Below are 57,671 nucleotides of genomic sequence, written 5' to 3'. Positions count from 1 at the left end.
GTGATGACGTTGTCCTTGGCATTGCCGGTGCCGTTGATCGCGGCGGCGCCGGTCAGGATCAGGTTCTCCAGGTTCACGGACAGCGTGTGAGTGACCGAGGCCTGCACTGTATCGGTGCCGCCCGCCACCTCGGCCGCCACATCGCCGGCATTGTCGACGATATAGATGTCGTCGCCGAAGCCGCCGTTCATGTTGTCGGTGTTCGTGCCGCCATCCAGCGTGTCATTGCCATCGCCGCCGATCAGCGTGTCGACCCCGACAAGGCCCGACAGGACGTTGTCGCCGCTGTTGCCGGTGATCACGTTGGCCTTGGAGTTACCGGTGCCGTCGATCGCGGCCGATCCGGTCAAGGTCAGGTTCTCGAGGTTCACCGACAGCGTGTGCGTGACCGAGGCCTGCACCGTGTCGGTGCCGCCCGCCACCTCGGCCGCCACGTCGCCGGCATTGTCGACGATATAGGTGTCGTTGCCGAAACCGCCATCCATGTTGTCGGCGTTCGTGCCGCCGTCCAGCCTGTCGTTGCCGTCGCCGCCGATCAGCGTGTCGACCCCGACAAGGCCCGACAGGACGTTGTTGCCGCTGTTGCCGGTGATCACGTTGGCCTTGGAATTGCCGGTGCCGTTGATCGCGGCCGATCCGGTCAGGGTCAGGTTCTCGAGGTTCACCGAGAGCGTGTGCGTGACCGAGGCCTGGACCAGGTCGGTGCCGGCGGCCACTTCGGCGGCCACGTCGCCGGCATGGTCGACATAGTAGGTGTCGTTGCCGAAGCCCCCATCCATGTTGTCGGCGCCCGTGCCGCCAACCAGCGAGTCGTTGCCGTCGCCGCCGAGCAGCGTGTCGGCACCGCCGGCGCCCTTCAACGTGTCGTCGCCCGCGAGGCCCGACAGGACGTTGTTGGCGTCGTTGCCGACGATGAGGTTGTCCTTGGCATTGCCGGTGCCGTTGATCGCGGCAGCTCCGGTCAGGGTCAGGTTCTCGAGGTTCACCGACAGCGTGTGCGTGATCGAGGCCTGCACCGTGTCGGTGCCGCCCGCCACCTCGGCGGCGACGTCGCCGACATTGTCGACGACGTAGATGTCATCGCCGAAGCCGCCATCCATGTCGTCGGCACCCGTGCTGCCGTTCAACGTGTCGTTGCCATCGCCGCCGTTCAGCGCATCGTTGCCGCTCCCGCCATTCAGCGTGTCGTTGCCATCGCCGCCGTTCAGCGTGTCGTTGCCGCTCGCGCCATCCAGCGTGTCGTTGCCGGCACCGCCGTCGAGAATATCGTTTCCGCTACCGCCCGACAGGAAGTCGTCGCCGCCGACGCCTTTCAGCGTATCGTTGCCGCCGCCGCCGTAAAGGCTGTTGGCGACGGTATTGCCGGTGATGACGTCGTCGCCGGAGCCGCCCCTGGCGTTTTCGATGGTGGTCGTCAGGTAGATGCCGATGTTGTTGACCTCACCGCCGATCGAGGACCAGCTGCCGGGCGACAGGTTGATGGTCTGATCATTGGAAAATCCCGAGGCGTCCAGCGTATCGATGCCGCCCGTATCGTAGTATGTGAACCCCGGCGCACCGGAATAGCTCGCGAAATCGTAGAAGCTTCCCGCGGTGCTGTTGAAGCCGTAGGTGGTGTTGCCGGTGCGCGTCGTCTGCGCGCCGTAGATCGACTGCACGGCGTATATGTCCGCCATCTGCGGCGTGAGCACGTAGTCGAAGGTGTCGCCGAAGCCGGCAGAGGCCGCTTCGTCCTGGTTGAAGTACGACATGGTCGACCATCGCCAGGTATCGTTGGTGTAGATGTTGTCGACGCCGTATGTCGCGCTGAAATTGTAGGGGCCCTGGTGGCCAAGGCCGAGGGCATGGCCGATCTCGTGCACGTAGGTCTGGAAGAAGTAGCTGAAGGTGCCGCTGGCCGCGCCCCCGCTCCAGTCCGAGCTGATGGTGATGGAGGCGTGCGTCAGGCTGGTGCCGGAGACGTCGGAGGAGGTAACCGCGTCGCCGCTGCCATTGTTGTTGAACGCGATGTCCGCCGAGCCAGTGGTGAAAGTGAAGGCGATGTCGGCAACGGAGGACCAGAGGCCGAGCGCCTGCTGCGCGATGGTCCGCTCGGCGGTTGTCAGGTCCTGGATGTTGACGCTGATGTTGGTCGGGTCGGCCCAATGGCGCGGTCCCGCGCCGCGATAATCCCAGTAGCCCTCGACCAGATAATCGGCGAGCGTCGAAATGCTGGCAAAGGACGCCGCCGCGGGCGGGTCGCCTTGTCCCTGAAGGCTGCCGCTTGCACCAGGTTGGTTCAGGAGGGCGAGCGATGCGTTGGCAGGAGCGCCCGGAAAGTCGACGGCGGAGCCGAGGTCGACCTTGTCGTCCTCCAGGTCACCGCGATTGTATGTATTCCCATTTTTGCGTGCCATGGTTGTCACCTCCCGATTCCGACTACGTCAAGATATTTGCCACTTATAGTTGTATTTTCTCGCGACTGCGATCAGCGCCGCGCATTTCCGAAGTTTCCCGACACCCTCCAATCGATCGAATTGCCCGCAACGGTGTAATATGCTTAAGTGTTTTTCAGATGTCGTGAAATACAATTTGCGTTTCGTGAGTTTCTAACCGCCGGTGTGGCAAGCTCCGGGGTGTGCACAACTATTCTGTCGATCACATTTACCCGCTGCGGCTCTCCAATCGCGATCGGACGAGCGCAGTGAAGAAAGCTTTGGCCTGGCTCAGAATCGGATTGTGCCGGAAGCGGACACCTTGCGAGAGTGGCGCACAGGAAACACCGAGTAGGAAACGCCGTGCGCCTTTACGTGACGCCTGCCTCTCCCTGGGTTCGGAGAGTCAGGGTGACGATCCTCGAGCTGGGGATCGCCGATCGCTTCGAGTTCGTGCAGACGAAATGGCCGCATAGCTGGGGCACGCAGACTGTCACCAGCCTCGCGCCCGACTTCACGGCAGCCACACCGCTCGCGCGGATCCCTGCCCTCGTCACGGACGGCGTCACGCTGACCGACTCCCACGCGATCTGCGATTACCTGAACGGCGAGCTGGGCGGCTATCGCCTGCTGGCCCGCGAGGGCGCCGCGCGATGGAAAGCGCTGGCGACGATGGCCCTCGCCAACGGCGTCATCGAGGCCCAGGTCGCGCGCCGCGCCGAGCTGCTGCGCACCGGCGAGGACCGGTCCGACGACTTCATCGCCAAGATGCGCGACCGCCAGTTCCGCTGCTATGCGGCGCTGGAGGCGCAGCACCTGCCGGCTTTCGGCAGCACGTTCGACCTGGCGCAGATCACGACCGCCGTCGCCTGCGGCTATGACGACTGGCGCTACGGTCCCGATTGGCGTGACGCGGCGCCCAAGCTGGCAGCCTGGTACGATTCCGTCGCCGGCCGGCCATCGCTCGCGGCCACCGCACCCGCAGAGACGCCGCAGCACTAGCCTCACCGCACAATGCGCACGTAGGCAGCGAGCTCGTCGACGAACAGGCGGGTGCGGCGGAGCAGTCGCCGGTTGGGATAGAGAATCCAGATGCCGGGCAGTTCGCCTGTCGGATAGACGCACTGGAACTCCGGCAGCACAGGCACGAGCGCGCCGGACTCGAGGTCGGAATGGATGGCGGCACGGCTGACCCGGATGATGCCAAGCCCGCGCCGCGCGAATTCGAGCAGCGGCAAGTAGCTGTCAGCGACGATCGCAGCGTTGACCGGCTGGCCCACGACACGTTTGCCGCGCTTGAAGAACCAGTTGCCAGGTTCGGTCGGCGTATGGACCAGGCAAGCGTGGTCGGCCAGTTCGTCGAGCCGCGTCGGCCGACCGCGCCGCGCGAGATAGGATGGTGCCGCGCACAGGATGCGCTGCACGCCACGCAGCCGGATGCCGACCACGTTCGAGTCCGGAATATGGCCGGAATGGACCGCAATGTCGTAGCCGCCCTCGCCCAGATCGACGATCGCGTCGGTGTTGGTGATGTCGTAGCGGATCTCGGGATAGCGGCGCGAGAAGGCCTCAAGGAACGGCGGCAGCAGGACGCTCGCGACATATTCGTTGAGCGCCAGCCGGATCGTGCCGGAAGGCTGGCCCTGCAAGGTGCCAAGATCGTCGGAAAGCTGCTCGTAGCCCTCCAGCACGTGCCGTGCCCACAGCAGCGCCGTTGTGCCGGCCTCGGTCAGCCGCACGCGGCGCGTGGTGCGCTCGAACAGCCGCGCCTTCATAGCGGCTTCCAGCGCCGCGAGCTTGCGTGTGGCGAGCGACGGGGACAGGTTGAGCGCCCGCGCTGCGGCGGAGATCGTGCCGGCGCGCGCCACATGCTCGAAGAGCTCGAGCAGCTCGAGGCTGATCCTCGGCGTCAGGGCAGTGGGGTCGGGCATCTCCCGCCTTTCGGTTTTCGTCCCTATCGAGCCGTCATTATTGCATGAATTGCACAGGCGTTTGACGGGCGGCGCGCTTTATCGCAACCGGCCCGCCCGTATGGTGCCGGCAATTATTCCGGAGGAACGATGCAGAGACGGACCTTTCTCGGCGCCGCGACGGTCGCCGCGGCCCTGCCGATGGGCGCGCGCGGCGATACCTTTCCGTCCAAGCCGATCACCATCGTGGTGCCGGTGACCGCGGGCGGGCCGAGCGACGTCATGACCCGCATCATCGCAAACAAGCTCAGCGAGGAGCTCAAGGTTCCGGTGGTGGTCGAGAACCGCACCGGCGCGGCCGGCGTGGTCGGCCTGGTGTCCGTGATCAATTCCAAGCCCGACGGCTACACGCTGATCATGGCCGGCGCCAACGTGCTCGCCATCCTGCCCAACCTCGACACCAAGCTGAGCTACGACGTCGCCCGCGACATCGAGCCGGTGACGCTGGTGTCGAAGACCGCGCTGGGGTTGTTCATCAATCCCAGGCTGCCGGTCAAGACCGTCGCGGAGCTCGTCGCCTATGCCAAGGCCAATCCGGGCAAGCTGACCTATGCCAGCGCCGGCATGGCCTCGACCGCGCATCTCAGCGCCGAGCTGCTGTCGAATCTCGCCGGCATCGAGATGACGCACATCCCCTATCGCGGCTCGGCGGCGGCGATCAACGACATGGCCGGCGGCAGGGTCGACCTGATGTTCGACGGCATCGCGACCATGACCCACGTGAACAGCGGCCAGCTTCGGGCCCTGGCGGTCAACGGCCAGCACCGCCTTGCCGCCTATCCCGAGTTGCCGACCATGGCGGAGGCGGGCTATCCCGGCTTCACCATCGAGCTGTGGTTCTGCATCGTCGGGCCGAAGGGCATTCCCCAGCCGGTCGTCGCCACGCTGAACGCCGCCTTCGCCAAGGTCCTGCGCGATCCCGGCGTGATCGAGCGGCACGTCAAGCAGGGTGTCGAGCTGGTGCCGACCTCGCCAGCCGAGCTGTGGGCCTTCTCCAACATGCAGTCCGAGCGCATGCGTGAGCTGATCAAGGCCCGCCGCATCACGCTCAACGAAGACGTCAAGAACTGACAGGAGCCCGTCATGCCTCTCGACATCAAGTTCAGCAGCGCGCCGCTCGGCCATGAAATCCGCGGCGTCGACCTCGCCAATCTCGACGACGCGACCTTCACGGAGGTCGAGGCGGCCTACGACAAATACGGCGTCGTGGTGATCCGCGGCCAGAAACTCGATCCCGAGCACCAGGTCGCCTTCAGCCGCCGCTTCGGGCCGCTCGACCGCTTCGTGCTCGACCGCTTCAACCACAAGCAGTTCCCCGAGGTGTTCATCCTGTCGAACATCATCGAGAACGGCGTCCCGGTCGGCATGAACGAGGCCGGCCGCTACTGGCACAGCGACATGTGGGTGACCGAGCGGCCGCCGCGCGGCTCGGTCCTGCATTCGCTCGAGGTGCCGCATCGCGGCGACGAGCCGCTCGGCGACACCTGCTTCGCCAGCACAGCGCACGCCTACGACACGCTCGACGAGGCGATGAAGAAGCGGATCGAGAATTTGAGCTGCGTCTTCAGCTCGGCCAAGTATGCCGACTATGTCGGCCATTCGAAGCCGAAGGATGTCCACACCAGGGAGATCGCCGAGGCGCGCAAGGACATCAAGGACCGGCTGATGACGCACCGCATGGTGCGCACCCACCCGCGCACCGGCCGCAAGTGCCTCTACGTCGTCGAAGGCGTGATCTCGCAGATCATCGGCATGCCCGACGACGAGGCCGACGATCTGCTGAAGGAGCTGCTTGCCCATATCGTGCGGCCCGAGGTGGTCTATCGCCACCGCTGGCAGGTCGGCGACGTGGTGATGTGGGACAACTACTCCGCCCTGCACTGCGCCACCGGCGACTTCGAGCTGCCGCAGCGCCGGCTGATGCATCGCACGACGCTCAGCTCCGCGGCCATGGTCGCGGCCACGTCATGAAGATCGACAGCCTGAGGGTCCGCGCCGTCCATCTCGAGATCGCGCGGCCGCTGGAGACCGGCTCGGGCAGCTTCGCCACCTGGCCGGTCGTGCTGCTCGACCTGCGGACCCGGGGCGGCCCGATGGGCAGCGCCTATGTCGGCTGCTTCCTGCCGATGGTGCTGAAGCCGCTGACCTCCCTGCTCGAGGACCTCGGCGAGATGATCAGGGGCGATGCGCTCCATCCGGTCGATATCGAACGCAAGTTGCGCGCCCGCATGCGACTGATCGGCAACCAGGGCCTGGTCAACACCGCGATCGCGCTGATCGAGATCACGGCCTGGGACGCCTTCGCGCGGCTATCGGACCAACCGCTGGCCGCCCTGTTCGGCGCCGCCCCGCGCAGCTTCCCGGTCTACAAGACGCTGGTGGCGATGGATCCGGCCAAGGCCGCCGATCTTGGTGCCGAGGCGGCGGCCGAAGGCTATGGGGGCGTGAAGCTGAAGCTCGGCCATCCGACGATCCAGGGCGACCTTGCGCTGATCGAGGCGGTGCGCCGCGCGGTCGGCGACAAGGTCTCGATCATGGGTGATTACAACCAGGTCCTGTCGGTGCCGGCCGCGATGGAACGCATGGCGATCGTCGATAAGGAAGGGCTGGTCTGGGTCGAGGAGCCGTCGGCCGCCGCCGACTTCGCGGGCCACGCCAAGATCGCCGATGCCGCCCGCACGCCGATCCAGTTCGGCGAGAACTGGGGCAGCGTCGTCGAGGCGCAGGCGAGCCTCGATGCCGGCGCGTCGGACTACGCCATGCCCGATGTGGTGAAGATCGGCGGCATCTCAGCCTGGCTCAAGGTCGCCGCCCTCGCGGAGGCGCGCGCTGTGCCGATCTCGGCGCACTCCTTCCCCGAGATCTGCGCCCATCTCCTGCCGGCCGCCGGCTCGGCGCACTGGCTCGAGCATGTCGGCATGGCCGATGCGGTTCTCGCGACGACTGTCCGCCCGCACAACGGCCGCATGACCGCGCTCGACGGCCCGGGCCTCGGCATCGAATGGAACGAGGAGATCGTTAAGCGCTATCTCGTGAGCTGACGTGTCTTCCGCTGGGGGCGCGGAAGACGTCTATCGCAAGTGGCAGGCCACAAAGTGGCCAGGCGCCACTTCGCGCAAGGTCGGTGACGCCACCTTGCACTCCGCCACCGCGTACGGGCACCGCGTATGGAAATGGCAGCCGGGCGGCGGCTTGGCCGGGCTCGGCACGTCGCCCTGCACGATCGCCCGCTTGCGTTTGGCGCGGCGCGGATCGGGGGCGGTCGCGGCCGAGAGCAATGCCTCGGTGTAGGGATGCAGCGGCCTGGCGAACAGCTCGCGCTTGGTCGCGAGCTCGACGATGCGGCCGAGATACATCACAGCGATGCGATGGCTGATGTGCCGCATCACCGCGAGGTCGTGGCTGATGAAGAGATAGGCCAGGCCCCGCTCCTCCTGCAGGTCGATCAGCAGGTTCAGCACCTGCGCCTGGACCGAGACGTCGAGCGCGGAGACCGGCTCGTCGGCCACGATCACGTCGGGGCTGACCGACAAAGCCTTGGCGATGCCGAGCCGCTGACGCTGCCCGCCCGAGAACTCGTGCGCGAACTTGCGCATCGCGTCGGGCCGCAACCCGACCCGCTGGAACAGCGCGGCGACCCGCTCGTCGCGCTCCCTGCCACGCGCGATGCCGAAATTCTCCAGCGGCTCGCCGACGATGGTGCCGGACGAAAGCCTCGGATTCATCGACGAATACGGGTCCTGGAAGATCGTCTGGATGCGCTTGCGGTGCGGCCACATCGCGCCCGGCTTCAGGGCCGTGATGTCCTCGCCGCCCAGCACGATGCGGCCCGACGTGGGCTCGATCAGCTTCAGGATGGTCTTGCCGACGGTCGACTTGCCACAGCCGGACTCGCCCACGAGGCCCAGCGTCTCGCCCTTGGCGATGGCGAAACTGACGCCGTCGACCGCCCGCACCTCACCCACGCGGCGCTGCAGCAGGCCGCCATGGATCGGGAAGTGCTTCACCAGCTTGTCGACCTCGAGCACGCTCACAGGCCGGTCTCCCAGCAGGCGACGGTGTGACCACCGCCGGCATCGACGATCGGCGGCGCAGTGGTGCGGCAGCGGTCGGTCGCGAGCTCGCAGCGCGCGGCGAAGGCGCAGCCGACGATGGGCTGCGTGAGCCGCGGCACGAGGCCGGGAATCTCCTGCAGGCGCGGCCGCCTGCCGCCCTCCTCCGCATCGATGTCGAGCCGCGGGATCGCCCGCATCAGGCCGCGCGTGTAGGGATGCAGCGGCCGGTCGAACAGCGTCTCGACCGGCGCCTCCTCGACCTTGCGGCCGGCATACATCACCACGACCCGCTGCGCGGTTTCGGCAATGACGCCGAGATCGTGCGTGATCAGCACGATGGCGGTGCCGGTCTTCTCCTTGAGATCGAGCATCAGGTCGAGGATCTGCGCCTGGATGGTGACGTCGAGCGCGGTGGTCGGCTCATCGGCGATCAGCACCTGCGGATCGCACGACAGCGCCATGCCGATCATCACCCTCTGGCGCATGCCGCCCGAGAGCTGGTGCGGATACTCGTCGAGCCGGCGGCGCGGATCGGCGATGCGCACCAGGTCGAGCATCTCGCACGCCCGTTCGCGCGCCGCGCGCTTCGATCCTCCCCGGTGGCGCACGACGTTCTCGGCGATCTGGGTGCCGACCGTGAGCACCGGATTGAGGCTGGTCATCGGCTCCTGGAAGATCATCGAGATGCGGTGGCCGCGCAGGCGCTTCATCGCCTCTTCCGACAGCGTCGTCAGCTCCTCGCCCTCGAAGCGGATCGAGCCGGACGCGATGCGGCCCGTCTCGGGCGGGATCAGGCGCAGGATCGAGAGCGCCGTCACCGACTTGCCGCAGCCCGATTCGCCTACGATGCCGAGCGTCTCGCCGCGCGCCAGGTCGAACGATACGCCGTCGACCGCGCGCACCACGCCGTCGAGCGTGTTGAACTGCGTGCGCAGGTCGCGGACCTCGAGGATAGAACTCACAGCCGTCTCGCAAGCCGCGGATCGAGCCGGTCGCGCAGGCCGTCGCCCAGCAGGTTCACCGCCAGCACGGTGAGCGCCAGGAAGCCGCCGGGGATCAGGATCGTCCACGGCGCGATCTGGAAGAAGCTGCGGCCCTGGGCGATGATGTTGCCCCAGCTCGGCACCTCCAGCGGCACGCCGGCACCGAGGAAGCTGAGGCTCGCCTCGATCAGCATGGCGGACGCGCAGACGTATGTTGCCTGCACGATCAGCGGCGCCAGGGTGTTGGGCACGACATGGCGCCACAGAATCTTGGCATTCTTCGTGCCGCCGGCGATGGCGCTTTCGATGTAGGGCTGGGCGCGGATCGACAGCACGACGGCGCGCACAACCCGCACGATGCGCGGCACCTCGGGGATGACGATGGCAACGATCACGATACCGAGGCCGGGCCGCGTGAGCGTGATCAAGGCGATCGCCAGCAGGATCGAGGGGATCGCCATCACCCCGTCCATGATGCGCATGACGATGCCGTCGATGCGCCGGAAGTAGCCGCAGGCGAGGCCGAGCGCGAGGCCCAGCATGCTCGAGATGGCGGCGACCGTGAGGCCGACGATCAGCGACACGCGCGCGCCGTAGATCGTGCGGGTGAACACGTCGCGGCCGAACTGGTCGGTGCCGAACCACCAGCGTTCCGACGGCGGGCGCAGGCGGTTGACCGGCGCGATCTTGAACGGATCGCCGACGAAGGACGGGCCGATGACCGCGACGGCGATCAGCAGGAACAGCAGGACCGCACCGAAGGCGATGGTCGGGTTGCGCCGGATCGCCGTCGCCAGCGAGAACCGGCGCGGCGGCAGCGGGAGGTCTGCGGCTATTGCGGTCATGCGCTGGGAGCGCGGCTCTCTAGAGCCGCTCTTCTTCGGAATGCCACATCCCATGAGCGGCTCTGGAGAGCCGCGCTCCCAGCCATGAATAGATCGCTCATCAGTACCGGATCCGAGGATCGAGGAAGGCGTAGGAGATGTCGATCATCAAATTGACCAGCACCTTCGCCGCGGCGAATACCAGGATCAGGCCCTGCACGATCGGATAGTCGCGTTTCAGCACGGCATCCACGGTGAGGCGGCCGAGGCCGGGGATGTTGAACACCGTTTCGGTGATGACCACGCCCGAGATCAGCAGCGCGATGCCGATGCCGATCACGGTGACGATCGGCACGGCGGCGTTCTTCAGCGCATGCAGCAGCAGCACGCGGTCGGTCGCCAGTCCCTTGGCGTTGGCGGTGCGGATATAGTCCTGCTGCAGCACCTCGAGCATCGAGGCGCGGGTGATGCGCGCGATCAGCGCCATGTAGGTGATGCCGAGCGCCACCGAGGGCAGGATCAGGCTCTGCGCGAACGGCCACAGGCCCTCGGAAATCGGCACGTAGCCCTGCACCGGCAGGAGCTGCCATTGCACGGCAAAGAAATAGATCAGCACATAGGCCAGCACGAAGCCCGGCATGGCGAAGCCCAGTACGGCGAAGCCCATCACCAGCCGGTCGACCAGCTTGCGCGCCTTCCAGGCGGCGACGACGCCGATCGGAACGGCGAGCCCCACGGCGACGAACAGCGTCGAGAGCGTGAGCGCGAGCGTCGGCTCCAGCCGCTGGGCGATCAGCCGCGTGACGGCAAGGTTGGAGAAGATCGACACGCCGAGGTCGCCCTGCGCCAGGCCCCAGACCCAGACCACGAACTGCTCGACCATCGGCCGGTCGAGCCCGAGCTTGGCGCGCACCGCGGCAATCGCCTCGCTGGTCGCGTCGTCGCCGGCAATGATCGCGGCGGGATCGCCCGGCGCGAAGCGCAACAGGAAGAACACGAACAGCGCGACCACGGCCATGACCGGCACGACCGCGAAGACGCGACGCACGATGTAGGCGGTCATGTGCTGGGAGCGCGCCACTCCAGTGGCGCTCTTCTCAGTGTCTCAGGCGCCTCATGAGCGGCACTGGAGTGCCGCGCTCCCAGCAGGATCATTTCTTCGTAATGCCCCACAGCACCGCCAGACCGGTATTCGGAACCACGCCGTCGATCTTGTCGGCGCGGTAGGCAAGCGGCGTGTCCCACTGGCCGAACGGCAGGTAGACCACCTGCTCCATCGCGCGGGTCTGCAGGTCCTTGGCGATCTTCTTGCGCTCGTCCTCGCTCGCCGCCATGCCGAAGTCGTTGCGCATCTTCTCGATCTCGGGATCGCACGGCCAGCCGAACAGTCCCTTGTCGCAGGCCGCACCGATCCAGGTATGCAGCACCGGGTTGGCCGAGCCGACGCCACCGGTAGTCGTGACGAAGATGTTCCAGCCACCCTGGGCCGGCGGGTTCTTGTTCGCGCGTCGGGTGACCACGCTGCCCCAGTCCATCGACTGAACGTCGACATTGATGCCGGCCTCGCGCATTGCCTGGATCAGCACCTGAGTGGCTGGCGTGATGGTGTTGTGGTCGGTCGCGGCGAGCACCGTGATCGGCTCACCCTTGTAGCCGGCCTCCTTGAGGAGCTGCAGCGCCTTCTTGGGATTGTACTCCTTCATCAACTGCGAGCCGCCGTCGTTGGCGTATGGGCCGCCGCACGTCAGCATACCATGGCAGACCCTGTAGTATTTGGGGTCGCCGATGATGGCACGCAGGTAGTCTTCCTGGTTGATCAGGTAGTACATCGCCTGCCGCGCTTTGATGTTGTCGAACGGCGGATGCAGGTGATTGAGGCGGATCATGCCCTGCGTGCTGTCAAGCTTGCCGGTCTTGAGGAGCTTCACGCCCTTGGATTTCTCCAGGATCGGCAGGAAGTCGGTGCTGGGATTCTCGAGGAAGTCGATCTCGCCGTTTACGAGGGCCGACATCGATGTCTGGGCATCCGAGATCCAGACCAGCTCGATGCGATCGACGCCCGGGATCTTGGCGCCTGCGAAGGACGACGGCGGCTCGCTGCGCGGCTGGTAGTCCTTGTTCTTGAGATAGACCGCCTTGCTGCCCGGCACCCATTGATCCTTGGCAAAGATGTACGGTCCGGAGCCGATCGATTCCTTCACCTGGGTCTGCGGATCGGTGAGCGCTTCCTTCTCGCGCATGATCGCGGCGATCGAGCTGCCGCTCTTGCCGAGCGATTCGAGCACCATGCCGTAGGGCGCCTTGAGCGTCATGGTGAAGGTCTTGTCGTCGACCGCCTTCATCTCGGTGACATAGCCCATCAGGCGCTGGCCGACGCCGTCCTTGGCGCCCCAGCGCTTGAGCGAGGCAATCACGTCCTTCGTGGTCACCGGCGAGCCGTCATGAAACTTCAGCCCGTCGCGCAGGGTGAAGGTGTAGTTCAGCCGGTCGGGGCTGATCTCGTATTTGCCGACCATCTGCGGCTGCGGCTTCTGGTCTCCGTCGTTGCCGAACAGCGTGTCGTAGACCAGCGCGCCATGGATGTTGGCGATGGTCTGGGTCGTCCAGACCGGGTCGATCACGCGCACGTCGGCGTGCATCACCGCGCGCAGCACCTTATCCTGCGCCCAGGCGCTCGAGGGCGCCGAGAACGGCAGGGCGAGCGCGACAAGGCCGGCAAGAACTCGAAACTTCATGCTTTCCCCACAAGCAACAACCGTGCAGAGCCTATGCGAGGCGCTGCAATCGGCATAGCGATTTCCTGCCGACTCGTGGTGCTGCCGCGCGGAGGCGCTGCCGAGGCTGATTGGTGCAGGACGTCCTGGACGACACGGGCGAGGTCAGTCCGGCTTGATCCTGGCTTCCCGGATCACTTTACCCCACTTCTCTGTTTCGTCGCCGATGAGCTTGCCGAAATCGGCTGGCGACCCTGGGAGCGCGGTCCCACAAATGTCGGCGAACCGCGCCCTCATTGCGGGATCACCGAGAGCAGCATTGATCTCGGCATTGAGTTTCCCGATGACCGCCGACGAGGTGCCCTTTGGCGCAACCAGCCCGACCCACTGACTGGCTTCAAAACCCGGAATGAACTCGCCGAGGGTCGGGATATCCGGCAACGCCTCGGACCGCGTGGCGGTCGTCACCGCCAACGCGCGCAGCCGGCCGGCTCTGACGTATCCCAGCGATGTTGCCATCTCGGTGAATGTCACCTGAATCTGCCCACCAAGCAGATCGGCCACCGCAGGGGCCGCTCCGCGATAGGGGACATGAGTCAAATCGGTTCCGGTCGCCAGCTTGAAGTATTCGCCGATGACATGCGCCGGTGAACCGTTGCCGCCCGAGCCCATCGCGATCTTGCCGGGATTGGCCTTGGCATAAGCAATGAACCCGGGAACGCTGTGAGCCGGAAGCGATGGATTGACCTGCATGAGCTGGGGCACGCGGATGATGCTTCCGACCGGCGCGGTGTCCCGGATAAAATTGAACCCGAGCGTTTCGAACAGGGTCGCATTGTTCGCGGCATTGCTGCCGGCAATGAGGAGCGTGTAACCGTCCGCGGGTGCCCGCACTGCCGCCTCGGTACCGAGATTGGTCGCGGCGCCAGGACGGTTCTCAATGAAAAACTGTTGGCCGAGGTGCTCCGACAGCCATTGGCCAATCAAACGTGCGGTGACGTCGTTCAGACCGCCGGCGGCAACGGGGACGATCATGCGCACCGGTCGCGCCGGATAGGCTTGCGCGCGCACAGTCCGGGGCACAGTCGGCAGGGCGGCAAGGCCTGCGGCAAGCTGCAGGAAGTGTCGTCGGTCAGGAAGTTTCACGAGGTCCCCCGTGAGTATCGTGAGCCAAGGGGATGCTACCCCGGAACAACCTCAGTGTCAGAGGCAAGGAGGGGATATCGAGTTCTGACCCTAGAAAATCAAACCTCGCGGCTGGGCATCGGCGTCGAGCGGCCAGATCGGGCGCTCGACCTTGGTGTAGGCGATCTTGGCCGGGTCGCGTTTGAGAGGTCCGCTGGAATCGACATAGATCACCTTCTTGGCGATCGGCCCGAAGGCCGCCATGAAATGGTTGGTCGACTTCACCACCACGATCTTCTTCTGCGTCGGATCGATCCCGAGGTTGGTGAACAGTTCGAGCCCAAGGGCCTGGGTGCGGTTGTCGATCAGCACCACGTCGACGCCGCCGACCCGCACCGCGGCGCAGTTGCCGACCGGCACCTGGGTCGGTCCGAAGCTCTGCCAGGCATCGCGCTTCAGCCCGATCACCTCGACCAGGGCATCGACCGACGTGCCCGAGGTCACGGCAATCTTGCCGCCGAAACGCAGGTCGAACTTTGCGCCGAGCCCGGCGTCGAAGCACAGGCGCACCGCGATCGGGTCCCAGATCGGGCCGATACAAGCATCCTCGACGTTGCGCTCGATCAGGTGCTTCAGAATGTCGGTATTGTCCGACGGCGCGCCGCCGCCGGCATTGTCGGCCGGATCGGCGATCACCACCGGCAGGTCGTTGAAGGCCACGCCCTCGCCGACCCCGCCCTTGACGTCGAGGTAGGTCGGCGTCGTCTTGCCGCGCAGCGACACCAGCTCCTCGCCGAGCGACGTCGCCAGCGCATCGGCCTTCTTCTTGTCGCCGTCGGCGATCACCAGCACGCGGGTGCCGATCTCGGCCACGTCGCCATAGGGGAAGCAGTGCGCGATCGAGACCGACAGGATGCCGTCCTTGCCCTCCAGCGCCATGAGGCGGTCGACCAGGCTGCGCATTGGCTGGAGCGTGGTCGGATAGCTCTGGATCTGGCGGCAGTCGTAGACCGACATCACCGGCCTGATCCTGCCGCGCAGGGTCGCCAGCACGAGATCGAGCACGTCCTCGGCACGCTCGACCACGTCGGTGTGCGGGAACTCCTTGTAGAGCACGATGATGTCTGACTTCGACAGGCGCTTCAGCGTGAGATGGCAGTGCGGGTCGAGCTCGACGCCGATCACGCACTTCGGTCCGACGATCTCCCTTGCCCTCTCGATGATGTCCCCTTCGACGTCATCGTACCCATGCGCCACCATCGCCCCGTGCAGCCCGAGCAGCAGCCCGTCGACCGGCAGCGCCGCCCTGAGCTGCCCCAGGATCTCGTCGCGCATGAACTCGTAGTCGGCGCGGTTGGTCGTCCCGGCCGGGCTGGCGGCAAAGCAGCTGCCCTCGATCAGCTCGAAGCCCTCCGCCTTGGCCCGCGCCCGTCCGACCATCAGCGGCGCGGTGCACATGCGTGGCGCGTCGGTCGGATGCTCGCCCGGCCGGTAGAACACCGACTCGCGATAGTTCTCGAGGCTGGTGGGCAGTGGCGAGAAGGTGTTGGTCTCGGTGGCAAGCGTGGCGGTGAATAGGCGCATGAGTCTCCTCAGGGAATCGTGCCGGCCGGCAGGTCGCCGCAATGCCGGGCAATGGCACCAGGCGTGGTTATCCAGATGTCGTCGCGGTGCTGGGCGATGTGGCGCAGGGCGCGCTTGAGGTGACGCAGGCGATGCGGCTGGCCGACGATGTAGGCGTGCAAGGCCACGCCCATCACCAGCGGACGTTTCTCCGACAGCTCGATCATCTCGTCGAACTGGTCGACGATCATGTCGGCGAAGTCCGAGCCGTTCTCCTTGCGCGCGACGATCGCGGGGATGTCGTTCAGCTCCTGCGGATAGGGCACGGCGAGGATGCGACGGCCGCCGCGGCATCTGAACCAGACCGGCTGGTCGTCCATGCACCAGTCGAGAAGGTATTTGTAGCCTGCCTCCGCGAGCAGATCGGGCGTCAGATGGCTATGCGAGATCCACGGGCAGAGCCAACCCTCCGGCGCGCGGCCTTCCGCCTCCGTCAGGCGACCCGTCGCCTCGCCGATCAGGACACGCTCCTCCGCCTCGCTGAGCGTGCCCTGCCGCTCGGCGTTGGTGCGGCCATGGCCGACGATCTCGTCGCCGCGCTTGCGGTGCGCTGCAACGAGTGACGGCGCGTAGTCGTACATGTGGCTGTTGACCAGCGCCGCCATCGGCAATTCCAACGCGTCGAACGCGTCCTGCAGGTACCATGCACCGGCGCGGTTGCCGTAGTCGCGCCACGCGTAGTTCAGCACGTCGGGCTGCGGCCCGCCGGGCGCCAGCTCGGCGCCCAGCCCTTCCCCGAAGGAGAAGTGCTCGAGGTTCAGCGCGAAATAGACGGCGAGCCGTTTTCCCGCAGGCCAGCTGTAGTTGGGGCGCTCGTTGAGCGGCGCGTAGTCGTATCGGTCATGGTGCCGCAGCTTCATGGCCGAAGCGTAGCCTTGTCGAACGCGATGGGCTACGGTCGCAGCCGCAATGAAGAAGCCGCAGGCGAAAAGCCGCGGACGCGTTGGGAGGAAGTGCGTTGACGGCGACGAGTAGTGCCGCCTTACCGGAAGCGATCGAGACGGCTGCCGCGCCGCGGCGGTGGGGCGCCCCGCTGTGGGTCGGCTTCCTGCTGATCGTGCTGACCTTCCTCGTGATCTATCCGCTGCTGATGCTGCTGTTCGGCGCGCTCAGCGATTCCAATCCGGTGGTCGACGGCTTCGGCAATTTCAACCCCTCGCTCGAGCACTTCATCAAGGTGCTGGGCAACGAGAACGTCCATTACGCCTTCTTCAACGCCCTCGCGGCCTGCGGCGGCGGCACGGTGCTCGCGGTCGTGATCGGACTCGCCTTCTCCTGGATCGTGGTGCGCACCAACACGCCGTTCAAGCGCTTCATCGCCGGCGCCAGCATGATCCCGCTGTTCGTGCCGCCGCTGGTCGCGGGCGTCGCCTGGAGCATCCTCGGCTCGCCCAAGACCGGCCTGCTCAACACCGTGTTCAAGTGGGTCGGCATCGACTTCCGCATCGATTTCTATTCGCTGTCCGGCCTGATCGTCGTGTTCGGCATCTATTACGCGCCCTACGTCTACATGTTCACGGCCTCGGCGCTGCAGAACATGGACCCCAGCCTCGAGGAGGCCTCCGAGGTCTCGGGCGCCTCGGCCTTCGCCACGATCTTCACCGTCACCTTCCCGCTGATCGCCCCGGCGATCCTGGCCGGCAGCCTGCTGTCCTTCGTGGTGATGCTGGGCATCTACGGCGTGCCGGCGGCGCTCGGCGCGCCGGCCAACATCAACGTCCTCACCACCTACATCTTCAAGCTCACCGCCTGGGCGCCGCCGCTCTACAACACCGCCGCCGCGGTCGCGATCCTGCTGATGATGGTGACCGCGATCCTGGTCTGGGCGCAGCAGCGCGTGCTAAGCGGCAAGAGCTACGCCACCGTGGCGGGCAAGGCGTTCCGCCCCCGCGCCCTCAATCTCGGGCCGTGGCGCTGGTTCACCTTCGGCCTCGCCGTGGTCTACCTCTTCGTCGTGGTCGTGCTGCCGACCCTGGCGCTGATCATCGCGGCCTTCCGCAAGTTCCTGTTCATCAAGGACTTCGACGCGCTGTTCGACATGAAGGCCTACGGGCTGAGCCATTTCAATTCGGTGTTCGACAATCCGCTGACCATGCTGTCGATCTGGAACACGCTGAAGGTCGGCGTGATCACTGCGCTGATCGGCGGTGTCCTTGCTTTCGCGATCGGCTACACGGTCTACCGCACCCAGGTCGCCGGGCGGCGCAGCATCGACCTGTTGTCCACGATCCCCGTCGCCATTCCCGGCCTGGTCGTCGGCGTCGCCTATCTGTGGGCCTGGATCGGCCTGCCCGGCGGGCTCTACGGCACGATCTGGATCCTCGCCCTCGCCTTCGTCGCGCGCTTCATCCCCGACACGGTGAAGGCGCTGTCGACCTCCTTCATGCAGATCCACCGCGAGCTCGAGGAAGCCGCCTGGATCTGCGGCCGCGGCGTGCTCGGCACCATCGCCACCATCATGCTGCCGCTCGCGCGGCCGGGACTCGTCGCCTCGATGACCCTGCTTTTCGTGCTGGCGGTGCGCGAGCTGGGGTCGTCGCTTTTCCTCTACACCAGCGACACGACCGTGATGGCCGTGCTGCTGCTCGACTACTATGAAGGCGGCAACGTCGGCAAGACTGCCGCCTTCAGCCTGGTGCAGACGCTGATACTCGCGGTGCTGCTGGGCATGACCAACTGGCTCTCGCGCGGCGCCGCCCAGGGCAGCGCGCGAGTCGGCTGAACAAGCAACAAACGTCAGGAGGAAATCATGAAGCGCAGAACGATGTTGGCCGGCCTTGCCGGCGCCGCCGCGAGCTGGACGCTTCCGGCCGCCGCGCAGGACGAGTTCGGCTCGAAGGACCTCGTTGCCGCCGCCGAGAAGGAAGGTTCGCTGACCTATTACACGGCGAACTTCGCCGAGGTCGAGCAGGAGGTCATCAAGGCCTTCAACAAGCGCTTCCCCAAGATCAAGGTCGCGATGGTCCGCGCCCCGGGCGGCCAGATCATCACCCGCATCAAGACCGAGGCCGCGGCAGGCAAGCTCGCGGCCGACGTGGTCAACCATTCCGACCGCGGCCTGATGCTCGCGATCGAAGACCTGTTCCAGGACTACACGCCGCCCAACGCCTCGGACTATCGGCCCGATGCCCTGGTCTCGCCGAAGTTCTGGCCGGGCGTCACGCTCGGCTGGTCGATCGCCTACAACACCCAGCTGGTGAAGAACGCGCCAAAGACCTGGGCGGACCTCACCAAGGCCGAATACAAGGACAAGCAGATTGGGCAGGTCGTCGGCCCGTCCGGCGGCACGACGTGGACGCGCGTCATGTTCGAGCGTCAGGTGGTGGACCCGGACTACTGGAAGAAGCAGGCGGCGCTCGGGATCGCACTCTATCCGTCCGGCGCGCCACTCTCCGACGCGCTGGTGCGCGGCGAGGTTTCGATCGCGCCGCTGCTCTACAACATCATCTACACCAAGATCGTCGAAGGCGCGCCAGCCGAGGCGATCTTCGCGCCCGAGGGCGTGCCGATCATCCCCTATGCCGACGGCATCACCAAGACCTCCAAGAGCCCGAACGCGTCCAGGCTGTTCATGAACTGGCGCCTCAGCAAGGAAGGCCAGGCCTTCGCCATCAAGAACCTCGGCAACATCACCTCGATGAAGGAGCCGCCGGCCTTCCCGAAGGGCTGGGATCCGAAGCTGATCAAGGTCTGGGTGCCGAAGGGCGACGAATTCGAGAAGCTGCGCGAGCCCTGGCTCGACGAGTGGAACAAGACCTACGGATACCGCCAGTGACCGCAGCGCTGCTGATCGAGACGCTGGTCAAGAGGTTCGGAACCGGCCATGCGGCCGTCGACGGCGTGAGCTTCGAGGTGCCGGCGGGCGAGATCGTGGTGCTGCTGGGCCCGTCGGGCTGCGGCAAGACCACGACATTGCGCTGCGTCGCCGGCCTCGAGCATCCGACCGGCGGGCGCATCTCGATCGGCGGCCGCGTGGTCTCCGAACCCGAGCGCGGCGTGCTGGTTTCCCCGCGCGAACGCGACATCGGCATGGTGTTCCAGTCCTACGCGGTGTGGCCGCACATGACAGTGCGCCAGAACGTGGCCTATCCGCTCAAGCATCGCCGCAACGCCAGCGGCGGCGGCAACATCAAGGCCAAGGTCGACGAGACGCTGCAGCTCGTCGGCCTCGGTGACTATGCCGAGCGGCCGGTGACCTCGCTGTCGGGCGGCCAGATGCAACGCGTCGCGCTCGCCCGCAGCCTGGTCTATCGGCCGCAACTGCTGCTGCTCGACGAGCCGCTGTCCAACCTCGACGCCAAGCTCCGCATCCGCCTGCGCGACGAGCTGCGCCGCATCCTCAAGATGACCGGCATGACCGGCCTCTACGTGACGCACGACCAGGCCGAAGCCGTGGTTCTGGGCGACCGGATCGGCGTGATGCGCAACGGCAAGCTGCTGCAGATGGCGCCGCCGGGCGAGATCTACAACCGGCCGGCCGATTCCTTCGTCGCCAACTTCACCGGCGCCTCCAACGCGCTGCTCGGCACGGTGCTGGCCCGCAGCGGCGAGCGCGCCACCATCGATCTCGGCGCCGCCGGCCGGATCGAGGCCTGGACGCCGCAGCCGCTCAACGCCGGCGACAAGGCGCGCGTGGCGTTGCGCGCCGAGAACGTGCGGCTGGGCGAGCGCGGTGCGGCCAACGTCTTCTCCGGCCGCGTCGTCGACCGGCGCTACCAGGGCATGCAGACGGTCTACGACGTCGAAATGGGCGGCCAGCGCCTCGAGGTGCTCGAGGTCGGCACCGCGACCCGCCACGAGCAGAACGGCGAGGTCGCGATCACCCTTCCGCCCGAAACCTGCTGGGCCTATCGGGACGACGGCACGGCGGTCGATTAGGACCAAGCTCTTCCGGCTTTCTGGAACGCTGGTCGCCAGCCGACAGACCGCGCCGGCGAGTGGGGGCTTGCCAGAACTGCGCTCGACTCTGTAGATTGCGAATCATTCGCACTACCAACTGGCGGCCTTCGTAGACGGCGTGGCGCACGATCCATCCATATTGACGCTTTATCTGGCTCACCGTGGCGAACTGGTGAACTACGCCAGCGGCATCGTCGGCGATCGAGCACATGCCGAGGATGTCGTGCAGGACGCATGGTTGCGGCTGCGGGCGGCGGCTGGCCGGCGTCAGCCCGACGAGCCGCTGGGCTATCTCTATCGCATCGTACGCAATCTCGCGATCGACGGTCTGCGCCGCAAGACGCGCGAGGCCCGGGTCTTCGATCCCGGCATCGCCGCCGATGCAGAACTGGCCAGCAGCGATGCCCCTTCGCCCGAGAGCGAGGCGCAGGGCCGCGAGGAGCTTCGCCTGCTGCGGGAAGCCATGGCCGAGCTGCCGGACCGCACCCGCGTGGCGCTGGAGATGCACAGGTTTGGAGGCTTCAAGCTGCGCGAGATCGCCGCCCATCTCGGGGTCTCCGTCACGATCGCGCACGAGTTGATTGCAACGGCGGTCGCCCACTGCCGCTGGCGGGTGCGGCCGTCCTCAAGGTAACGTTTCGGTGTGTCACCGAAATCCGCGCACACGCCATCGTCCTTGAGACAGATGAACAGGCCCGCCAGCAATCCCGACCGAGCGACGATGGAGGCCGCCCGATGGCTGGTGGCGCTCGAGGACGATCCCGACGATGCCGACCTGCGATCGCGAATCGATGCCTGGCGGGCAGCCGATCCGGCGCACGACGCTGCCTGGCGGGATACGGCTCACGTTCACGCGCTCATGCCCGCAGCGGCCTCAGGGGAATTTGCGGCGCGCCAGCCGGGTGCCACGACGGCACGCCGCGGCGGGCGGCAGGGCTTCGGTCAGCGTATCGCCGCCGGTGTGCTGACTGCGGTAGCCGCCGGCATTCTCCTGCTGCTCGCGCCCGGCCTTGTCCTTCGTCTGCAGTCGGACCAGGTCACGACGACCGCGGAGGTCCGTTCGATCGCCCTCGACGACGGCTCCCTCGTGCTGCTTGGCGCCGACAGTGCGATCGCCCTCCTCGATCGCGACGCCAATCGCGGCATCCGCCTGCTGAAAGGCGAGGCCTTCTTCCAGGTCGCGCCCGATCCCGAGCGTCCGTTCAAAGTCGTTGCCCGCGATGTCGAGGTCACGGTGCTGGGCACGTCCTTCAACGTGCGGCTGGGCGTTGAAGGCGCCGAAGTTGCCGTGGCAACGGGTGTCGTGCAGGTGGCGACCACAGTGGAGGACCGGGCGGTCTCGCTCTATCTCGAGCCAGGCAACTGGGCGCGGATCGGCGCAACGCGCCCGGTCGAGCGCGGTGCCCTCAGAACGGACGAGGTCGCCCCCTGGCGGCGTGGCCAGATCGTGGCGCGCGACCGGCCGATGGCCGACGTCATCGATGAACTGCGGCGCTACTATCAGGGTGCGATCGTCGTTGCCGACGATGCATTGCGCGGCCGCCGCGTCACCGGCGTCTACAATCTCGGCGATCCGAAAGCGGCCTTGAACGCGATCGTGGGCGCGCACGGCGGCGCGGTGCGGCAGGTGTCGCCGTGGCTGCTCATCGCGTGGGGAAGCTGATCCCGGCCAAAGAAAATTTGGCGAAGCGCGCTTTCACGGGCGAAAAAGCGGCCGTCTCCGTCGTTGCCTGATTGAGGCTCGATGCTGAGACGCACGTTGATGACGTCACATCCTGCCCCTGCGTATTTCATTGGGGAGATCGGGGGATGGGCGCAGCAGATGCGCGCAAGGCGTTCTACGGCGTGCTGGCCGCGCTGGTGGCTGGAGCCGGAAATGCGCCGGGGACGTTGGCCCAGCCGGTCGGGCCCGAGCTTGCCCAGCGCCAGGCCACGTTCGACATCCCGTCCCAGCCGCTGACCGAGGCCATCGCCTCGTTCGGCCGGCAGTCGGGCATGCAGGTTTCGGTCGACGGCGACCTCGCGCGGGGTATCGCCTCGCCGGGCGTGAGCGGCACCATGGCGCCGGAGCAGGCACTCGGCCGCTTGCTGGCCGGCACGGGACTCACCTACCGCCTGACGGGCGGCAACACGGCGCTCCTCGTGCGCGTGGCGGACGGACAGGGCAGCGGCACCCTGCATCTCGACCCCGTACAGGTCCAGGCCGCGCTGTCGCCGCCGACGGCAACCATCGGCAACCTGCCGCCCACGGCACCGGGAGGCCAGGTCGCAACCGGCGGCCGCGAGGGCTTCCTCGGCAACCGCAGCTACATGGATACGCCGTACAGTGGCGCCAGCTACACCTCGACGTTGATCCAGAACCAACAGGCCCGGACGATCGCCAACATCATCGCGAACGAGCCGTCAGCCACCAAGTACGGGCTGACGGCGTTCGACACCATGAGGATGCGTGGCTTCTTCCTGGGCAGCGGCGGAGTTGCCTTCGACGGGCTGTTCGGCCTCGTGCCCGAGGACCGGGTGCCGTTGGAGGCGTACGAGCGGGTCGAGATCTTCCGCGGCCCGAACGCCTTCCTCAATGGATATGTCGGCGCAGTGGGCGGCAGCATCAACCTGGTGCCCAAGCGCGCGGGCAACACTGCGCTCACGTCGGTAGCGGCCACCTACGGCACGAACGGCCAGGTCGGCGGCCAGGCGGACGTCGGACGGCGCTTCGGCAGCGACCAGCAGTTCGGGGCACGCTTCAACGGCGCCTACCGCGACGGATACACGGCGCTGGCCAACAACAAGGAGCGCCTCGGCAACACTGCGCTCTCGCTCGACTACACCGGAAGCAACGTGCGGCTGGCCGCCCACTTCGGATACACGAAGCAGGACAGCCTCGCGGGCAACCAGCTCTTCACCATGGTGCCGAACGTGCCGGTTCCCGCCGCGCCCAACGCCTTCTCCGCCGTGCAGCAGTCCTGGGAGACGATCAACACGGAGTTCTTCTACGGTGTGGGACGCGCCGAGGTCGACCTTGCCAAGGACTGGACCGCCTTCGCCGCCTACGGTCAGTCCTACTATCGCGAGAGCTGGTTCCGCACGCTCGGCAGCGCGCTCAACTCGTACGGCGGGTTCACTTCGACCGGCCAGCAGTACTCTCGCAACTTCACCAAGCAGAGCGGCGAAGCGGGCGTCCGCGGCCGGATGACCACCGGCCCGATCAGCCATTCGCTGGCCATGGTCGCGACGGGCTACTGGGACGTGACCGCCAGCGCTTTCGGCACGGCCCCCTTCAGCCTCGCGAACAACCTGTACAGCCCGATCTTCCGCAATGCTCCGTCCGGCACGTCCAACGGCACTCCACCGAAATCGTCGGCGAACACGTACCTGTCGTTCGCGCTGTCCGACACCTTTTCGATCCTCGACGATCGCGCGCAGCTTCTGGTCGGTGCGCGGCAGCAAAGCATCCAGAATACCAACTACGCAACGACCGGCGCGGCGACGAGCAACTACTTCGCAAGCGCTGTCACGCCGTCGATCGGCCTGCTGGTGAAGCCTGCACCCTACGTCTCGCTTTACGGCAACTATATCGAGGCCTTGACGCAAGGGCCGACGGCCCCGACCACCGCCGCCAACGCCGGCCAGGTCTTCGCGCCGTCGCAATCGTGGCAGATCGAGGCCGGCGCCAAGGTCGACCTCGGGTCGTGGTCGGCGACGCTCGGCCTGTTCCAGATCACGCAGCCCGCCGGCATCACCGATCCGGCGACCCGGGTCTTCTCCGTGAACGGCCGACAGGTCAACAGCGGCATCGAGCTCAACGTCTTCGGCCAGCCGCTCGAGGCATTCCGGGTCCTCGGCGGCGTGATGCTGCTCGATCCCCGCCTGACGCAGACCGCCGGGGGAACCTACAACGGCATGATGGCGCCCGGCACGTCCAACTTCACGCTGAAGCTGGGCGGCGAATGGGATACGCCCTTCGCCAAGGGCCTCACCCTGACCGGCCGCGTCAACTACTTCAGCAGCCAGTACGTCAACGAGGCCAACACGCAGAGCATTCCCGCCTACACCCTTCTCGCCGTGGGTGCGCGCTACAGCTTCGAGGTCGATCACAAGCCCATGGCGATCCGCGCCAACATCGAGAACCTCTTGAACGAGAGCTCGTGGGCTTCTGCCTTCACCGGGGGCGTGGTCTATCGCGGCGCCCCGCGCACCATCTACGTCTCCCTGACGGCGGATTTCTGATCCCATCCCACAACGGACAAGCCATGCCCCCTTTCATACGTCCCCTGCTCGCCGCGCTGCTTGCTTTCGCAGCGACTCCGGCGATGGCCCATCACCTGTGGCTGGAGCGCGTCGGCGGAGGTTTTCACCTCTACTTCGGCGAGTTCGGCGAAAACCTCCGCGAGGTCTCGCCCGGCTCGCTCGACAAGCTGCAGCCGCAGGCCAGGGCCGTTTCATCCACCGGCGAGCATCCGCTGACCGCCGAGAAGTCGGCCGATGCGTTCGTTCTGACCGGCAAGAGCGATGGGGCCGACAGCATCCTCGCGGAGGACCTTCGCTGGCCTTACTTCGAACGCAAGCGCGACGGGAAGCGCGGGGTCTACATGCCGGCCGCGCGCTTCGTGCCCGACCGCTCGCCGCGCGCCGCGGTGCTGACGCTCGACGTCATTCCCAGGGGCGGCGACAGATTCCAGGTCACGTACAAGGGCAAGCCACTGACCAAGGCCAAGGTCGAAATCCGCACGCCATCGGGCTGGGGACGCGAGGAACACACCGACGCCGACGGAACATTCGAGGTCAAGCTGCCGTGGCGCGGTACCTATGTCTTCGAAGTCCAGCATGCTGACAACGATCCCGGCAAGCGCGGCGATGAATCGTATGACTTCGCGAACTACGTGACGTCACTCACGATCGTCCAGACCGAAGGCATCGAGCCGCTCCTGCCGTCGCCGGCGGCCAAGCCGCACTAGCGCCGCTCGAACGGACGCGTATTCATTGCCCGGAGCGCGGCCCTCCAGAGCCGCTCATTGGGTGCCAATCCCGAAGAAGAAGAGCCGCGCTCCCGGCAGACCAAAGTCAGGTCAGTGCCAATTGAGGCCCCTCCCCGCGCCGCGCGCAGGGAGGAAAACGATCTGGCAGCGTGAGCGAGGACGAACGCTTCAGGCTTTCTGGGCGTTGCCCGCGACCTCGACGGCCGCAGGCTCCTCGCCGCCCACAACTCGATAGACCACGCCGGCGAACACCGCGCCGATCAGCGGGGCGAGCCAGAACAGCCAGAGCTGCTGGAGTGCCCAGCCGCCGGCGAACAGCGCCGGCCCGGTGCTACGCGCCGGATTCACCGACGTATTGGTGACCGGGATGCTGACGAGATGGATCAAGGTCAGGCAGAGCCCGATGGCGATCGGCGCGAAGCCGCGCGGCGCGTTGCCGTGGGTCGCGCCCAGGATCACGAACAGGAAGCCGAAGGTCATCACGACCTCGCAGACGAAACCCGCCGCCAGCGAATAGCCGCCGGGGGAGTGCGCGTCGAAACCGTTGCTCGCGAAGCCGGCGTGAACGTCGAAGCCCGCCTTGCCGCTGGCAATGGCATAGAGCACCGCAGCGCCCGCGATCGCGCCCAGCACCTGCGCGACGATATAGGGCAGCAGCTCGGCGGCCTTGAACCGTCCGCCCGCCCACAACCCGACCGAAACCGCGGGATTGAGATGGCAACCCGACACGTGTCCGATGGCATAGGCCATGGTCAGGACCGTCAGGCCAAACGCCAGCGCGACGCCGGCAAAGCCGATACCGAGTTGAGGAAACGCCGCGGCGAGCACCGCGGAGCCGCATCCGCCGAGAACCAGCCAGGCCGTTCCGATGAATTCGGCCGTAAGCTTACGCATCATGATAATGCCCTCCCCAGGGATTCGCGGGGATGTCGCCCGGCAAGGCGATCAAACCACCCGCACTGTTGTGTAGTTTACTTCCGCCGCCGGGACGACGCTACGCCGATCTCATCAGACCAGGCGCTTGTGCAAGGAGCGACGACGACATCCCATGCCGCGGCGTTCTGCTAAGCCTCCATGTTCGACCAGTGCTCGAGGTCGAGGGCGACGCCACCGGCATGCACGAGGTATCCGCTTGCGGCCGCCGCTACCGCGGGCCGGGACGCCCTAGTGAGCCCGACCGCTTTTCCCAGCGCCTCCATTTGGCGCGTAGTTGATATCGATTTGGCGACGTGTAACCGATCATGATGAAGCCTTCTGTTGGCGATTCGTGCTCGAAGCGATCGGCGCCCGGCGTCGCGCAGCGCCTTTGCCGCGCGAGCGTAAGCCTCGCTTTACTTGTCGATGCGGAACTCCTTTGGTCCGCCATTGTCCGGACCATCGAACAGGACGAGCACCCGGTACTCCGACTCAGTCTCTTCGAGGACCAGCAGCGTCTCCGCCTTCTCGGACCGGTCGACACCTGGCAGCCTCCCCAAGAGACTGGGCGCATCGGCGTCCCGGCCACTCCACCACCACACGGTCGGCATCGGAAGCTCGGTCTGGCTCCGGCAGCCGGGAGGCGCCTTCGGGTCGGGATCGGAATCGAGACTGCGGCCGGCAAGGATCAGCACGCCATTCCTCACCGCCGCGAGGTCCCGCACCCCGATGCCCGGGCCGAGCGGCAGCCTCTTCACGGTGGACTTGGGCACCTCGCTCTTGAACAGATCGGCCAGGGCAAAGCGTAGTAGGAAAGCGTCTCCGTCGATCGACGGGGCGCGTAACCCAAGGAAGAGTTGGTCACCCTGTACCGCCAGCCCCTCGACCGTGACCCCGCACTGGTCAAGCTGTCGCTCTACGTAGAGTGACAGTGCCGGCTGAAGACGTAGTGCTTCGCGCAGCAATGCTGTGCGCTCGATCTGTACCGATACCGAGGCGTCGTCGTAAGGGTAGCCAGGTTGGCCAGTTGTGGGATCGACCGGAAAGCGGAACAGAAAGAAGGTGGAGGGCTTATATTTTCCGGCTTTGCGGCTGAGACCATGCGAGCCAGTGACGTAGTAGTAGCCCGGTTCATTCGTCTTCACTGGCGGCGCGTAGTGCACCCCCTCGGCGTCGATCTCTTCCATCGATATGTTGTCGATCTTGTCTGGGAGCAAGCGGATCACGCGGCCTGGCCGGATCCTGTCCCCGTCTATGTCGAAAAACTGCGCATACTTTTTCTCGTCATTCACGACGATGCAATGGCGAGTACCCTGAACGCATGCGGCACCACTTATCTCGCGTCGGGCGTCCTCGCTCTTGCCGAAGTCGGGTTTGACCTCCCAGTCTCGCGTACTCGCAGTAATCTCGGCGTGGGCCGTGGTTATCATGATCGGCAGAGTCGCGAAAAAGGAAAGATGACGCCACCATACCTTCGCGCTCTTCAGCACCGATACAGCCCCCAAGCGGGCGATCGCGGTTGCACTGAACATCGATGTCCTCCCGCCCGTCACGCTAGCCATCCGTTTCCCAATGCGGACCCCCAGTGTCAGAGCGGACGACGCACCAGTGACGCGGCGCAGGGAGCCGGAGCGCTCCGATTTCAGCACGGTCCAACGAGGGCCAAGATAGATCAGCGCGTGTCTCAGCCCTTTTGGACGAAGCCGGATGGACAACCTACCGGGCATCGGTAGCTAGAGCTGAATATCATCGAGTTCCGCAATTTCGTAATACTCATTCGGTAGAGGCCGCCCCGTCGATTCTTGCGGTCGCGGGCGCCGTCTGCGCCGACCTGCTGGCGCATTCTCCAGCGGGTCGAACTCGCTGAGCCGCTTCGCGCCGCCTGCTCCGCCGACGAAGGCAAGGCCCGTCAGCCGCTCTATTTCACTAATCCGGGTCTGGAATGTCTTGTACTCACCGAATGGCACTTCGGTTATCTCGATACCAAATTGTGCGATCACTTCTTCCTGGCCTGCGATGTAGGCGGTCGCGAACAGCTCCTTTTTCGGCGTGACAGCGGCAACGACCTTCCAGAATTGAAGGGGGTACTTGACCTTGCGGTACTCGGGATCGCCATCGTCCAGCACGGGTCCGGTGATGACTTGCGCGTTCACTTCTCCTTCGAGGATGGATCGCTCCAGGATGTAGCGCTCGATGCCTTGCCAGATCTCTTTGTTCTGGTTGAACCTCGCGTGCTGCGGGACGCAATTGGCCCAGTGCAACGTGTCAGCCGCCGAGGCGAGCGCCGCTCGCGGCGACTTTCCGAACTCCAGATCCTCCCGACGCGTCATGTGGCCACGGTCAAAGTTGTTGCTGGCGTAGTACCAATTCTCGAGTTGATGCTCGGCGAGGATGCGCGGGTCGCGCCGCCACACATCCGGGGGCCGGCTCATCTCGAATCGGTCGCCGAACGAAACGTTCGCCGCGGAGTAGATCGGTAATCGCCGCTGCTTGTGCACGACGACGCTGTAATTGTGATAGTGCAGGAGGAACTTGTTGCCGTCCTTGGGCTTCAGAAGCGGCGCCGCGACGGCTTCAAGCGCGTCCCCCAGAACCGGAAAGCCGACCCGAAGCGGCGGCGCACCGAGAAAGTCGGGATCGAAGCCTTTCCGCCTCGAGTAATCGTCATCGAACGGCGCGTCGAAGCTTGCGTCGGGCTTCTTCTTCTTTTCGAGAAGCCCAGCGCCGACCATGCCTGTGGCTTCGGTGCCCTGCGGCGTCGTCACCGACACAGGCCCCAACCGGCCATCAGCTTGAACCTGTAGCCGAACTTCTAGTGGAATCGAAATCGTGCGAGCGTCGGCCATTCGGGTCTCCCTGGGCGGGGTCATCGTCGTCGGTGACAGGAGCGACGGACCGGTAATGCGAGCCGTCGCCGGCGTCGCGGCGAACAGCGGCAAAAGGAGCGGATGTTGCCGATGGGCTTCCTTCAGCGTCTGCACGATCCGGCTGACGCGAATGCCTTCGTTGCCGATCCACTTCGTGCTGCCGTCGGGGTTGCTCTGCACCACGCCGTTTCGCTTCTCCGGCACGCCGGCATGATGCAGCGCCACCACGAACCAGTCGTTGTTGAAAACGGGGGAACCGGAAGAACCCGGATTTGTATCGGTCGAGTACCAGAGAACATCGTTATCGCGCTTGATAAACTGGTTCTCGCGAACACATACTTGTTTGCGGGCCCCGTCGGCGTGTTGAATAATTGTCAGCCACTCGCCTTCCGATACTTTCCCGGTGGTTTCGACCAAGGGTAAGCAACCGAAAGTCGACAGTGCCGTGGCGTTGTCCGCTGATGTGGCTTCGACTGCAACGATGGTGAAGTCGAGATTCTTTTGGGTGAAGAACAGCTCGTCCGGCAACACTCGGTAGTTGACTGGCCCGCGCTCAGTGTCGCTCAGATCGAGCTCGTAGCTGAACTGCGCGCGTGCCTGCGCCGCGGAGGCTGCGTCAGGCAGCACATGATTGTTCGTAATCAGAACGCGCGGCGCGATCAGGAAACCGGTCCCGTAACCTTGCCCGCCAAGGTCAATGCGGGCAACCGCACGCGCCGCGATGGCGCCTCTCTCCAAATAGCTTATGGGCTGCAGCTCATTGCCGCCAATTATGCGCTCGAAAACGTCATCCGCTTCCTGCGTCTCACCAATGCTCTCGCGTAGAAATTCGCGGCGTGACCGCAAGACGTCTTGGCTCGCTACTTCATCAGGTCGTTTTGTTCGCAGGATTGAAGCAAGCCGTATCAGCTCCGCGAGCAAGACCGGATCGAGCTGGGCAACGGCGGAATCCTTCGCCTGGGAAGTATCGATGGTCACCATGACACAATCGGACGGACCCCTCCGGAAATCACACCTGGATGCAATGTAACCTCGGGTTGTAGATTGTCAAGCAATACGTTCTCAACCGATTTCGTGCCAACATCACTGATATCGTGCGAGACGGCGGCTGAGATTCCTATTGGTCTGCCTCGCAGCGCCGCCCGACGTCGCCGTCAGTTAAACTTTCACCTCTATTTCGTGACAAATCCTCGGGCCACGGGAGAAGACGAGTGCCGGAATGAGCCGGTTTGGCGAGCCGAACCGGAACCGCAATCTTGATGGGTGTCGGAGCCGCACACTAAACCTCGGCGTGCTACGAATGCAGCGATCCCCGATGCAGTGCCGCGGGGTGCTACCGAATAACTAGTCGGGTGCCTCGCGTTGGTCGCGAAGCGGCCGTCTCGAAGGATAGCCCGCACAGGAAATCTTAGAACAAGCCGATTTGCAACATCGGTTGTGTTGCCACCCTTCGAGACGCATCGCTTCGCGCCGCTCCTCAGGCTGAGGGGAAAGTCAAAGTTAGATTAGCGCCTACGAGCGCGGCTCTGGAGAGCCGCGCCCCTAGCGGGCTGAACTCAAGATGACAACGATGAACGTGGGGTTGGAGTGAGGCCCCGCCAGGACAGTGCCGCCCGCAGCGCCTCGGTTAGCGGTGCATCGTGCTCCGGCAGCAGGACCTGCGGATCGAGGGTCAGCACGCCGCGCGACGCGTGGCGCTCCGACAGATGCACGGGCGGGTCGCCTTGCTGCAACCGGGCGCTGAGCGCGAGTGCGTCCGGCACGGCGATCTCGAGCACCGGCACGCGGCCGGTGACCGACGCCGACACGAGCGTCACCGCGTGACCGTTCAACCCGGCGGCGATCGCCTTCAGCCGCGCCTCGAGGCGGGCATTGTCAGCCGCGTCGTCGGCCTTCACGAAGCGATCGAGCGCGGTGAGCAGCCCGACGATCTCCTCCTTGCCTGCCTTGAAGCCGCGGCCGATGCCGTGATGGGGCACGCCGCGCAGGTTGGCGCGATCGATCAGCCTGGGCGGCGACCAGGTCTGCGGCGCCACATCCATGTCGAGCTGCTGCAACAGCGCCGAGGCCACGAGGTCGCGCCGGCCGGCGAGAATGCCGGAGGCCTGCGGACCGCCCAGCGCCTTGCCACCGGAGAAGGCGACGAGATCGGCACCCATAGCGATGAAGCGCTTCAGATTCTCCTTGGGCGGAAGCTGGGCCGCCGCATCGACGATCAGCGGCAGACCGTTGGCCCGGCACACGGCGGCGACCGCCGGCAGGTCGACGATGCTGTTGGCATTGGCCGAGAAGCCGACCGCGACGACGGACGGCGACAGGGCCGCCTCGATTTCCCAGGCCTCCAGCCCGCGCACGCCGGCGCCCGTGCCGCGGTCGTTGTGCCCGATATCGACCAGTCGCGCGCCCGACGCGGCAAGCGCGTGGGCGTAGCCGGTGCGGTGCGTCCGCGGCAGCAGGATGTCGGCCGCGACGTGCGGCAACGCCGCCATCTTCGCCACGTCCCAGCGCGCGATCGACGCCGCAGCGGCGAGCGTCAACGCGGCGGCGGCGCCCGTCGTCACCAGCCCTGCCTCCGCGCCCGTCGCCTCGGCGATGCGCCGGCTCGCGGCGTCCTGCAATTCGCCGATGTCGACCGATGCCCGCGACGCCGCGGCCATCGCCTCGACGACTTCCGGCGCCATCACCGCGCCACCCAGGCGGGTCAGCGCTCCGGCGGCATTGACGCGGCGACGAACGCCGAGGCTTGCGTAGGGATCGGAAACGGTCATTCTCCAAGCTTACTCGTCGGGGGCCGAAGCGGCCATGCAGGCAGAGAAGGTGGAAACCGTCATCGTCGGCGGCGGTCAGGCCGGGCTGACGCTCAGCCACATGCTCAGCAAGAGGGACCGCCCGCATGTCGTGCTCGAGCGCGCCCGCATCGCCGAACGGTGGCGCTCGGAGCGCTGGGACGGCCTGCGGTTCCAGTTCCCGAACTGGTCGGTGCAGCTGCCGGACTTTCCCTTCCCGCACGCCGATCCAGAGGGTTTCGCCACGAGCGAGGAGATCGTCGACTTCCTGACGGCCTATGCCGACTTCATCGCTGCGCCCGTCCGCTGCGGCGTGACCGTGACGGCACTGCGTCGGCGTGACGGCGGCGCCGACTTTTACCTGGAGACTTCGGACGGACCGATCCGGGCGAGCAACGTGGTCGTCGCCACAGGCCCCTATCAGATACCGATCATCCCGGCCCTGCTGCCGGAAGACGCCGGCCTGTATCAGGTTCACGCCAGCCGGTATCGCGAGCCGGGCCAGCTTCCGGACGGAGCCGTGCTGGTCGTGGGCTCCGGCGCCTCGGGCGCCCAGATCGCCGAGGAACTCATGCGCGCCGGCCGCCGCGTCTACCTCTCGGTTGGCCGCCACCGCCGTCTGCCGCGCCGATATCGCAGCCGCGACCTGATCTGGTGGCTGGCGGCGATGGGGCTGGATCGGACGCCGATCGAAAAGCGCGGGCCGGACAAGACCCTGCCCCTGATCACAGGAGCGTACGGCGGTCACACGATCGATTTCCGGACCTTTGCCGCCGAGGGAGCGGTCCTGTTGGGACGTTTGGAGTTGATGTCTGGCCGCACCCTTCACTTTGCCCCCGATCTGGCCAACAGCCTGCGATCCGGAGATGCCGCCTACACGGCCTTCCTCGATCTCGTGGACAGCTTCGTGGGGCGGCAAGGGCTCGACGTTCCGGAAGAGCCTGGCGCCCGCACCATGCGAGCCGACCCTGCCTGTGTGATGGACCCCGTCCGCACTCTCGACATCGATGCCGCGAGCATCGGCTCCGTGATCTGGTCGACCGGCTATGGCTGCGACTTCGGCTGGATCGATCTTCCGGTGCTCGATGGCCGGGGAGAACCGGTCCACCGCGACGGCATCACCGATGTCCCGGGATTGTATTTCCTCGGGCTGCAATGGCTCTCCAGGATGAATTCCTCTTTCCTGGTCGGCGTCGCAGAAGACGCGGCCCGGCTGGCGGACCATATTGCCGCGAGATCACCGGGAATGAGCTGATCATATTCCTCCCTGCGCGAAGCGCGGGGAGGTGTCGCCGTCTTACGGCGACGGAGGGGTCATGGGCCGCACCGATACTGCGGCCCATGACCCCTCCGCCCCTTCGGGTCACCTCCCCGGCTTCGCCAGGGAGGAACAGGATAGGATGGCGGAGATGGGTGAACGGACGATCCGCACGATCGCCCTGACCAGCGTCGCGATGCTGTGCTTTGCGGCGAACTCACTGCTCTGCCGGCTGGCGCTGGCGCCGAAGCTGATCGATCCGGCGACCTTCACGAGCGTCCGCGTCCTCTCGGCAGCGGCGCTCCTGACGGCCTGCGTGCTCGTGGGACGCGGGCATCTCCCTCGTCGGGCCTACGCAAACACGCGCTCGATCGCGGCGCTGCTCGGGTACATGGCGTTCTTCTCCTTCGGCTATACGCGTCTCAGCGCAGGCACAGGGGCTCTCCTTCTCATCGGCGGGGTGCAGCTCACGATGCTGTACGTCGCCTGGCGCGAAGGCGAACGGTTTTCGCTGCCTGCATGGTCCGGGCTCGGACTGGCCCTGCTCGGCGTGCTCTATCTCGTCCTGCCCGGCGTCAGCGCTCCCGATCCGCTGAGCGCTGCGCTGATGGCGATCTCAGGCGCCTCCTTCGGATTGTTCTCGCTGCTGGCCCGGCGCGGAAGCGATCCCGTCGAGGTCAACGCCAGCAACCTGCTGTGGTGCCTGCCGCCCGTGGCGCTGGTGAACCTGTGCCTGGTCGACGGTTTCATCGGCACGCCGGCGGGTTTCGCACTGGCGACCGCGTCCGGCGCCCTGGCGACGGGCTTCGGCTACATCGTCTGGTATCTGGCGGTGCGCAGTCTCACGGCGGGACAGGCGGCGACGGTCCAGCTCTCGATGCCGGCAGTCACCGCGCTCGGCGGCGTGATCTTTCTGGCCGAGCCGCTGTCCCTGCGCCTGCTGATCGCTTCCGCTGCAATGATCGGCGGAATCGCCATCGTCCTGGTTCAGCGATTAAAACCGGCCCGGCCGACCGGCGCCTGATGAACACCACCGGGCGGTCGCCAGCTTGCCTGGTGTTGATTGGCGACCTCCTCTCAGTCGTCCTGAGCGAAGCGAAGGACCTCACGCCAGCAACATGGGTCCGTGTCTGACCGTTCGGCGAGATCCTTCGCTACGCTCAGGATGACAACGAGAGCATGGCGCGCATTCCCTCCATCCAATTGATGTAAGGCTGAGCTCGCTAGTCCGATCGTCGGCCGATGATCGCGACCGGGCCGCCGCCGGCCGGGCCCTGGTGCTCGGCGCCGCCGGAGACGTAGAGCATCGTGTCGCCGATCACACCGGCCAGCACGCCGCCGACCAGGGCGCGGGCGTGGCGGGTGGAATGGATGTCGCTGTCGTCGAGCATGGTGTGGCGCCGGCCGCGGATCTCGCCGGTCGGCGCGGCCTCCGCCTTGGCGAGCAGGGCGACGGTCTCGCCGCCGATCGCGGCCAGCACGCGGCGCGCGGCCTCGGCGTCGATCGCGTCCTTCATCACGCCGTGACCGATCACCAGGTCGCCTGACCACGCCGCCGAATTGCCCAGCACGACGATCTCGTTGCGCAGCAGCTCGACGCCGGCCGAGGTGCTGGCGACGCTCGAAAAGAGCGACCAGTCCTTGCAGATCGCCGACTCGGGCGCCGCCTCGATCTCGCCGAGGGCCAGCGCGACGCCGAGCGCCGAGGCGCCGCGCGAGACAGCCATCGAATGATAGGTGTCCTCGGTCGCGGTCTTCGCGCCGCGCCGCGCGGCCTCCTCGATTCGCTCCTTGGTGAGCAGCGGGCACTTGATCTGCACGAAATGAACGTCGGCGGGCGAGGCGATGCCGGCGTCCTTCATGGCGAGGCCAACGGCAGCCGCCGTTTCCTCGATCTGGGCCGTCCGGCCGATCTCTTCCGGCTTGAAGGCGCGCGTCAAGCCGACGCCGATCGCCAGGCGCGGCGCCGACGGTGGCGCCGCCCCCGCCTCGCGGCAGAACACCAGCAGGTGCGGCGACAGCCCGCCTTCGGTGCCACCCGACATCACGATCGCGACTCGCTTCTCGACCTCGGCGAGCGGGCAGCCGATCCTCTCGGCCAGCAGCAGCTTCAGCGCGAGGGTGGCGTAACCCCGGGTGAAGTCGTTGACGCAGCCGTTGCCCTCGGTCTTGCCGACGATGGCGACGATCGTCGCGGGATCGACCTCGCCCCGGTCGATCGCCGCGGCGAGCGGCGCGGTGTCGTGCGGGCCGGCGGTGGCGAGCCGCAGCACCTTGGCGTGACGAGTCACCTCAGGCCGCCTTGCCGGCGTCGCTGCCGAGCCGCTCGCGACGGCGGCGCAGGATGATCGTCGAGACCAGCGCCAGCGCGATCACCAGGAAGCTGAGGCCCGTCGTCACGGTGCCCAGCGCATAGAGCACCGGCGTGGTGACGTTGGTGGTCATGCCGTAGATCTCGAGCGGCAGGGTGTTGAAGGTGCCGGCGGTGTAGAGGCTGCGGGCAAACTCGTCGTAGCTCAGCGTGAAGCCGAACAGCCCGACGCCGATCAGGCTCGGCAGCAGGATCGGGATGATGACGTGACGCACGGTCTGCCACGAGGTCGCCCCGAGGTCGCGCGCCGCCTCCTCGAAGCGCCGGTCGAAGCGGTTGAAGACGGCGAACATGATCAGCAGGCCGAACGGCAGGGTCCAGGTGAGATGCGCGCCGAAGGCCGAGCTGTACCACGCCGTGTCGATCCCCATGACCCGGAACAGCAGGCCGATGCCGAGGCTGATCAGGATCGAGGGCACGATCAGGCTGGCGATGGCGAGATAGAAGATCACGGTCGAGCCGCGGAAGCGGCTGCGGAAGGCGAGGCCGGCCGCGAAAGACGCCAGCACCGTGACCACCATGGTGGCGAGGCCCAGCACGATCGAGCGCTGGAAGGAGCCGGCGAAGTCGCCGACCATCTGCTTCTCGAACAGGTTCCCGAACCAGTGGACCGAGACGCCGCGCATCGGGAAGGTGAGGCCGCCCGACGGTCCCTGGAAAGACAGAATCACGATGGTGATCGTGGGCCCGTAAAGGAACAGCACGAACAGGCAGAAGAAGGCGGTGAGCAGCCAGAAGGCAAGGCCGCGGCGTTGCTGCAGCACGTCACAGCTCCTTGCGGATGTCGACCAGGCGCATCATGACGGCCACCGTCAGCAGCACCAGGATCAGCAGTACCACCGCATTCGCCGCGGCGGCGGGATATTGCAACAGCGACATGGCGTTCATCATCATGAGGCCGACCGAGGCTGTCTGGCCGCCGCTCATCAACCGCACGGTGACGAAGTCGCCCATCACGATGGTGACGACGAAGATCGAGCCGATCGCGATGCCGGGCTTGCACAGCGGCAGGATGACGTTCCACAGCGTCTGCCAGCCCGACGCGCCGCCGTCGCGCGCCGCCTCGAGCAGGCTGCGGTCGATGCGCACCATCGAGTTGAAGATCGGCACGACCATGAACAGCGTGTAGAGGTGCACGTAGGCCAGCACGACCGCGAAATTGGAGAACAGCAGGAACTCGAGCGGCTGCTGGATGAGCCCGAGCTCCAAAAGCGCGGAGTTCATCAGCCCGTTGCGGCCGAGGAAGGGGATCCACGAGATCATGCGGATGATGTTCGAGGTCCAGAACGGGATGGTGCAGACCAGGAACAGCACGGTCTGCCAGGTCGGCGAGCGGACGTAGAAGGCGAGATAATAGGCGATGGTGAAGCCGATCAGCAGGGTCAGCACCCAGGTGATGACAGCGAACTGAAGCGTCTGCAGATAGGTCTGCCAGGTCACCGGCGAGAGCAGCAGCTCCTCGTAGTTCTGCAGCAGGAAGGCCGGGATGATCTGGGTCGTGCTGTAGTCGAAGAAGCTCACCACCACGATCGTGGCGATCGGCACGACGAGGAACAGCAGGAACACCAGCGACAGCGGCGCGACCTGCAGATAGGTGACCCAGGAATTGACTCGTTTCATTTCAGATCTCCTCCCCTTGGCGGAACCCGCCAAGGGGAGGTGTCGCGGTCATACCGCGACGGAGGGGTCGTGAGGCACGAGCCGTGCCGCCTTCCCCCTCCGTCGGCGTAAGACGCCGACACCTCCCCCGCCGAGCGGGGGAGGCATGCTCCTTGGTTACTCGATTGCCTCTAAGCGGCGATGAACTGATTCCACTTCTGGACCATGTAGCGGTCCTCATCCATCACCGCGTTCCAGCACGAGACGGCGCCCATGCGGTCGTAGAACGAGCCGCCGTCGCGCACCGTGCCGGCCTTCTCCATCACCTTGCCCTGCGGGCTCATGATGTCCTTCTGCGCGGGCTTGCCTTCCATCCAGAAGCCCCACTCGTCGGCCGTCATGTTGGCCTTGGCGGTCTCGAGCACCGCCGAGTAGTAGCCCTGGCGATTGAGGAACGCGCCGACCCAACCCGACATGTACCAGTTGAGGTAGTCGTACGCCGCGTCGAGCTGCGATCCGGTGAGGTGCTTGGCGAGCGCGAGACCGCCGCCCCAGGCGCGATAGCCTTCCTTGAGCGGCTGGTAGACGCAGGGCACGCCCTTGGCGCGCACCGCGGCAACTGCCGGCGACCACATCGACTGGATCACCACCTCGCCCGAGGCCATCAGGTTGACCGACTCGTCGAAGGTCTTCCAGAAGGCGCGGAACTGGCCCTCCTTCTTGGTCTTGATCAGGAAATCGATGGTCTTGTCGATCTCCGCCTTGGTCATGTTGCCCTTGTCGACATACTTCGTGATGCCTGCCGATTCGCAGATCATCGCGGCATCCATGATGCCGATCGAGGGCACGTTCAGGATCGATGTCTTGCCCTTGAACTTCGGGTCCAGGATGTCCTTCCACTGGGTGATCGGACGGCCGACCAGGTCGGGGCGGATGCCCAGCGTGTCGGCGTTGTAGATCGTCGGGATCAGGGTGAACCACTGGGTCGGCGCCTTGGCGAAGGCGACCGAGTCCTTGCCGTCGACGAAGCCGACGGTCGAGGGCGCGGTACCCTGCGCAATCGTCGAGTCGGGCTTCAGCTTGCCGGTCGTGAAGATCGGCACGATCTTGTCGAACAGCTTGATCTTCTTGGTGTCCATCGCCTGGAGGGTCTTGGCCGGGAAGACCTTCTTGACCATCCAGTACTCGATATCGCCGATGTCGAACGAGTTCGGCTGGGTGACCACGCGCTGAACGACCGCGTCGGAATCGAGGGCCGTCATCTGCAGCGTGAAGCCCAGGTCGGCCTTGGCCTTCTCCGCGATCTCGTTGAACGCCGAGACGCCAGTGCCGCACTGGCGCAGCACTATGTTCTTGTTGTTCTGCGCCCAGATCATCGGCGCGCCGATCACGCCGCTGCCTACCGCCGCGCCCGCGAGCGCGCCTGCTCCCTTGAGGATCTTGCGGCGCCCCATGCCGTTCGTCTTCCGTGCCATCTTCACGTCTCCTTGCTTTCAGATCTTACGCTTGAACTCACCGCCCGAGGACATGCACGTCCTTGGGCGTCCACGACAGCACCACCGGCTGACCCGGTACGACCGGGTTGGCGTCGAAGCGCGCCTCCGGCACGACGGCCGAAAGCGGATCGAGGCCGGCCACGTCGATGCCGACCTGCACGGTCGAGCCGAGATATTCGACCGAGCGCGTGATGCCCGAAAGCGAGGTGGCGTCGAGCGGCGCGGCGCCGGACTGCAAGATGATGCGATCGGCGCGTATCGCAACGAACTTGGCATCGCCCCCACCTGGATTTCCGCGTGTGCGAGCGACCGCTGCCGGAATGACATTGTGCCCGCCGATGAACCTGGCGACGAAGGCCGACGCCGGCTTGTTGAACACATCGCGTGCGCTGCCCGCCTGCTCGATCTTGCCCTGGTTCATCACCACCACCAGGTCGGCCAGCGCCATGGCCTCGTCCTGGCTGTGCGTCACGTGGATGAAGCTGATGCCGAGCCGCGTCTGCAGCGCCTTCAGCTCCTCGCGCATCTTGATGCGCAGGAACGGATCGAGCGCCGACAGCGGCTCGTCGAGCAACAGGACCTGCGGGTCGGTGATGAGCGCGCGCGCCAGCGCCACCCGCTGCTGCTGGCCACCGGAGAGCTGCGACGGCAACCGGCCGGCATACGGCTCCATCTGCACGCGCTTCAGCAGCTCGAGCGCTCGTGCGCGGCGCGTCGCCTTCTCGACACCGCGCATCTTGAGGCTGAAGGCGACATTGTCCGTGCAATCGAGATGCGGGAAGAGCGCGTAGCTCTGGAACATCATCGCCGTGCCGCGCGCCGCCGGCGGGAGCTGGGTGATGTTCTCGGACCCCAGGATGACGTCGCCTTCCGATGCCTCCTCGTGGCCGGCGATCATGCGCAGCGTCGTGGTCTTGCCGCAGCCGCTGGGACCGAGCAGGCAGCAATAGGAACCGGCAGGGATCTTCAGATGGATGGCATCGACAGCCACGGCGCTGCCATAGCGCTTCGTGAGATGGACCAGTTCGATGTCGGGCTTATTCGCCATGGGGCCTCGGGAGCAAGTACCATGCCATTACTGTAAAATAGAATCCGGGCCCTCCGTTAGTCGGAAACATTTTCAGTCCCTGCAACAGCTGGCCGTCAGAGGAGAGAATTCTGTTGCATATTCAAAGTCACACTCATCAATAGAGAAAGCCTCGACACGCAAGCGGCGTAATCGCCGTACGGGAGGCTGACAGGTGGACATCGATGAACGCGACGGGACGACACGGCCATGACATTCCCCGTGCTGTTCCACCCGGAGCCGGCCCAGATGCTGGCGCTCGGCCGTTACGAGGTGGCCCGCCGGGCCGTGGCGGAGGCCCGGGCCGTCGACGACCTTGTCGAGGTCCTCGGCCGGGCCCATGCCGTTCACGCCTACGCCCGGCAGGCGAAGGACCGGCAGATGGAGATCGACGCCGCCGAGATCCGCATCCGCGCCGAGCGGCGGCTGGGCGAGCTGATGGCGTTCCAAAAGGCAACGGTCGGCATGGCGAAGAACGCGCCCGGACCAGGTCGCGGAAAAGTCGGGGTATCTTCCACCCCAGCTTTTGACGGTCCGCCTACCTTGGCCGAGGCCGGCATTGACAAGAATCTGGCCAAGCGCGCCCGGTCCTATGCCGCCGTCCCGCAAGAGAAGTTCGAGCAACTCCTGACGGACAAGCGACAGGGTGAGAACCGCCGCGTCGTGCTCGATCCGGACCGCGAGGTGGCGGGGCCCACCTTCGAAAGCGACCGGCGCAAGCCCGCCGACTTGGCCGCCGAGAATGACCGGCTGAATCGAGAGGTGGCCCGGCTGCGCCAGCGTCTCGCCACGTTGAAGGTCAGCGAGGAGACATGGATGCAGCGCGCACTTGCCGCCGGCTGGACGGAGCAGGCTGCATAACCTATCGCGTTCGGCACCCTTCGTCGTCTCGACCAAGGCCCGAAGAGCCGCGTGGAGAGACCTCCTACGCGGGACGCATCGCCGCTGAGCCATTGGCGAGCACCGGTCAGTCCCGGCCGGCATGACGGCGATACACCCGGACTGGCAGGGGTCCACCGCTGACAACGTAGACGCCAATCGAGATGATGCCGATCGCCATCCAATCAGTCGGCGAAGGCAGTTCACCCAGAATCGGAATGCCCATCAGAGCCGTCATTGCTGGAGTCAGGGCAAGGAACGCTGCGCCGCTCGTCGCACCGAGTATGCTGATCATTCGCCCGTACAGGAGTAGCGCGACGACTCCCGTCAAGAAGCCCTGGACGATCGCTTGAAGAGCGATGTCAGCAAGCGGCACCCTGAACACGCTACTTCCGGCGAAGTACGCATAGATCGGCAGATAAATCGCCATCGACGCAACCGCACCAAGCGCGGCGGCGTGCAGACCATCGAGCCGGGCGCGCCGCATGGCGACCGTGTAGCAAGCCCAGGCCAATCCAGCGGACAAGAAGAGGAGATGCCCGATGTTCTGGGGGCTGCCGATGGATGCACCGGCGCCCCAGACGATGGCGAGGGCGCCTGAGACGATCAGGATGCACCCGAAACGCTTTTGGGGTGTGAACGCCTCCTTCAAGATCAGCGCAGCTAGTATGGCGACCATCAGGGGGGCAAAGCCGGGGAACAGAGCGCCCGCGTGGGCGGCGGGAGCGAACAGCAATCCCGCGTTGGCAAGCAGGACCATCGGCGCTCCGCACCCCGCCACCACAGAAGTCAGTCCGATCCATCCGAGGCGCTCAAGCGCAAGACCCTTACGGAGCACATACGGCAGGAGGAGCGAACCTGAGACGACAAATCGGATTGCGGTGATGTCCCATGGTGTCATGCTCGTTGTGATGCCCAGACGAGCCACGACGATAAACCCTGCCCAAATGCTCACGGCGGCGAGACCGTAGAGCGTACCCCGCACATACTCGGATGTCGTTGCACCCTCAGCCAAGGTCAGCTCTCAAAGTTAAGACAGGTCGTTGTATCGTGAACCATCAGGCTCCCTTTGCTATCCGCCACACGCCCCTCGCGCCGCCGACCTCGGCTGTCCTTGTTGAGAGAGGTATCAGCTCGCTCTCGACACTCACCCGAATATGCGACCAGCTGAAACAAGTTGCCCGCGGTTTTCGGACGTCATCACCGCAAGCAAGAGTATTTCTGCTGCAAACGAGTGCGCTGGGCGGGCAAGCACCCAGGGCCTCAAGCGATCGACGCACGTCCTAGAGGATCGGTGCCCGCTCCTGCCCTCCCAGGCTCGCGTGTACAGTTCATGCATTAGCTATCCGAGCGCTTCGAACAGCAATGTGTCCTTTGCCGGACGCATGCCTTCGCTCCGGTCGAGACAACGGAGATGTGGACGCTGGCTTTGGCCTGTGTCTTGCTGTTCCATCGCACATTGGAGATTGGGAGGCAGTCGATGCGTTTGATTGGCGTGGATGTCGGAGGGACTTTCACGGACCTGGTCTATGCCGACACCGAGGCCGGTCAGACCGGGGTGCACAAGATATCCACAACGCCGGACGATCCGTCCCGCGGCGTGGTCGCGGGCCTCACCGCCCTTTGCGACAAATACGGAATCCCGCGCGACACGATCGACACGGTGTTCCACGGCACGACCATCGCCACCAACGCCATCCTGGAGCATGACGGCGCGGTGACCGGCATGATCACCACCGGCGGCTATCGCGACGTCCTGCATATCGGCCGCCACCAGCGGCCGCAGCATTATTCGATCATGCAGGACATCCCGTGGCAGGACCGCCCGCTGGTCAAGCGCCGCCATCGCAAGACGGTGAAGGAACGGCTCGTGCCGCCGCGCGGCGAGGAGCTCGAGCCGCTCGACGAGCAGGGCGTGCGCGACGCGGTGCGCGAATTGAAGGAGGCCGGCGTCCAGGCGATCGCGATCTGCTTCCTGTTCTCCTACCTCGACCCGGCGCATGAGGCGCGCGCGATGGAGATCGTGCGCGAGGACTATCCCGAGTGCTTCGCCACGACCTCCTCGTCGGTGTCGCCCCAGTTCCGCGAGTTCGAGCGCTTCACCACGACCGCCATGAATGCCTTCGTCGGTCCGAAGGTGCGCAACTACGTCACCAAGCTCGAGAACGACATCGAGCAGAGCGGCTTCAAGGCCGACCTGCGCATCATGGCGTCCAACGGTGGTGTCGCCACGCCGGCGATGGTCGCCGAGCGGCCGGTGCTCACCCTCCTCTCCGGCCCCGCCGCGGGCGTGATCGGCGGCGACTGGGCCGGCGGCCTGTCGGGCAAGCGCAACCTGATCACCTTCGATGTCGGCGGCACCTCGGCCGATATCGGCATCGTGACCGACGGCGGCTTCGGCGAGGCGACAGCGCGCGACACCTGGATTGCCGGCTTTCCCGTGCTGGTGCCGATGATCGACGTGCACACGATCGGCGCCGGCGGCGGCTCGATCGCCTTCGTCGACCAGGCCGGGGCCTTCAAGGTCGGGCCGCGCTCGGCCGGCGCCATGCCGGGTCCCGCCGCCTACGGCCGCGGCGGCAATCGCGCCACGGTGACCGATGCCAACGTCGTGCTGGGCCGGCTCGACAGCAAGAACTTCCTGGGCGGCGGCATGTCGCTCGACGAGGTTGCGGCCCGGCGCGTGATCGGCGAGCTGGCCCGCGAGCTCGGCATGTCCGACCGCGAGGCGGCCGAGGGCGTGGTCACCGTGATCAACGCCAACATGGCCAACGCCATCCGCTCGCGCACCGTCCAGAAGGGCATCGATCCACGTGACTACGCGCTGGTCGCCTTCGGCGGCGCCGGACCATTGCACGGTGCGGAGGTCGCCGACATGCTGGGCGTTCCCGAGGTGATCGTGCCGCCGCACCCCGGCATCACGTCGGCGGTCGGCCTGCTGATCAGCGACCTGCGCTACGACGCGATCCGAACCTCGTTCCAGGTCTCGGGCGCGGCCGACATCGCGCGCATCAATGCCGACTTCGCAGCCATGGCGAATGAGCTGGCCGCCCGCTTCACCACCGACGGCATCGACTTGTCCAAGGTGACGTTCGAGCGGCGCGGCGACCTGCGCTATGTCGGCCAGGGCTACGAGCTGCGCGTCCCCTTCCCCGACGGCGCGATCGACGAGGCTGCCCTCGCCACGGCATTCGAAGCCTTTCACGAGATTCATCGCCGCGAATACGGGCATCACTTCGCCGAGTCCGCCATCGAGATCGTCAACCTGCGTCTTGTCGGTGCAGCCACGGCGGCAAAGATCGCGAGGCCGGCGGCCGCGAGCGGCCAATCGGTCGACGCGGCGCGCGTGCGCACGGGCACCTGCACCTTCCGGGTCGAGAGCAAGCTCGCGGACTATCCGACCGACTTCTACCGCCGCGACCTGCTGCCGGTCGGCCAGAAGATCTCTGGCCCCGCCATCATCCTGCAAATGGATTCGACGACCGTCGTGCCGCCGCAGCATAGTTTCGAGGCCGATTCCGCCGGCAATCTCATCATCCGCAAGGAGGCCCGCCAATGAGCGCCGTGCTTCTTCGCGTCGCCATCCTTCGAGACGCGGCCCTGCGGGCCGCTCCTCAGGATGAGGCGGGACTGGACCGACCACTGACACCTCACCCTCGGAGCGTGCGGTGAGACTGGATCGTACAACAACACCTCACCCTGAGGAGGCGCGTAGCGCCGTCTCGAAGGGTGGGCCCCAGGGAGAACGCCCATGAGCACCGCCCCCCGCCGTCAACCAGCCCCCAAGCCCGACCGGATCGACCCGATCACCACGTCGGTGATCCAGGGTGCCCTGGAAAACATCGCGATCGAGATGGGCTACAAGCTGATGCGGATGAGTTACTCCTCGATCATCCGCGAGTCGGAGGATTTCGGCGCGGCTCTGGTCGATGCCGAAGGCCGCGGCCTTGCCGAATCGGCGCAATCGACACCGCTGCAGTCCGGCCCGATCCCGGGCTACATCCGCGGCATCCTGAAGACGCTGGCGGCGCGCGGCGACGTGATCCGCCCCGGCGACGTCATCATGCACAACGACGCCTATTCCGGCGCCAGCCACGGCCCCGACGTGGCCTTCGTCGTGCCGGTATTCGTCGGCGGCCGCCTGATCGCCTTCGCGGCGACGACGGCGCACCATCTCGACATCGGCGCCCTGTCACCCGGCTCGTGCGGCATCGTCGAGGCGATCGACGCCTATGCCGAGGGGCTGCAGTTCAAGGCGATCAAGGTCTACGACCGCGGCGTGAAAAACGAGATGGTCTGGCAGATCGTGCGCGACAACATCCGCGCCTCCGACCTCGTGGTCGGCGACATGGACGCTCAGGTCGCCGCCGCGCGGATCGGCGCAGAGCGCATGGTCGAGCTGGTCGAGCGCTACGGCCTCGAGACCTTCGATCTCGCCTGCGAGGCGCTGATGGATCACGCCGAGCGGCTGATGCGGCAGGCGATCGCGAAGCTGCCCGACGGCGTCTATCGCGCCGAGACCGCGATCGACGGCTATCTCGACAGCGACGATCCCGGCAAGAAGGAGCTGCCGATCGTCGTCACCATCACCAAGAAGGACGACAGCCTGGTGGTCGACCTGACCGGCACCGCGCCGCAGGTGCCCGACCGGCCGATCAACATGCCGCTCGAAGGCACCGCCGACATCGCGATCTGGCTCACCATCCGCTCGGTGCTGCTCGACACCCATGTGCACGGCCATATCCCGGTGAATGCCGGCCTGATCCGGCCGATCACCATCATCGCCCCCAAGGGGTGCCTGGCGAACCCGACCTTCCCGGCGCCGACCATCGCGCGTTTCTGCCCGGGCAACCAGCTCGCCGACACGGTGATGAAGGCGCTGTCGGGCGCGATGCCGGGCAACGTCTCGGCCGGCATCGGCAACCTCAAGGTCATCGCCTTCTCGGGCCTGAAGGACGAGACGCACTGGGTGCACATGGAGATTTTCGAGGGCTCCTACGGCGGGCGCCTCGGCAAGGACGGCATGGACGCGGTCGACACGCTCTACGCCAACACCCGCAACAACCCGATCGAGGACATCGAAACCCACCTGCCGCTACGCGTGCTGCGTTACGAGCTGCGCGAGGACGTGGCGGGCGCCGGCAAGTGGCGCGGCGGCCTGGGCTCGGTGCGCGAGTTCACCTTCCTCTCCGACGGCGGCGCCTCGGTCGAGGGCGAAGGCCATCGCTACCGGCCATGGGGCTTCCTGGGCGGCGGCGAAGGCATGCCGGCCAAGCTCGACCTGGTGCAGGGCAACAGCTCGCGCGCGCTGCCGTCGAAGGTCCCGCACATGAACATCGCCAAGGACGGCCGCTTCATCTGCTACGGCCCGGCCGGCGGCGGCTACGGCAATCCGTTCGAGCGCGACCCCAAGAAGGTCGCCGACGACGTGCTCGACGGCGTGATCACCCCGGAGACGGCGCTGCGCGACTACAAGGTCGTGATCTCGGCCAAGGGCGTGGTCGACGAGGCGGCCACGGCGAAGCTCAGGGGATGAACCTCATTCCTCCCCATTCTTAAGGGGAGGTGGTGCGGTAGTCCGCGTCGGAGCGGTCATGAGCAGCAGTCGCGTTGCTCGTGACGTCTCCGCCACCCGCGTTGCGCGCAGGGAGAGAAGAGTTCGGCGTCAGCCTTTGCGCCGGACGAGCTCCTCGCGCTGCTTGGTCAGGGTCCGGAGCTCCTCTTCCTGCTCGGCGATGCGCTCGGACGCCAGCTCCTCGTTCGAGGCGCCGGACGACGCCGTGGCAATCTCCGTGAGGTCGCGGAGGTTGTTCCGGACGATGGCGATGCGCTGATCGAGCTCCGCAACCGCCGGCGAGACCATGGGCGTGACGGCGGTCGGCCGCTTCTTGCGCGCAGCCGCGGCCTCCTTCTTCACGGCCTTCTTTGCGGTCTTCTTCTTTACGGCGGCTGGCTGCCTCGCCGGCTTTGCGGTCTTCTTGACCACAGCCTTCGATTTGCCGGTCTTCACTGCCTTCTTCTTCGAGGCGGGCTTCCTTGAACTCGATTTCGGTGCGGCCATGTTCTCCCCGAGGTATATCCGCCGTGATCCTATGGCAGCGCACATCACCGTCGCAATGACGTAACTCACGCAACAAGGAATCTGCCCTCGGGCCACTCGACGGAGGCGGGGCTGCATAATAGCGTCCGCCCGCTACCAGCAGGGAGAAACGGCCTATGGCAACCAACAGCAAGCATCCCGAAACGCTCGTGCTTCACGCGGGCTACCGCAGCGACCCGGCGACCGGCGCGGTCGCCGTGCCGATCTACCAGACGACCAGCTACCAGTTCCGCGACACCCAGCATGCCGCCAACCTGTTCGGCCTGGCCGAGATGGGCAACATCTACACCCGCATCATGAACCCGACCAACGACGTGCTCGAGCAGCGCGTCGCGGCGCTGGAGGGCGGCGTCGCGGCGCTCACCCTGGGCTCGGGCCAGGCGGCCTCGCTGTTCGCGGTCCAGAACATCTGCCATGCCGGCGACAACTTCGTGGCCTCGACCGACCTTTACGGCGGCACCTGGAACCTGTTCGCCAACACCTTCAAATCGATGGGTATCGAGTGCCGCTTCGTCGATCCGGCCGATCCCGAGAATTTCCGCCGCGCCACCGATGCCAAGACGCGCTGCTACTACGCCGAGACGCTGCCCAACCCGAAGCTCACCGTGTTCCCGATCGGCGAGGTGGCGAAGATCGGCCGCGAGCTGGGCGTGCCGCTGATCATGGACAACACGGCGGCGCCGGTCCTCTGCCGGCCGCTCGACCATGGCGCGGCGATCGTGATGCACTCGACCACCAAGTACATCGGCGGCCACGGCACGTCGATCGGCGGCATCCTGGTCGACGGCGGCAACTTCGACTGGGAGAAGCACGCCGATCGCTTCCCGATGCTGAACACGCCCGACCCGAGCTACCACGGCGCGGTGTGGACGCAGGCGACGAAGCCGATGGGCCCGGTCGCCTACATCATCAAGGCGCGCGTGACCCTGCTGCGCGACGTCGGCGCGCCGATGAGCCCGTTCAACGCCTTCATGTTCATCCAGGGCCTGGAGACCCTGCCGTTGCGCATGCGGGTGCACTGCGCCAACGCCAACGCCGTGGCCAAGCATCTCTCCGGCCACGCCAAGATCGCCAAGGTGATCCATCCGACGGTGATGAGCGGCGAGGCCAGGAAGCGCGCCGATACCTACCTGTCGGGCGGCATGGGCGCGCTGCTCGGCTTCGAGCTGAAGGGCGGTGCCGACGCCGGGCGCAAGTTCATCGATTCGCTGAAGATGTTCTACCACGTTGCCAACATCGGCGACGCGCGCAGCCTGGCGATCCATCCCGCCTCGACCACGCACTCGCAGCTCACCGTGGAGGAGCAGGCGCAGACCGGCGTGACGCCGGGCTATGTCCGGCTCTCGATCGGTCTCGAGCATATCGAGGACATCCTGGCCGACCTCGACCAGGCCCTCGCCGCGGTCTGATCGGGCAGCGCGATCCTGTTCCTCCCCGGCGAAGCCCGGGAGGAACAGGTCATCGGAGATGCATCGGGGGAGTGGATGCAACGCGGCAGGACCCGGATCGCGCTGTTGGGCGCAGGCGCGATGGCCCGCGCGCACGCGGCCGCCTATGTCGCCTTGGCCGATGTCGAGCTGGTGGAGGTCCCGGCGCGCGACGATGCGCGCGTGCAAGCCCTGCTCGAAGATCGCGAGGTCGACGCGATCGACATCTGCCTGCCGAGCGCGGTCCACGCCCGCTTCGCGATCCCCGCTCTTGCGCACGGCAAGCACGTCTTCTGCGAGACGCCGATGGCGCTGACCCTGGACGAGGCGCACGCCATGCGCGACGCTGCCCGCAGTGCTGGCCGCCTGCTTCAGGTCGGCCTGCTGATGCGCTCGGTCGCCGAGTACCGGCATATCAAGGATCTCACCGGGTCCGGTGTGCATGGCCGCCTGCTCGGCCTCTCGACCTGGCGGCTGGGCTCCTACCTCCGTCCCGATGCGCCCGATCGCAAGGCGCACTACGGCGATCCGACGACGGAGCTGATGACCTTCGATCTCGATTTCGCGACCTGGCTGATGGGCAAGCCGACACGAGTCTCCGCCGCCGGCACAGGCGGGATCACCGCCCTCCTCGACTACGCCGACGGCCGTCACGCCACGATCGCTGCCAGCGGCCTGATGCCGACCGGAATGCCGTTCACCGCCGGCTTCCGCGCCCTGTTCGAGGACGCAGCCTTCGAGCTGCAGCAGGTCTTCGAGAACGGCCCACCGCGCGTTGCCTTCACGATCGCCGAAGGCAAGTCGCCGCCGCGGCCGGTGGCGGCGGAAGGCGGCAATCCCTTCGAGATCGAGCTCCGCCGCTTCGTCGACTGCATCGCCGGCCGGGCCGATCCAAAGGTGCTCGACGCCGATCGCGCGATCGAGGCCTTGACCCTGTCGCTCGACGTCAGGCGTGCGATCAGCGCGGCGCCTGGCGCGGGATCGTGACGACGAACTCGGTGCCCGGCTCGCGGGCGTGAACGGCCAGGGTGCCGCCGAGCTGGCCGACGAACGTCGTGACGAGCCGCATGCCGAGCCCCTTCGGCCGGGCAAGATCGAAATCGGGCGGAAGGCCCTCGCCATCGTCGCGCACCGAGATGACGAACGCGGCGTTGTCCTCGGCTGAAATCCGCACCCGGATCTCGCCGCCGGACCGGCCGGGGGAAGCGTATTTCGCGGCATTGGCGATCAGTTCGTTCACGACGAGGGCGGTCGAGATGGCGCGATCGCTGGCGATCTCGATGCCCGGCTGGACCTCGCTGCGAATGGCGCATTGCGGCACGCTGGCGTCGAGATCCCTGCAGACCGCTTCGACATAGCGGCCGATGTCCATCCGCTCGACATCGGCGCCGCGCGAGAGCTGGTCATGCACCTGGCCGATCGCGGTCACGCGCTGTGCCGCCTCGGTGAGATGCTGCGTCAGCACCGCCTCTCCAACGTCGCTCGCCTGCAGCTGAAGCATGCTGGAGACGATCATCAAGCTGTTCTTGACCCGGTGATTCATCTCGTCGAGCAGAACCTGGTGACGATCCAGCGCGGCCCGCAGGCTTCGTTCGTGCCGCTCGCGCTCGATCGCCATGCCGAGCAGATTGGCCGCGCCCTGCAGGAAAGCGAGGTCATGCTCGACGAACTCGTCGTCCGAGCGGCTGTCGACCTCGAGCACGCCGAACGGCCGCCCATCGCCCTGCAGGATGACGTTCATGGCGCGGTGAACGCCATGCTGGCGCAGGATCTCCGGCGTCCGGAAGCGCTCCTCGTTCTCGAGGTGATTGGAGATCACCGGCTTTCCCGTGCGCAGCGCGTAGCCGGCCGGGGAAGCGAGGTCCGCCCCCACGGTCGCAACGCCGACCACGTCCGGCTGCCAGCCGACGCCGGCGCGCACCAGGAAACGGTTTTCCGACGGGATGTACTCGAGGACCTTGGAAAAATCCGCCCGCAATCCCTGCGCCACCATGCGTGCGGTGCTGTGGAGCAATTCGTCGAACGAGGCTCCATGCAGCGCCGTCACCCCCAGGGAAGCCAGAAGCTCCTGCTGAACGATACGCTGCCGCAACGCAGGCACGGTCGGCTCAGCGAAATCCTGGGAAGAGCCGGGTTCAACGACCGGCTTTTGACCGCCGGTGAGTGGAGGCATCCGAAGGCGATAGCGGCTTCGATTCGCCCGGACAAGGACCAAATTCGAGACGGCAGCGCACGACCGCGATTTCGAGCCATCCGGCCTTGCCGCGGGCACGCCTGTCACGCTCTAAAGCCGCATGGAATACGAACTCGAGGGCAGGACATGCCTCGTGACCGGGGCAAGCTCAGGAATTGGCGCGGGGATCGTGCGCCTTCTTTCGGCACAGGGAGCCAAGATCGTGGCAACGGCGAGGCGGGCGGACAAGATCGAACGCCTCGCGGGCGTGACGGCCGTCGCGGCCGACGTGACCCGCTCGGATGACCTGGAGCGCGTTGCCGCGCTGGGTCCGGTCGACATCCTCGTGAATTGCGCCGGCGGCTCCCGGCCGACCACGCCCCACTCCGGCGAGGATGTCTGGGACGAGGCCTTCGCGCTCAACTTCACCGCCGTGCGCAAGCTGACGACGGCGCTGCTTCCCGCGATGCGCGCGCGCAGGTGGGGCCGCATCGTCAACATCAGCGGCTCGATGGAGCCGCGCGGCCTCAACGCCGCCATCGCCGCCAAGGGCGCGCTGCATCTCTGGGCCAAGGGTCTGTCGTGCGATATCGCCGCCGACGGCGTGACGCTCAACACGATCCAGCCCGGCCGCATCGACAGCGAGCAGATCCGCGAGAAGCTTCATCCGACCGAGGAATCGCGGCGTCTGTTCATCGAGCGCAATATCCCGATCGGCTATTTCGGCGAGCCGTCGGACGTCGCCCACCTGGTCGCCTTCCTCGCCTCCCCCGCCGCCCGCTACATCACCGGCGCGGTCATCCCGGTCGACGGCGGCATGCACTACTTCGCGCATTGAGTGGCGAAGGTTTGTAGCCGATCTGGTGCTTGGCCGCTTGGAGCGAAAGGCCCACCGTTATCGGAGTGTCAGCATGGCAAGAACTTCGATGAACCTTGCAACCGCTGTTGAATGGCAATGCAACGATCGCGGGTACTGGGCGGGGGCTGTCTACCCGTGATGTTACGCGAGCGTTAAGGCAGAAATTCGCCCCCCAAACTGGTGCACCGAACGGAATCACGCTGCAATAACGCCGGATGGCTATTGTCTGCGTCGGAAGCCAAAATTGGGGGCGGGCAAATGAACGGGCATGGGTTGTTTTCGATCGCGAAGTCGGGCAGCACTCCGCCCGGTAAGTCCGGCGTCGACTTCGAGACTGTTTTTCCCCACGGTACCGGCGACCGGTTGATCGGCAGCGGTTTCCGGAACCTTATCCGCAAGCCCGGCCCAGAAGAGACCTTTCGTTTCCACGGCCGGCCGATCGACGGACAGAATCAGGGCGAACTGCGAACGGCGCTGGCGAAACTCGCCTACGCTCTCGAACGCCAGGTTACAGGCGACGATTCGGCCAGTGAAAATCCCGGTGTTTCGTCCGGCTACGGCTACCTGATGCAGTTCATCGCCCACGACCTCGTGGCCAGCGTGAGTTCATTGGGCCGCATCAACAGTGGGCGGATAGCGCTCAACAACAATCGCTCGGCGAAGCTCCGCCTCGAGTCGATCTACGGTGGAGGTCCCGAGCAATCGCCCTTGCTGTACGAGCCGAGCCGGACCGGGGATAGCACGACGCCTAGGGCTCCGCTCACTCACCTGAGGCTGGGTCCACTCGACACCAAGAAGGAGTTCTCCTGCCCCTTTCGCGATCTCGCGCGCGTCAATCTGACGAAGTCCGTGGACGACATCAGCAAGAACGTGAACGCGTCGATCACGTCTGCCGCGCTGCCGGGCCTGCCCGACGTGATCGTGGGCGACCCGCGCAACGACGACCATGCGATCATCTCGCAGCTCACGGTCGTCTTTCACCTGCTGCACAACGGTTTGGTTGAGAAGACGAACGGAATGCCGACGCACTCCCGCTACGCGGAATCGGCGTTCAACCGCTATTTCTACGCACGCATGGCGACCACTCTCATCTTGCGCAACGTAATCCGTCTCGATGTGCTGAAGCGGCTCCTTCATCCGGAGATCTACCGCCTCTACAATGTAACCGATCCGCCCTTCGTCGACGGGTTCGACGATGCCGTTCCGCTCGAGCTGACACATGGCGCGCTACGGGTGTGCCATTCGATGATTCGGGGTGACGGATATAGCCTCAACGAAAGGAGTTTCTTTCCCTTTTTGTTGCAGGAGATCCTGTCGGAGAATTCGGTGAATCAGGCGGCGAAGATGCCGCTTCCCGAAAACTGGGCAGCGGCGTGGTCGTTCCTCTTCGACATCGACGGTCAGAAGCCGCCGGCCAACATGAGCATCCTTCTGGGCCCCCACTACGCTCCGCCGCTGGCGACTGAACAGGTCTTTCCGCCGATCGACGGCGTGGACGTGGGTGGATCACCCAAGTCCGGCCTCGCCTATCGCGACATGCTTTCCGCCGCGCTGGCCGGGTTGTGGTCCGTTCCGGCGCTGATAAGGCGTCTTTCAGGGGATGGGTCGCCCGTGGCGAAGCTCTTCGAGACTTGGCCCTTGGCCGACCAAGCCGGTCGGGAGAAAGCCCTCGAGGAATGGCTGCTGAAGCACCAGCTTCCGCTTCCCGGCTTCGAAATGACGGTCGCGGAGCGCGAGACACTGGCCAAGGATCCGCCGCTTCCCTTTTTCCTGATGTTCGAGGCCCGCGAAGACGGCAAAGGTGCGCGCTTCGGCCTGCTCGGATCGATCATCATCGCCGAGGCGATCTTCGGAATCTTGAGCAAGGACCCGTTGATGCCGGGTGACGGACCTGTCCCCCTCGACAAGGCGCTCGAGTCGTTAGGCCGGGATGTCTTCGACGAGCCGTGGCTGCCGGCGTATCCCCGGCTCGACACCATGAGCGACGTCATTGCCTTCGTCGCCGACATGCACGGACTGCAGGACGCACGACCGAAGTTCATCTAGGCCGCTCGACGGCTTTTCTCGGGTCACCAACCCAACGGAGGGAGAACGACATGCCAAAGCAAGAACCGACGACAAAAGGGGAAACCGCGAAGGCCGAACCGGCCCTCGCGCTCGGCCCGGCGATGCCGGGGCCGGCCATGCCACAATCACCACGCATGGACGTCGTCGACTATATCAAGTGGGGTAACCTCATCAAGTCATGGTCCAGAAATCCGGAGAGCGTGCCCAAGGATATCCAGGATTTCAAAGACCAGTGCCAAGCGGCAGGTGTCGGCCTGTCGATGCCGAATTCCTTCACGGAAATGCGGGTCATCCTACAGAAGGACAACGAATTCATCCTGAGGATTCCGCCCGCGAACGCCATCAAAGAAACCGAGGTCGCGCTGGAGGCGGGCGGGCTTTACCCCGTTCCGAACTTCTACAATCAACGCTTCGGCTCGATCTTGAACATCCAGGGAAAGAAGGAGAGCCTGGATTTCCACGCCCAGCGCATCGGCGACTACATCATTCGTCTCACCGCCTGATGGGTTGCGGGGGCGACGCGCCCACGTACGTACCGTGGCGGGTCCCATCGACGTGAGCGCCGGCGCCGGCCAGCCCGGCGCGCAGGTGCTCCCAGGTTTCCTTGTGCTCGATGGAATAGAGGTGGAGCAGCCACCGGGTCATGTTGGCTTCGGTCGCCGGCTGCTCCCCCGTCCATTGCCTTCGCAGGCCGTCGAAGAAACGGCGCATCTCCTCGCGCGCCGGCTCGCGTTCGCCGAGCTGGAAGCGCGCCGCCGCACGCCAGGCGACATTGCTCCAGATGGCATCGCCGGAGCGTTGGCTGGCAATCACACTGTCACGATAGTCACCCGTGGTATAGAAGATCGTCGAGGCGTAAACCCATTGGGTCACGCTCGGATTCGGGGCGAGGTTCAGGGCGTGCCGCACCAGCTGACGGGCTTTGTCCGGCCTGGCGGTGAAGGCGTAGAATAGTCCGAGCGAGGTGGTGGTCCAGGGGTCGTATTCGTTGAGCTCAAGCGCCAGTTCCATGTGTATTCCGGCTGTCGCGAAATTGCCGGTCACCGCATAGGCCCAACCCATGGCGAGCTGGGCACGCGAGTCGATCGGGTCGAGCTCCACCGCCCGCTTGGCGAGTTCGAGCGTCTCCTGGTCGCGTTGCGGCGTGCGGAAGGTGCCGGGATGGACAAAGGGAGCGGTATTGTTGATCTGCACCAGACTGCTGTAGGCCGGCGAGAAGTTCGGCGTGTCCACGATCGTTGTCCGGAAAATCTCGGTGGCTTGGGCCCATGCCCGCGGGCTGTACTTGAGGATCATCTCCTGCGCCCTCAGCCAGCGGTCGTAGACGTGCGGAGAAGCGCCGTGCTCGGTGGTGAAGCGGCTCAAGCGGCTCGCCGAAAGATGGATGTTCAGGCCGACGGCGATGCGCCGGACAATCGCCTGCTGGGCCTCGAACCAGTTCGACAGCGTGATGCGGTACTGGTCGCTCCAGACGTAGACGCCGGTCCGGGCCTCGCGCAGCGTCAGGACGAGCCGGATGTCGGTCGGCGTCGACATCCCGCTGGCGTCGATGCGGTATTCCTCGCTGCCCGCATCGACGGGCCCGGAGCTCCCGGAACCGTCGCGCACACGCCATTCACGGAAGCGCACGAGGCTCGCCACGAGCTCGTGGCGGAATCCGTTCACGATGTAGCGCTGGCTCTCCTGCGTGGCGGAGGAGTCGAAGGCGCCAATGTTGAGAATGAGATCGCGTCCCGCCGCGGGAGTGTTCCCGGCTGCTATCGCTGGCACGCGCGGAAGCGGCTTGCCGGCCGGCCGGCGATCGTCCGCCGTTGCGTTGCGGACTTCGACGATCAGGGCCTGGGTTTCGGCCGAGGGCTCGACGTCGAATTCCTGGTCGAGCAGATCCCATAGCGACTTGTACAGGCGCATCGCTCCGCCGAAGTCACCGCGGCCGGCGCTGGCGCGAATCAACGCTCGACAGGCCTCCTCGTGCGTGGGATCGAGCGACATGATCGCGCGAGCGAGTTCCGACTCCGACGCCGACCCCGGCTCGGCGGAACGCATCGCCGTTTCGAAGGCCACCAGCAGCCGATCGTGCAACGCCTGACGCTTGGCCAAAAGCCAGAGTCGGAAGGCGGAATCGACATCCTCGAACCCGGCGAGCAAGGTTTCGGGAAGGCGGGCCGTCTCGCGAAACCGCGGATGAACCTTTCCGGCCTGGGCCATCTCGACGATATCGTGCAGGTCGACCTTGATGCGGGCCTGTTCGAGCGCGATGGAGCGCTTGTCGGCTTGCAGGCCGTCGAAGCCTGCCGCCTGAAAGACGAGACGAATTTCGTGCAGGACCTGGCGCAGCGAGGCGCGCGCATGGGCCTCGGACGCCTCGCTCCAGAACAGGCCGACGAGTCGTTCGCGGGTCTCGGCCGCCTGCTCGCCGACGGCGAGATATCCCAATACCGCTTTGGTCTTGTGGCCGACCACGTCGACAGGGGTGCCCGAGAGGGCGAGGGAGAACCCTCCGGTCGTGGAGATTGCGAGTTGCGCGCCGGCCGTATCCCGGCTCGTTCCCCTACGCGCGTTGTGGGTCGTCGCTCCCCTCATCCCCCGTGGTAGTCCTCTCGAACGCGCGTGCCTCCACTCCGAAATTTGCCAAGTTCCCCTATCGCCACACCAAGCGACTTTCGGAATCGACGGGCACGAGCACAAATTGAATCCAGAATACCCCCGTTGCGAAGTTCTTCACGATGCCGATGCAGGCAAGGCGGCGTGGCGAAACTCGCAACCGGAACGACACTAGTCGATCTCGATGCCAGCGCAATACTGGTCACCGCCTCCGTGAATTGCAATCGTCGACAGCAGTCGGTCACTTTGGAGGTAGGAGGGATACGGCTGCAGGCCCGGCGCGATCGCTTGCACGACGGCGATGCCGTGGTCGCGCCGCGTGAGGTCGTTCAGCCAGACCTCGATGCCATTCGACCGCAAATGCGAGGCCAAAACCCTTGCCGCGCCGTCCCTGGCGGATTTTCCCGTCCAGGCTCGCGGCCTGCCGACGGGAATGCACAAGGGGCAGCCCGCCGCGTCGAATGCCCCGCACTGCAGTTGCCGTCGGTCGGTTTCGTCGAGGGCCGCCGGTCCGCCTTCTGCCAGTTTCGCCCCGATCAGGGCGAACGCCGTCTCGACCTGCGCCATTTCGAGAATCGCGGCCCTGGCTGCCTCGACCGCCGATGGGCGACAGGCGAAACCGACGGCGAGGCCGCGCCCGTCCGGGTTGATGGACAAGGCCGCCAGAGTGGGGATTTCCAGCTCCGTGGTAATGTCGAGCAGATGGGTGGACCGGAAACCCTGGCCGCGGCGCAGCGTGCCCAACAGGCGTGCGGAGGCGTGCGCAACCGGCCCGTCGGACGCGACCGGACGACCGCGCCGGCCCCCTCGCCACCACAAGGCGACCGCATCGCGCTCGACCAGCTCCAGGACCGCCCGCGAGGCCGCCTGATCCGATGTGGCGCCCGCCGCACAACCGATGCTGAGGGGCCAACGCAGGGGCAGGCGGCGAACACCCTCGCTTCGCCGGAGACAGAGATCGGCCGGCACGACGCTTCTGCGGCCGGTCGACGCTTCGACGACGGCGCGCCAGTCGAGCGCGCCGTGATCCGAGGCTGCAATGTCGCCAAAGCTGCGCACTAGCCAGTCTGCAATCGTCGCGTCGATGCCGACCCGGTCCTCGGCGGCCGGACGGTAGGGAGCGGCGTCGCCGCGGCGTTCCACCTGGGACAGGCGCTCCAATCCCTCGCCGAGACAGGACACGAGGGCCGCGGCCATGGACGTGGCCGTGCCGCCTACACTGAGGCGGACGGAGGACGGCGTTGCTGGATCGAACGGCGTGGCGGAAAGCTGCCCGCCGACGAAGGCCAGCCCCGGCGCGAAAGGTGAGACCAGACGGAACAGGCGTTCGAATCGCGGGACGGCCTGGATGGTCCATTCGCCGGCCATCCTACGGGCGCGTTCGAGCAACGACTTCCCCGTCCGGGACGAGAATTCGAGCGGCACCAGGCGGAACTCGGGGGAGCGCGAGGATCGGACCATGGGATGCGCCGCCGGCAGTTCCGTCTATGCCGCCCTCCCTCGGAGATGTTTGGAGGCGCCGCTGAAGCCACGAACCCGGTTCGAGCCCCAGTCGCAGCAGGTTTGCGCTTCCCCTGAGGCGGTGTTCGCAGGTCCGAGGGCAGCGGAATCGCGATATGTCATG

The 57,671-nt window shown here is 66.0% G+C and carries 45 protein-coding genes (1 of these 45 running past the window's edge); 21 read left to right on the top strand and 24 right to left on the bottom strand.

What is annotated here, in order from left to right; translation table 11 throughout:
• A protein-coding gene (locus tag ACQY8M_RS19365) for a beta strand repeat-containing protein (protein ID WP_428675192.1) crosses the window boundary here: on the bottom strand, positions 1–2,396 show its 5' portion. Its footprint begins 1,786 nt before the window's first position; the window shows 2,396 of its 4,182 coding nt (coding positions 1–2,396); it begins with the start codon at positions 2,394–2,396; its stop codon lies off the left edge, out of view.
• 429 nt (positions 2,397–2,825) lie between these two features.
• Here ACQY8M_RS19365 and ACQY8M_RS19360 point away from each other — a divergent pair, with 429 nt between their 5' ends.
• Positions 2,826–3,416 carry a glutathione S-transferase family protein gene (locus ACQY8M_RS19360; RefSeq protein WP_428675190.1) on the top strand — a complete coding sequence of 197 codons (591 nt, stop codon included), beginning with the start codon at positions 2,826–2,828 and terminating at the stop codon, positions 3,414–3,416.
• Between the two features lie 2 nt (positions 3,417–3,418).
• On the opposite strand, the gene ACQY8M_RS19355 is transcribed toward ACQY8M_RS19360, so the two are convergent.
• On the bottom strand, positions 3,419–4,345 hold the full coding sequence (locus ACQY8M_RS19355) for a LysR family transcriptional regulator (protein WP_428675188.1): 927 nt from the start codon (positions 4,343–4,345) through the stop codon (positions 3,419–3,421).
• Positions 4,346–4,474: 129 nt separating this feature from the next.
• On the opposite strand from ACQY8M_RS19355, the gene ACQY8M_RS19350 reads away from it, so the two are divergent.
• The 3 genes from ACQY8M_RS19350 to ACQY8M_RS19340 are packed head-to-tail and all read left to right on the top strand — an operon-like array spanning position 4,475 to position 7,425.
• Complete coding sequence (locus ACQY8M_RS19350) at positions 4,475–5,455, top strand: Bug family tripartite tricarboxylate transporter substrate binding protein (protein WP_428675186.1); 981 nt, start codon at positions 4,475–4,477, stop codon at positions 5,453–5,455.
• 12 nt (positions 5,456–5,467) lie between these two features.
• A complete protein-coding gene (locus ACQY8M_RS19345; protein WP_428675184.1) occupies positions 5,468–6,355 on the top strand; it encodes a TauD/TfdA dioxygenase family protein in 888 nt (295 codons plus the stop codon).
• Entirely contained in the window at positions 6,352–7,425 is a 1,074-nt protein-coding gene (locus ACQY8M_RS19340; RefSeq protein ID WP_428675182.1) for an enolase C-terminal domain-like protein, read from the top strand. Before ACQY8M_RS19345 ends, ACQY8M_RS19340 begins: the two co-directional genes overlap by 4 nt.
• A 30-nt stretch (positions 7,426–7,455) precedes the next feature.
• On the opposite strand, the gene ACQY8M_RS19335 is transcribed toward ACQY8M_RS19340, so the two are convergent.
• The 8 genes from ACQY8M_RS19335 to ACQY8M_RS19300 all read right to left on the bottom strand — a co-directional run bounded on the left by ACQY8M_RS19335 (position 7,456) and on the right by ACQY8M_RS19300 (position 16,568).
• Positions 7,456–8,418, bottom strand: a complete 963-nt coding sequence (locus tag ACQY8M_RS19335; RefSeq protein WP_428675180.1) for an ABC transporter ATP-binding protein — start codon at positions 8,416–8,418, stop codon at positions 7,456–7,458.
• Positions 8,415–9,401, bottom strand: a complete 987-nt coding sequence (locus tag ACQY8M_RS19330; protein ID WP_428675178.1) for an ABC transporter ATP-binding protein — start codon at positions 9,399–9,401, stop codon at positions 8,415–8,417. The genes ACQY8M_RS19335 and ACQY8M_RS19330 overlap by 4 nt, the downstream gene beginning before the upstream one ends.
• Complete coding sequence (locus ACQY8M_RS19325) at positions 9,398–10,267, bottom strand: ABC transporter permease (RefSeq protein ID WP_428675176.1); 870 nt, start codon at positions 10,265–10,267, stop codon at positions 9,398–9,400. Before ACQY8M_RS19325 ends, ACQY8M_RS19330 begins: the two co-directional genes overlap by 4 nt.
• 100 nt (positions 10,268–10,367) lie before the next feature.
• A complete protein-coding gene (locus ACQY8M_RS19320) occupies positions 10,368–11,309 on the bottom strand; it encodes an ABC transporter permease (protein ID WP_428675174.1) in 942 nt (313 codons plus the stop codon).
• An 88-nt stretch (positions 11,310–11,397) separates the two neighbouring features.
• Positions 11,398–12,981 (bottom strand): ABC transporter substrate-binding protein, encoded by a 1,584-nt coding sequence (locus tag ACQY8M_RS19315; RefSeq protein WP_428675172.1) that lies wholly within the window; start codon positions 12,979–12,981, stop codon positions 11,398–11,400.
• A 144-nt stretch (positions 12,982–13,125) separates the two neighbouring features.
• Entirely contained in the window at positions 13,126–14,106 is a 981-nt protein-coding gene (locus ACQY8M_RS19310) for a Bug family tripartite tricarboxylate transporter substrate binding protein (RefSeq protein WP_428675170.1), read from the bottom strand.
• Positions 14,107–14,196: 90 nt separating this feature from the next.
• Complete coding sequence (locus ACQY8M_RS19305) at positions 14,197–15,669, bottom strand: M81 family metallopeptidase (RefSeq protein ID WP_428675168.1); 1,473 nt, start codon at positions 15,667–15,669, stop codon at positions 14,197–14,199.
• Between the two features lie 8 nt (positions 15,670–15,677).
• Positions 15,678–16,568, bottom strand: coding sequence for a polysaccharide deacetylase family protein (locus ACQY8M_RS19300; protein WP_428675166.1), 891 nt, complete (start codon positions 16,566–16,568; stop codon positions 15,678–15,680).
• 98 nt (positions 16,569–16,666) lie between these two features.
• Between ACQY8M_RS19300 and ACQY8M_RS19295 the strand changes: the two genes are divergently transcribed.
• From ACQY8M_RS19295 to ACQY8M_RS19265, 7 genes are all read left to right on the top strand, one after another.
• Positions 16,667–18,430, top strand: coding sequence for an ABC transporter permease (locus tag ACQY8M_RS19295; RefSeq protein ID WP_428675164.1), 1,764 nt, complete (start codon positions 16,667–16,669; stop codon positions 18,428–18,430).
• Positions 18,431–18,457: 27 nt separating this feature from the next.
• Entirely contained in the window at positions 18,458–19,483 is a 1,026-nt protein-coding gene (locus tag ACQY8M_RS19290) for an extracellular solute-binding protein (RefSeq protein ID WP_428675162.1), read from the top strand.
• Complete coding sequence (locus ACQY8M_RS19285) at positions 19,480–20,586, top strand: ABC transporter ATP-binding protein (RefSeq protein ID WP_428675160.1); 1,107 nt, start codon at positions 19,480–19,482, stop codon at positions 20,584–20,586. The genes ACQY8M_RS19290 and ACQY8M_RS19285 overlap by 4 nt, the downstream gene beginning before the upstream one ends.
• Positions 20,587–20,779: 193 nt before the next feature.
• Positions 20,780–21,241: a sigma-70 family RNA polymerase sigma factor gene (locus tag ACQY8M_RS19280; protein WP_428675158.1), complete on the top strand. Its 462-nt coding sequence runs from the start codon at positions 20,780–20,782 to the stop codon at positions 21,239–21,241.
• Positions 21,242–21,292: 51 nt separating this feature from the next.
• A complete protein-coding gene (locus ACQY8M_RS19275) occupies positions 21,293–22,270 on the top strand; it encodes a FecR family protein (protein WP_428675156.1) in 978 nt (325 codons plus the stop codon).
• Between the two features lie 146 nt (positions 22,271–22,416).
• Positions 22,417–24,831: a TonB-dependent siderophore receptor gene (locus ACQY8M_RS19270; protein ID WP_428675154.1), complete on the top strand. Its 2,415-nt coding sequence runs from the start codon at positions 22,417–22,419 to the stop codon at positions 24,829–24,831.
• Positions 24,832–24,854: 23 nt separating this feature from the next.
• Positions 24,855–25,559, top strand: coding sequence for a DUF4198 domain-containing protein (locus tag ACQY8M_RS19265; protein WP_428675152.1), 705 nt, complete (start codon positions 24,855–24,857; stop codon positions 25,557–25,559).
• Positions 25,560–25,748: 189 nt separating this feature from the next.
• On the opposite strand, the gene aqpZ is transcribed toward ACQY8M_RS19265, so the two are convergent.
• The 4 genes from aqpZ to ACQY8M_RS19245 all read right to left on the bottom strand — a co-directional run bounded on the left by aqpZ (position 25,749) and on the right by ACQY8M_RS19245 (position 32,130).
• The gene (aqpZ, locus tag ACQY8M_RS19260; RefSeq protein WP_428675150.1) at positions 25,749–26,477 is read right to left on the bottom strand and encodes an aquaporin Z; all 729 of its coding nucleotides are present in this window, start codon (positions 26,475–26,477) and stop codon (positions 25,749–25,751) included.
• Between the two features lie 434 nt (positions 26,478–26,911).
• The gene (locus ACQY8M_RS19255; protein WP_428675148.1) at positions 26,912–28,027 is read right to left on the bottom strand and encodes a DUF3616 domain-containing protein; all 1,116 of its coding nucleotides are present in this window, start codon (positions 28,025–28,027) and stop codon (positions 26,912–26,914) included.
• Between the two features lie 201 nt (positions 28,028–28,228).
• The gene (locus ACQY8M_RS19250) at positions 28,229–30,343 is read right to left on the bottom strand and encodes a DNA/RNA non-specific endonuclease (RefSeq protein WP_428675146.1); all 2,115 of its coding nucleotides are present in this window, start codon (positions 30,341–30,343) and stop codon (positions 28,229–28,231) included.
• 575 nt (positions 30,344–30,918) lie between these two features.
• Complete coding sequence (locus ACQY8M_RS19245) at positions 30,919–32,130, bottom strand: aminotransferase class V-fold PLP-dependent enzyme (protein WP_428675144.1); 1,212 nt, start codon at positions 32,128–32,130, stop codon at positions 30,919–30,921.
• Positions 32,131–32,164: 34 nt separating this feature from the next.
• Here ACQY8M_RS19245 and ACQY8M_RS19240 point away from each other — a divergent pair, with 34 nt between their 5' ends.
• The gene (locus tag ACQY8M_RS19240; protein ID WP_428675142.1) at positions 32,165–33,403 is read left to right on the top strand and encodes an NAD(P)-binding domain-containing protein; all 1,239 of its coding nucleotides are present in this window, start codon (positions 32,165–32,167) and stop codon (positions 33,401–33,403) included.
• Between the two features lie 154 nt (positions 33,404–33,557).
• On the top strand, positions 33,558–34,430 hold the full coding sequence (locus tag ACQY8M_RS19235) for a DMT family transporter (RefSeq protein ID WP_428675140.1): 873 nt from the start codon (positions 33,558–33,560) through the stop codon (positions 34,428–34,430).
• Positions 34,431–34,629: 199 nt separating this feature from the next.
• Here the strand turns inward: ACQY8M_RS19235 and ACQY8M_RS19230 are convergent, their stop codons facing one another.
• From ACQY8M_RS19230 to ACQY8M_RS19210, 5 genes are all read right to left on the bottom strand, one after another.
• Complete coding sequence (locus ACQY8M_RS19230; protein WP_428675138.1) at positions 34,630–35,697, bottom strand: ring-opening amidohydrolase; 1,068 nt, start codon at positions 35,695–35,697, stop codon at positions 34,630–34,632.
• A gap of 1 nt (position 35,698) precedes the next feature.
• Positions 35,699–36,541: an ABC transporter permease gene (locus tag ACQY8M_RS19225; RefSeq protein WP_428675136.1), complete on the bottom strand. Its 843-nt coding sequence runs from the start codon at positions 36,539–36,541 to the stop codon at positions 35,699–35,701.
• 1 nt (position 36,542) lies between these two features.
• Positions 36,543–37,397, bottom strand: a complete 855-nt coding sequence (locus ACQY8M_RS19220; protein ID WP_428675134.1) for an ABC transporter permease — start codon at positions 37,395–37,397, stop codon at positions 36,543–36,545.
• 170 nt (positions 37,398–37,567) lie between these two features.
• The gene (locus ACQY8M_RS19215) at positions 37,568–38,851 is read right to left on the bottom strand and encodes an ABC transporter substrate-binding protein (protein WP_428675132.1); all 1,284 of its coding nucleotides are present in this window, start codon (positions 38,849–38,851) and stop codon (positions 37,568–37,570) included.
• Positions 38,852–38,888: 37 nt separating this feature from the next.
• A complete protein-coding gene (locus ACQY8M_RS19210; protein ID WP_428675130.1) occupies positions 38,889–39,920 on the bottom strand; it encodes an ABC transporter ATP-binding protein in 1,032 nt (343 codons plus the stop codon).
• A gap of 228 nt (positions 39,921–40,148) precedes the next feature.
• On the opposite strand from ACQY8M_RS19210, the gene ACQY8M_RS19205 reads away from it, so the two are divergent.
• Positions 40,149–40,799, top strand: coding sequence for a hypothetical protein (locus tag ACQY8M_RS19205; protein ID WP_428675128.1), 651 nt, complete (start codon positions 40,149–40,151; stop codon positions 40,797–40,799).
• Positions 40,800–40,905: 106 nt separating this feature from the next.
• Here ACQY8M_RS19205 and ACQY8M_RS19200 read toward each other — a convergent pair whose 3' ends face one another.
• The gene (locus ACQY8M_RS19200; RefSeq protein ID WP_428675403.1) at positions 40,906–41,745 is read right to left on the bottom strand and encodes a DMT family transporter; all 840 of its coding nucleotides are present in this window, start codon (positions 41,743–41,745) and stop codon (positions 40,906–40,908) included.
• 552 nt (positions 41,746–42,297) lie between these two features.
• Here ACQY8M_RS19200 and ACQY8M_RS19195 point away from each other — a divergent pair.
• Entirely contained in the window at positions 42,298–44,376 is a 2,079-nt protein-coding gene (locus tag ACQY8M_RS19195; RefSeq protein WP_428675126.1) for a hydantoinase/oxoprolinase family protein, read from the top strand.
• 192 nt (positions 44,377–44,568) lie between these two features.
• Positions 44,569–46,353, top strand: a complete 1,785-nt coding sequence (locus ACQY8M_RS19190; protein ID WP_428675124.1) for a hydantoinase B/oxoprolinase family protein — start codon at positions 44,569–44,571, stop codon at positions 46,351–46,353.
• A gap of 129 nt (positions 46,354–46,482) precedes the next feature.
• Here the strand turns inward: ACQY8M_RS19190 and ACQY8M_RS19185 are convergent, their stop codons facing one another.
• A complete protein-coding gene (locus tag ACQY8M_RS19185) occupies positions 46,483–46,926 on the bottom strand; it encodes a hypothetical protein (protein ID WP_428675122.1) in 444 nt (147 codons plus the stop codon).
• Positions 46,927–47,033: 107 nt separating this feature from the next.
• Here ACQY8M_RS19185 and ACQY8M_RS19180 point away from each other — a divergent pair, with 107 nt between their 5' ends.
• Together ACQY8M_RS19180 and ACQY8M_RS19175 are read left to right on the top strand one after the other, a co-directional pair.
• Complete coding sequence (locus tag ACQY8M_RS19180) at positions 47,034–48,326, top strand: O-acetylhomoserine aminocarboxypropyltransferase/cysteine synthase family protein (RefSeq protein WP_428675120.1); 1,293 nt, start codon at positions 47,034–47,036, stop codon at positions 48,324–48,326.
• 75 nt (positions 48,327–48,401) lie between these two features.
• The gene (locus ACQY8M_RS19175; RefSeq protein ID WP_428675118.1) at positions 48,402–49,331 is read left to right on the top strand and encodes a Gfo/Idh/MocA family protein; all 930 of its coding nucleotides are present in this window, start codon (positions 48,402–48,404) and stop codon (positions 49,329–49,331) included.
• On the opposite strand, the gene ACQY8M_RS19170 is transcribed toward ACQY8M_RS19175, so the two are convergent.
• On the bottom strand, positions 49,303–50,445 hold the full coding sequence (locus tag ACQY8M_RS19170) for a sensor histidine kinase (RefSeq protein WP_428675116.1): 1,143 nt from the start codon (positions 50,443–50,445) through the stop codon (positions 49,303–49,305). The genes ACQY8M_RS19175 and ACQY8M_RS19170 overlap by 29 nt on opposite strands.
• 193 nt (positions 50,446–50,638) lie before the next feature.
• Between ACQY8M_RS19170 and ACQY8M_RS19165 the strand changes: the two genes are divergently transcribed.
• The 3 genes from ACQY8M_RS19165 to ACQY8M_RS19155 all read left to right on the top strand — a co-directional run bounded on the left by ACQY8M_RS19165 (position 50,639) and on the right by ACQY8M_RS19155 (position 53,946).
• Positions 50,639–51,355: an SDR family NAD(P)-dependent oxidoreductase gene (locus ACQY8M_RS19165; RefSeq protein WP_428675114.1), complete on the top strand. Its 717-nt coding sequence runs from the start codon at positions 50,639–50,641 to the stop codon at positions 51,353–51,355.
• A gap of 279 nt (positions 51,356–51,634) precedes the next feature.
• Positions 51,635–53,422 carry a hypothetical protein gene (locus ACQY8M_RS19160; protein ID WP_428675112.1) on the top strand — a complete coding sequence of 596 codons (1,788 nt, stop codon included), beginning with the start codon at positions 51,635–51,637 and terminating at the stop codon, positions 53,420–53,422.
• Between the two features lie 50 nt (positions 53,423–53,472).
• Positions 53,473–53,946, top strand: coding sequence for a hypothetical protein (locus ACQY8M_RS19155; protein WP_428675110.1), 474 nt, complete (start codon positions 53,473–53,475; stop codon positions 53,944–53,946).
• On the opposite strand, the gene ACQY8M_RS19150 is transcribed toward ACQY8M_RS19155, so the two are convergent.
• Positions 53,936–56,026: a BTAD domain-containing putative transcriptional regulator gene (locus ACQY8M_RS19150; RefSeq protein WP_428675108.1), complete on the bottom strand. Its 2,091-nt coding sequence runs from the start codon at positions 56,024–56,026 to the stop codon at positions 53,936–53,938. The genes ACQY8M_RS19155 and ACQY8M_RS19150 overlap by 11 nt on opposite strands.
• A gap of 192 nt (positions 56,027–56,218) precedes the next feature.
• Positions 56,219–57,436 (bottom strand): YcaO-like family protein, encoded by a 1,218-nt coding sequence (locus tag ACQY8M_RS19145; RefSeq protein ID WP_428675106.1) that lies wholly within the window; start codon positions 57,434–57,436, stop codon positions 56,219–56,221.
• Positions 57,437–57,671 lie beyond the last annotated feature (235 nt).

This window comes from Reyranella sp., from assembly GCF_965279465.1.
In the GTDB taxonomy this organism is placed as follows: domain Bacteria; phylum Pseudomonadota; class Alphaproteobacteria; order Reyranellales; family Reyranellaceae; genus Reyranella.
Note: the sequence above shows the minus strand (reverse complement) of the source record. Positions and strands in the feature narration are given on the sequence as shown.

Coding starts and splice junctions, on each gene's coding strand:
- ACQY8M_RS19320 (WP_428675174.1), bottom strand. CDS start 11,309: ATGACCGCCTACATCGTGCGTCGCGTCTTCGCGGTCGTGCCGGTCATG.
- ACQY8M_RS19165 (WP_428675114.1), top strand. CDS start 50,639: ATGGAATACGAACTCGAGGGCAGGACATGCCTCGTGACCGGGGCAAGC.
- ACQY8M_RS19220 (WP_428675134.1), bottom strand. CDS start 37,397: ATGAAACGAGTCAATTCCTGGGTCACCTATCTGCAGGTCGCGCCGCTG.
- ACQY8M_RS19175 (WP_428675118.1), top strand. CDS start 48,402: ATGCAACGCGGCAGGACCCGGATCGCGCTGTTGGGCGCAGGCGCGATG.
- ACQY8M_RS19345 (WP_428675184.1), top strand. CDS start 5,468: ATGCCTCTCGACATCAAGTTCAGCAGCGCGCCGCTCGGCCATGAAATC.
- ACQY8M_RS19265 (WP_428675152.1), top strand. CDS start 24,855: ATGCCCCCTTTCATACGTCCCCTGCTCGCCGCGCTGCTTGCTTTCGCA.
- ACQY8M_RS19215 (WP_428675132.1), bottom strand. CDS start 38,851: ATGGCACGGAAGACGAACGGCATGGGGCGCCGCAAGATCCTCAAGGGA.
- ACQY8M_RS19300 (WP_428675166.1), bottom strand. CDS start 16,568: ATGAAGCTGCGGCACCATGACCGATACGACTACGCGCCGCTCAACGAG.
- ACQY8M_RS19150 (WP_428675108.1), bottom strand. CDS start 56,026: ATGAGGGGAGCGACGACCCACAACGCGCGTAGGGGAACGAGCCGGGAT.
- ACQY8M_RS19245 (WP_428675144.1), bottom strand. CDS start 32,130: ATGACCGTTTCCGATCCCTACGCAAGCCTCGGCGTTCGTCGCCGCGTC.
- ACQY8M_RS19235 (WP_428675140.1), top strand. CDS start 33,558: ATGGGTGAACGGACGATCCGCACGATCGCCCTGACCAGCGTCGCGATG.
- ACQY8M_RS19205 (WP_428675128.1), top strand. CDS start 40,149: ATGACATTCCCCGTGCTGTTCCACCCGGAGCCGGCCCAGATGCTGGCG.
- ACQY8M_RS19195 (WP_428675126.1), top strand. CDS start 42,298: ATGCGTTTGATTGGCGTGGATGTCGGAGGGACTTTCACGGACCTGGTC.
- ACQY8M_RS19340 (WP_428675182.1), top strand. CDS start 6,352: ATGAAGATCGACAGCCTGAGGGTCCGCGCCGTCCATCTCGAGATCGCG.
- aqpZ (WP_428675150.1), bottom strand. CDS start 26,477: ATGATGCGTAAGCTTACGGCCGAATTCATCGGAACGGCCTGGCTGGTT.
- ACQY8M_RS19190 (WP_428675124.1), top strand. CDS start 44,569: ATGAGCACCGCCCCCCGCCGTCAACCAGCCCCCAAGCCCGACCGGATC.
- ACQY8M_RS19180 (WP_428675120.1), top strand. CDS start 47,034: ATGGCAACCAACAGCAAGCATCCCGAAACGCTCGTGCTTCACGCGGGC.
- ACQY8M_RS19155 (WP_428675110.1), top strand. CDS start 53,473: ATGCCAAAGCAAGAACCGACGACAAAAGGGGAAACCGCGAAGGCCGAA.
- ACQY8M_RS19270 (WP_428675154.1), top strand. CDS start 22,417: ATGGGCGCAGCAGATGCGCGCAAGGCGTTCTACGGCGTGCTGGCCGCG.
- ACQY8M_RS19240 (WP_428675142.1), top strand. CDS start 32,165: ATGCAGGCAGAGAAGGTGGAAACCGTCATCGTCGGCGGCGGTCAGGCC.
- ACQY8M_RS19255 (WP_428675148.1), bottom strand. CDS start 28,027: ATGTTCAGTGCAACCGCGATCGCCCGCTTGGGGGCTGTATCGGTGCTG.
- ACQY8M_RS19305 (WP_428675168.1), bottom strand. CDS start 15,669: ATGCGCCTATTCACCGCCACGCTTGCCACCGAGACCAACACCTTCTCG.
- ACQY8M_RS19210 (WP_428675130.1), bottom strand. CDS start 39,920: ATGGCGAATAAGCCCGACATCGAACTGGTCCATCTCACGAAGCGCTAT.
- ACQY8M_RS19250 (WP_428675146.1), bottom strand. CDS start 30,343: ATGGTGACCATCGATACTTCCCAGGCGAAGGATTCCGCCGTTGCCCAG.
- ACQY8M_RS19290 (WP_428675162.1), top strand. CDS start 18,458: ATGAAGCGCAGAACGATGTTGGCCGGCCTTGCCGGCGCCGCCGCGAGC.
- ACQY8M_RS19350 (WP_428675186.1), top strand. CDS start 4,475: ATGCAGAGACGGACCTTTCTCGGCGCCGCGACGGTCGCCGCGGCCCTG.
- ACQY8M_RS19275 (WP_428675156.1), top strand. CDS start 21,293: ATGAACAGGCCCGCCAGCAATCCCGACCGAGCGACGATGGAGGCCGCC.
- ACQY8M_RS19160 (WP_428675112.1), top strand. CDS start 51,635: ATGAACGGGCATGGGTTGTTTTCGATCGCGAAGTCGGGCAGCACTCCG.
- ACQY8M_RS19315 (WP_428675172.1), bottom strand. CDS start 12,981: ATGAAGTTTCGAGTTCTTGCCGGCCTTGTCGCGCTCGCCCTGCCGTTC.
- ACQY8M_RS19355 (WP_428675188.1), bottom strand. CDS start 4,345: ATGCCCGACCCCACTGCCCTGACGCCGAGGATCAGCCTCGAGCTGCTC.
- ACQY8M_RS19325 (WP_428675176.1), bottom strand. CDS start 10,267: ATGACCGCAATAGCCGCAGACCTCCCGCTGCCGCCGCGCCGGTTCTCG.